Raw genomic sequence first — 48006 nt, 5'->3', positions numbered from 1 at the left:
TTCTTGGGCATTGAGGACGTCATCGCTGGTGATGTTGTCCACCGTAATGGTGGCGCTGGCGCTGGCATCGACGGTGTGTGTCGAAACGGTGTCGGCAGTAAATGGGTTACGGCGTCATCGGAACCAGAAACGGTTGCGGTGAACGTGGTATCCAGTGCCAAATCGCTTCCCGCAACAGGGAGGCTAAAGCCTAGGCGCCAGTGGTGAGGCGATAACGGTGGTGGTGTAAGTGGTGCCGTTGATCACCATGGTGACAGTATCACCGATGGCAGCATCGCCACCAACGGTACCGGTGACGGTGACATCGCCAGCCGCTTCTTGGGCATTGAGGACGTCATCGCTGGTGATGTTGTCCACCGTAATGGTGGCGCTGGCGCTGGCATCGACGGTGTGTGTCGAAACGGTGTCGCAGTAAATGGGTTACCGGCGTCATCGGAACCAGAAACGGTTGCGGTGAACGTGGTATCCAGTGCCAAATCGCTTCCCGCAACAGGAGGCTAAAGCCTAGGCCGCCAGTGGTGAGGGCGATAACGGTGGTGGTGTAAGTGGTGCCGTTGATCACCATGGTGACAGTATCACCGATGGCAGCATCGCCACCAACGGTACCGGTGACGGTGACATCGCCAGCCGCTTCTTGGGCATTGAGGACGTCATCGCTGGTGATGTTGTCCACCGTAATGGTGGCGCTGGCGCTGCCATCGACGGTGTGTGTCGAAACGGTGTCGGCAGTAAATGGGTTACCGGCGTCATCGGAACCAGAAACGGTTGCGGTGAACGTGGTATCCAGTGCCAAATCGCTTCCCGCAACAGGGAGGCTAAAGCCTAGGCCGCCAGTGGTGAGGGCGATAACGGTGGTGGTGTAAGTGGTGCCGTTGATCACCATGGTGACAGTATCACCGATGGCAGCATCGCCACCAACGGTACCGGTGACGGTGACATCGCCAGCCGCTTCTTGGGCATTGAGGACGTCATCGCTGGTGATGTTGTCCACCGTAATGGTGGCGCTGGCGCTGCCATCGACGGTGTGTGTCGAAACGGTGTCGGCAGTAAATGGGTTACCGGCGTCATCGGAACCAGAAACGGTTGCGGTGAACGTGGTATCCAGTGCCAAATCGCTTCCCGCAACAGGGAGGCTAAAGCCTAGGCCGCCAGTGGTGAGGGCGATAACGGTGGTGGTGTAAGTGGTGCCGTTGATCACCATGGTGACAGTATCACCGATGGCAGCATCGCCACCAACGGTACCGGTGACGGTGACATCGCCAGCCGCTTCTTGGGCATTGAGGACGTCATCGCTGGTGATGTTGTCCACCGTAATGGTGGCGCTGGCGCTGCCATCGACGGTGTGTGTCGAAACGGTGTCGGCAGTAAATGGGTTACCGGCGTCATCGGAACCAGAACGGTTGCGGTGAACGTGGTATCCAGTGCCAAATCGCTTCCGCAACAGGGAGGCTAAAGCCTAGGCCGCCAGTGGTGAGGGCGATAACGGTGGTGGTGTAAGTGGTGCCGTTGATCACATGGTGACAGTATCACCGATGGCAGCATCGCCACCAACGGTACCGGTGACGGTGACATCGCCAGCCGCTTCTTGGGCATTGAGACGTCATCGCTGGTGATGTTGTCCACCGTAATGCTGGCGCTGGCGCTGCATCGACGGTGTGTGTCGAAACGGTGTCGGCAGTAAATGGGTTACCGGCGTCATCGGAACCAGAAACGGTTGCGGTGAACGTGGTATCCAGTGCCAAATCGCTTCCCGCAACAGGGAGGCTAAAGCCTAGGCCGCCAGTGGTGAGGGCGATAACGGTGGTGGTGTAAGTGGTGCCGTTGATCACCATGGTGACAGTATCACCGATGGCAGCATCGCCACCAACGGTACCGGTGACGGTGACATCGCCAGCCGCTTCTTGGGCATTGAGGACGTCATCGCTGGTGATGTTGTCCACCGTAATGGTGGCGCTGGCGCTGCCATCGACGGTGTGTGTCGAAACGGTGTCGGCAGTAAATGGGTTACCGGCGTCATCGGAACCAGAAACGGTTGCGGTGAACGTGGTATCCAGTGCCAAATCGCTTCCCGCAACAGGGAGGCTAAAGCCTAGGCCGCCAGTGGTGAGGGCGATAACGGTGGTGGTGTAAGTGGTGCCGTTGATCACCATGGTGACAGTATCACCGATGGCAGCATCGCCACCAACGGTACCGGTGACGGTGACATCGCCAGCGCTTCTTGGGCATTGAGGACGTCATCGCTGGTGATGTTGTCCACCGTAATGGTGGCGCTGCGCTGCCATCGACGGTGTGTGTCGAAACGGTGTCGGCAGTAAATGGGTTACCGGCGTCATCGGAACCAGAAACGGTTACGGTGAACGTGGTATCCAGTGCCAAATCGCTTCCCGCAACAGGGAGGCTAAAGCCTAGGCCGCCAGTGGTGAGGGCGATAACGGTGGTGGTGTAAGTGGTGCCGTTGATCACCATGGTGACAGTATCACCGATGGCAGCATCGCCACCAACGGTACCGGTGACGGTGACATCGCCAGCCGCTTCTTGGGCATTGAGGACGTCATCGCTGGTGATGTTGTCCACCGTAATGGTGGCGCTGGGCGCTGCGGTATCAATCACCACGTCTTGGGTGACTGTTTTGCTGTTGCGGCCAAGTCGGTGACGGTGGCGCTGACAGGGTAAGTGCCGTCAGCCAGCTCGCTGTCAGTTAAGTCGATGCTCCAGTTGCCACTGACATCAATCACTAAGCCGTTGGCGGTGGTGTACACCACGCCATTGATGGTGACGGCCAAGGTGCTGTTGTCGCCTAAATCGACCGTGCCGTTGAACACTAAGGTGTTGTCATTGGTGATGAAGTCGCTGCCGAGGCGCCAGTGTCATCGGTAATGCTGGTGATCGCCACGGTGTTGCCGTCGCCATCTTGGTCAATTTGGGTGTCTACATTGCCATTATCAGTGGCTTTACCTGTATTACCAGCTGGATCTTTCACTGTTGCTACAGCGGTATAATCACCTTCAGCCAGAGGGGTTGTGACGTCTACTGCGTAGGTGCCATCTTCATTAACAGTCGTTGTTAATGTCTGTTCTGCACCTGTGTTATCTGTGACAACAATCGTAATTGCGCTACCTGGCGTTGCATTTGACGAACCAGTAATAGTTGGGGTGGTATCTTGTGTATTATCGGGTGCATCTACAGTAATATTAGGTGCTGTGATATCCACATTACCGTCATCGGTGGCTGTGCCAGTATTACCTGCAGGATCTGTAACTGTCGCTGTTGCTGTAATAGGGCCTTCGGCGAGTGGGCTAATGACATCGACAGAATAGGTACCATCAGGGTTTACTGTGGTGGTGAGAGTCTGCTCTGCACCTGTGCTGTCGGTGACAACAATCGTAATAGTGCTACCTGGCGGTGCATCAGTCGAACCTGTGATCGTTGGTGTAGTATCTTGGGTTTCATCAGGTGCATCAACAGTAATTGTTGGCGCAGTCGTATCGAGTAGTGCTGAATCACTGCCTTCAGGAGATGTGTTACCGGCACTGTCTGTGATCGTCGCTACAACTGTAATCGTTTCGCCTTCACCGGGAGCTAGAAGGTTGAGATTCACAAAGCCATTGTTGATATCTTCCTGAGTCAGTGTGTAGTCAACACCATTAACAGTCAGCGTATCGCCTACATTTGCACCTGTGCCATCTAAGCCAATAGTGACATTGACTTCAGTATTGCCAGCTAGCTCTTCGTTACTGATAAAACCATCATTGTTTGTATCAGTATTGATAGTGACACTAGGTCCCCCATCGGCGACTGGTGTGACATTGATGGTTAATGTTGCTGAAGAGCCAGTATTGGTTGTGTAAGTAATGACTGGTACTTGGCCATTCCAGTTTTCATTTGGCGTGAAAGTATAAGATCCGTCTGTATTAAGAACCAGAATACCGCCTTCGAGCGCGACTTCTGTTCCTGATGCATAGGTGGTACCGCCGACTTCGAAACTCACAACACTTAAGGTTGAGTCTACATCACTGTCATTATCAAGCACGTTGCCTGTTGCTACAGTGTCTTCTGCAACTGTGGTACTGTCATTTGTAATGATGGAAGGATCGTCGACAGGTGTGATATTAATCGTTAACGTCGTACTTGCACCAGTATTAGTGGTGTAGGTAATGACTGGGACTTGGCCATTCCAGTTTTCATTAGGTGTGAAAGTGTACGAGCCATCAGCATTTAATACTAAGGAGCCGCTTTCGAGGGCGACTTCTGTACCAGCCGCGTAGGTTGTTCCATTTATTTCGAAACTAACGACGCTTAAAATTGAATCTACATCACTGTCGTTATCGAGAACGTTGCCAGAAGCAATAGTATCTTCGTCGACAATATTACTGTCATTGTTAAGGATTGAGGGAGAGTCGGTGGCGATTGTTTGTTCTGGTGTATTGATAACTGTCGCTGCGAATGATTGGCCTGACGTTGAGTAGCCTGAGCTTGCTATTATCTCACTACCACCACGGGCTAAAGTGACATAGCCTGAGTTACCGTCACGACCGGGTGTGTTTCCTGCGGCGGTCTCTGGTAGGTTTTTGGTTGGATCTTCGCCTGATGCGATAAGATCTTGTAACGCTTGGATTTCATCAAAAGCAGCGTCATTATTTGCCGTGGGAGCAACCGCAGCTGTTGTATTCGGTTCAACCTCGTTAGATAGCTTAGTGCCATCGTCGAAGGTGATCTCATAGGTTGCGTTTTCGCCTATATTGAGCACAGCACCTTTAGGGAGTTGTTCGCCATCCTTAGCGGGTTGCTTTGAACCATCAACTTCGATATCAATTTGCCCATTTACCAGCTTAAGCAAACCTTTTTTTGATGTAATTACCGATCCCATAGTAAGCTCCCAACAGCCAAGTGTGTTAATCCATAAAGTATTAATCCAACAGATGTGTTGGATCGCGATACAATTGGCGAAATATTAGCTAATGGAACGACGGATGTCAATTTATTGACACAGCTGCGCTGGTTAGTTTTAATGGGCTTGAGCAAGATAAACGTACGATAGTGTCAAAATTTAGATGTGTAACTAGATATAGTGGTTAAATTTGCAGAGTGGGCTGTATTTAGTGTCTTTGGTTTCTATAAAAAAACATATATATAACAAATTAATCTTAAATTAGAGATTAGTAAATTGTAAAAATAGTTTTTTATTAGCAAATAGGTGGGATTTTCAGGGAATATGGCGTTGCTGAGTTGTTAGTCATGATGCCGTGACTCATTATTTAGAAATCACGGCATCGTTTATCGATGGATTGAATAGAGTTATAGATTAGCAGCCTGACGATAACTTTGATTAGCGTTACTTTGCTCGCCTAACTGTTCTTGAATCCTAGCTAAGGCTAACCAAGAGGCTTTAGTCGGTTCTAGTCGACAAACATTTTGCCAGCAGATTTTTGCTTCTTTCATGTCCCTGGTTTGCTGATATAGCTTGGCTAGGCAGGTCTGGTAGTCTGCATTATTCTCATGAGTCACTTCATATTTCAGTAACTCTTTACGGATCTCGGTATCTTGAGCTGTTGTAATTTCGGGGATAGCTTGTAGCAATGTGGGTTCTGGAGAGCTGCGTAACTTTTTCGAGAGCAGTTTCATGGCTTGATCTTTACGATTAAAGCGACACAAACCCATAGCATAAATCGCTAGAAACTGAGACTGATTACGCTCGCTGCGTGGTAACCATTGCCAACATTGTTCTAATGCTTCTTCACCTTTAATGGTTGCCGCTTGCAGTAAAGCACTGTGAGTGGCGATATTTAGTTCATTCAGCTGAGTATCATCAAGGATTTGGCGTTTCTTCAAAATAGGTAACAATAGTTTAAGCGCATCCCAATCTTCTTGTGCTTGATGTAGCTCAAGGGCAAGTTTAAGTACTGGGGCTTTGCTTTTACTTGTAGGAGATAACTTGTCGAGCTCGACGCGGGCTAAGGTTAATTCCCCTTGTTTTAAAAGATACCGAGTGCGTGTGGTTGTAACCGCGTTTGCTGCCAGTGGTTGTGCTGCTGCGCGATTAAGATATTGGTCACGCTCGGCTATTTTTTGTTGATACTGTGCAGCCCGTGCCGCAGCAAGTAAATTCAGTGCAGGTAGCTCACCGTTGTCAGCGCCTTTGATCATCGCTCGCTCTGCTGCTGGCCAATCTTCTTCAGCCAGTGCTAATGCGCCCATTAATGTATGTTTTTTAGCGGAACGTCGGCGCCAGTGGTGCGGGATAAAACGGCTACGTAACATTAGGTTAATGGCAGTAACTACTATCCATTCCAGTATTTGAAATACAGCATAAAATATAATTAAAGCAATGATGCCAAAGACTAAACTGGTTTCAATCTGATAATCACCTGCCGCAATGTATACATACCCAGTATTGCCGACTAACCAAGGGCTGATGCATAAACCAATCAGCACTATGAGTAACAATATTAATATCTTAATCATAGTGGCGCACCCTCTAATGAGGTGAGTTCACCATAACTTGTGAGCTGTAACAGTAAAGGTTTTGCGGCAAAGGATTTTACGGTTATAGGGTCAAGTTCTAAGGTTGCTAATTTATCAATTTCGGCAATGGCTTCGACCGTTTTATGATCTTGTATATCAAAGTTGGTTTGTATCCATTTACGCGCCATCATAAGCGATTGGTGATACGAAGCTCTATCATAGCGATATAGTGCAAGTTGGCATTGCAATAGTTTATGGCGAATATTTTCAACTAAATACCATTGTTGCTCTGGTGCGAGTAAGGCGGGTGCATCAGCAGTTTTATGGCGGATAGTGATAAAGTCTTCAGTTAATGCTTTCCAGGTTTTACCTAAATTGCTTTGCCAATCATTTAAATCGCTGGTAATCACAGTATCTTGCGGCGCATCGGCGTCTACATCAGTGCGATTAAGTGGCAGTTTATCGAGTTGCTCAATTAAGGTATCCAGAGCTAACACACTACCATCAATATCGGTTGGTTTTATGCTGGACGTGGCGGCGATATCTTTTGCCAGTGCTTTACGAATTGGTAATAACGCGGGGTTGTTCATTGCGGCGATGGTTTCATCGGCTGATTTCAATAAATCAGTGGCAGTGCGGGGATCTTTCTCTAGCCATAGTTTGCGACCTGCCATATTTACTAGATATTCGGCTTCTGAGGCCATCCAATGAGTAGGACTGCGCTGGGCGAGTTTATTGATCCTATCCTGCAATTGCTTTTGTTCTTCGGTTAACTTAGATAATTCTTGGTAAGTCTTAGCATCATTTAGCTGTTGCTGCTCAAGCTGACTAATACGTTGATTGGGTTGTAGCAGTGCTTGCTGTAGTTGCTCTTGCAGGGCGAGATTTTTCTGATTCTGCGTTAGTAGTTGTTGTTGCATCTGTTGATACAACATAAAGCCGCCGCCAAGGCAGCATACCGTTAAGCCTAATGCTAATAAAACCCCCAAACGAATTGCCCATGAGCTTCTAGTGGAGACAGTGGTTTTGCGCGCAGTGCTTTGTGGTTTGGCTTTGCTTGTTTGAGTTTCAGCGGAGGATGCTGAAGTCGCGGGCGTGTCATCGGTTATTATCGATGGTGCAATAATAGTAGGAGTAGCCTCTGATTCTGTATTTTTTGCGTCGTGCTTATTGTTATCCATTTAACAGTCCTTGAAAACATGCTACTGCCGAAACTCGAGTAAAACCCGGCTAAATAGCGCTTAGAGTTTAAGGGCGTTTAGCACGGCTTTGTTGTTGGCTGCACTAGCATTGGTAACTTGGGTTATACCAAAAGCGCGAGCTTGAGCTTCTACTCGATGACTTGGGACTATGATATGACATGCGCGCAGCCATGCAAATAACTCTTTTGGCACTAAATTAATCAGATTATCGAGAGTTTCACCGCTGGTGATAACAATAGTGTCTATCCCGCAGTGTTGCCATTGTAAGGCAATGTGTCGTCCATTTAGCGGTGGACAAGCTCGTTGATACACTTCCCAATAGCGAACATTGGCGCCGCGCTCAACTAATTGCTCGGCTAATGTTTCACGGCCGCCAACACCCCGAATAATAATAATTTGTTTATTTTTAATATCTTGTAGCGGCGAGAGTGTGAGTAATCCCTCGGTCTGCTGACAATCATCTGGGGCTTCGAGGGCGACAATATCGAGTTTATCTAATGCTTCCCACGTAGCGTGTCCAACAGCAAAATATTGAGCTTGAGGCCATGTTTGAGTTTGTGGATCTGTAGCGGTTAAAGCGTCGTCAGCAAACGTTACCGCATTGGCGCTGATACAGATAATCATATCGGCGTTGGCCAGTGGATGCGGGATACTTGCTGCGATAGGGGGCCTCGCTTGGACACACAATAGAGGTGTAACCCAGTGGGCAATGCCTCGTTCATTCAAGGCATCAACCATAGACTGATTGCGCCCTTCAGGACGCGTCAGTAAGACTTTCATCGGCTTAAGCTTTAGCGTAAACGGCGTCGAGTATGCTTTTTGCACCTTTGCTTAAGAGTTCTTCAGCAAGAGCAATACCTAATTGCGTTGATTCGGTTTTGGGGCCGGTGATCACGCCTTCGATGATTTCGCTGCCATCAGGGTTCCCAACAAGGCCACGTAACGTCATTTCATCACCCACAATTTCAGCAAATGCGCCAATCGGTACTTGGCAGCCACCTTCTAGGCGAGTGTTCATCGCACGCTCGGCGATAACGCGGTAACGCGTTTCTAAATGTTCTAATGGAGCCAGCAGGGCTTTAACGCGCTCATCATTAGTACGGCATTCAATACCGACTGCACCTTGGCCATTGGCGGGTAATGATTCTTCTGGAGAAATGAAATTTGCAATTCTCGCTGACAATTTGAGGCGAATAAGTCCTGCAGCAGCAAGAATAATAGCATCGTATTCGCCGTTATCTAGCTTGGCTAAGCGCGTACCGACGTTGCCGCGTAAATCTCTAATCACAATATCAGGGCGCGCCGCACGTAATTGGCATTGGCGACGTAAACTTGAAGTACCAACGATTGCGCCTAGTGGTAATTCGCTGATGGATTTATATAAATTTGATACAAAAGCATCGCGTGGATCTTCGCGCTCGCAAATAATCTCAAGCCCTAAGCCTTCAGGAAACTCGACCGGTACATCTTTCATTGAATGCACAGCGATATCAGCTTGGCCTTCTAATATAGCGACTTCGAGTTCTTTAACAAATAAGCCTTTGCCGCCAACTTTAGCTAATGGCGTGTCTAACATGACATCGCCTTTGGTGCTCATGGGCAGTAGTTCAACCACAATACCTGGGTGAATACGCTCTAATTCAGCTTTAACAAATTCAGCTTGCCACATGGCTAGCGGGCTCTTACGAGTAGCAATACGAATGTGATTTTGAGACATGCTTGAGTTTCCATCAAAGATCATAGTTGCGCCAATGCTAACATTGGCACATCGTTTATGTAAGGAAGCTGTGTCGATTCTTTGAAGTCTGCGAGGTTCTGAGTTAAACGTAAATGTGATGCGGATCACGTTTGGTTGCTCGAATTTACAGAAGTGTTAACATGAGCACATTCTTCATATGTGCCGTGTTTTTGAATGGATCAGCAAATACAATTTCCTGATATAGCCGAAAAGCTTAATAAAGTGCGAATAGCGCGTGCCTTAGTATTGCTGCCCCCGCTGCAAAAGCACTTATTTCATCTGATCCCCTTTCTCGTTCACCACAATAGCGTTAAGTATCCCGGTTACAGTGCCTCCAATACTCCCTGTGGCATTAATGAGTATATTGTTGATGAGCGAGAGTCCCAAGCCTGTGACGTATTTTCACTGCCATTTATGACTGAAGAGGCCGATGTGAATGCGTTTGAAGGCGTTTATGCTATGGGGAGCACCGGTAGTTTTGGCCAAAACAATAAGAGTGATGTGGATGTTTGGCTCATACACCGTGCCGATTTGTGTGCTGAAGATTTAGCGTTAATCAGAGTTAAGACCAACAGGTTGACTGCTTGGTTTGCCGAGTATCAGTTTGAGGTTAATTTTTACTTAGTCCATCCGCAGCAGTTTTGTGGCGATCAAGCTATCCATGGCTGTCAATCATCGATGGCCCACGAACACAGTGGTAGTGCTCAACATTGGTTATTACTTGAAGAATTTTATCGTAGCCAAATTCGGCTAGCGGGTAAAACGATTGCATGGTGGCCAGACGCAAAACTCAATCCAGCATTGTTGTCCTTAGGTGACGTACACGAATTGCCCGCGAGTGAGTATTTTGGGGCTTCGTTATGGCAGCTCTATAAAGGTTTGGATAAACCCCATAAAGCCTTGATTAAAGTATTGTTACTTGAAGCTTACGCTAGCGATTACCCACATTCTAGCTTGCTTTGCGATCGCCTGTGGCAGCGATCTTTAGCGGGAGATTTCTCGATATTGAATGATGCTTATTATTCTATTTACGAGATCATTGAAGCCTATTTACTTAAGCAAAATGATACCCGTCGACTTGAGATTGTACGCCGCTGTTTTTATCTGAAATGTGGTGTGTATTTGAGCCGCGTTCAAGAGGGGAAAGATTGGCGCTATGCTCAATTAAAACAGTTAGTACAGGACTGGCAGTGGCCCGATAGCTTAATTGCGACTTTAGACGACTGTGAGCATTGGCACAGTGGTCAACTCAATTGGTTTAACGACCAGCTTAACGAGCTATTATTGGCAAGCTACCAAACCTTACTGCGTTTCGCATCGACGCATGCATTAAATGAAGGTTTGCGGATTGAAGAGCTCGGTATGCTGACTCGAAAATTACATACCTATTTTAGCCAAGATGAAGATCAAATCGCCAAGCTTAATTTGCTGTGGAGCGCTTCGGTCGCTGAGTCTGAAGTTACTATGGTGTCAAGCTCGCGTGTACGTGAGTACTACCTTTATCGACAAGGGCCACAGCCACAAAATCTTTTAGGTGAATCGGCAATATGTAAAGGTAAGGCGCCATCAACCTTGATGATTTGGGCCTGTTTAAACGGAGTTTCTACACCTGAAACCAAATGGCATGAGTTTGGTCAGAGTAAAGCCAAATCGCGGCGTCTTACCGAAGCATCAAAACGGCTGCTTAATTTTATTGGCCACGATTGGCGCGTGTCAAAGTTGGATTTATGTAAGCCTTGGCACTTCCGTAAATTAATTTTTATGCTGAATTTAGACTGCGACCCCACGATTGAATGGCTCGGACAGGAAATGATGGTCGATGTGATGAACGCGAACGTGTTTTCACTCGGACGTAAAAAAGCCAATATGCTCGGTGCATTAGATGCGATTTGTTTAAACAGTTGGGGCGAGTGGCAGTGCCATCGCTTTGAAGGCGATACCGCAGTACTGCAAGCGTTAGCCTTTGTCACGCCTGGATTAAGACGTGCCAATTTGCCTGTGGATATCGATGTGATCAGCTGCTCGCAAAAATTACGGCCGCAACTCAAATTAGCCGTCAAAACTTTACTGAGGCAAACGGTACGTCTGTGCCAACAAGTGCAGCAATCGAGCACCTTAGTGCAGCCACTGCAGATACGTCATACCCGTTATGGGATCTTTTTTAATCCACTCGGTATGGCCTATCAGGACTTGAGTGATGCTAAGTCTTTTTATCAACAGTTATCTCGTAGTCACTTAGTGCAACTGCCGCGCCCTGAGCTGGGCGATGATCCCTTTTCGAGTATGCCTAAAGTGGTGCAAAACTATGCCGCTAAAGGTACTATCCAGTATTTTTTACGCCAGCGAACCGATAACTTGGACGTATTTATTCTCGATGAAGAAAACCAGTTAAGTCATTATGTTCAGGCGGGATCTAACATGGACGAGTTAGTCAATAAAGTGAGTCATCACTATGTGTTTGACGAGCACTATGCTTCACGTGCACAGTTTAATATTCCGCAGTTTTTTCATTTAGTACGAGTCATGGGCGAGTTAACCGTGGCACCTTTCGGTATGGACATTACCGATCAAGATACTGAATTTTAACGTTACTTTTAGATGCGTTGAAAATACAGTCGGTTGAGAATAAGTGATGGGAAATAAACAATGGGAGCCTTAGCTCCCATTTTGTTTTGCGCAATACACAGTTTGAATTAAAAACTGAGTTTAATTCCACCTTGGCGCTGGATAGAGTCTTGTACGAATGGCATAAATTCGTTGCCACTACGCCCGTCAATCCACTTACCCTCTACAAAACCAAAGTGGTACCCACCAAAACGTGTGGCTAACCAAATCTCGTGCAAAGGTTCTTGCTTGTTGATAACAATTTTTGAGCCATCAACAAACTCTAATTGTAATACGTTGCCACTGGCATCGATATCGACATCGGCATCTTGCTCATCAATCGCAGTTTCAATCGCATTTTCTATCGCTTGGAACATGTCATCAGCGAGCTGGTGAAATTCTGTATCTGTCATGGCCATGCATTTCTGTCCTTTGCTTTCGTCAAGATGGATGCGATTATAAGGCTATTAGCCATCAGATGCACAGATGTTGAGAAAAATGAGACTGTTTTTATTGTTATTGCTTGGTAGCCTATTTATTACGGCATGTGGTCAGAAAGGCCCTCTTTATCGCTCACCTGCCACTGAGGTGAGTCAGCCTAAAAGCATCGAGGCGTCTAAAGCGGCGTCTGAAGCAGAAGAAATCAAAACCGAAATTAGATCCATCGAAGTACAAAAAAACCAACAATAACAATTACTATTGCAGCGATAACGCGCAGTAAGGAATCAGACATTGGATCACTTTCTCTACCAAGATAATACCTTGTATGCCGAAGGCTGTCAGGTTACTGAATTAGCTCAAACTTATGGCACGCCACTGTATATCTATTCGCGCGCAACCCTTGAGCGCCATTGGCATGCTTTTAATAATGCAGTGGCAGACCATCCACATCTTATTTGCTATGCAGTTAAAGCTAACGCTAACCTTGCGGTACTGAATGTATTAGCACGTTTAGGCAGTGGTTTTGATATTGTGTCCGGCGGTGAACTCGCTCGCGTCATCGAAGCCGGTGGCGATCCTGCTAAAGTGGTGTTCTCTGGTGTGGGTAAAACCGTTGCTGAAATGGAGCAAGCACTTAATCTGGGCATTTACTGTTTTAACGTTGAATCAAGCGCCGAGCTTGAGCAGTTAAATCAGGTTGCGGACCGTTTGGGTAAAGTTGCCCCTGTATCACTGCGGATAAATCCAGATGTCGACGCTGGAACTCATCCTTATATTTCGACTGGTCTTAAAGAAAACAAATTCGGTATTGCTATGGACGAGGCGGAAATCGTTTTCGCCCGTGCCCGTGTTTTACCTCATCTACATATTAAAGGTGTAGATTGCCATATCGGCTCGCAATTGACTGAAATCCAACCATTCCTTGATGCGATGGATCGTATGCTGGCATTAATCGATCGCTTGGCAGAGCAAGGTATTGTTATTGAGCATTTCGATGTCGGTGGCGGTTTAGGGGTGACTTATGATGATGAAACCCCGCCGCACCCTGATGTGTATGCCGCGGCTCTACTTAAGCGTTTAGGCAGCCGTCAACTTAAACTGATTTTTGAACCGGGGCGCGCAATTGCCGCTAACGCGGGGATTTTTGTCACTCAAGTGCTTTACCTTAAAGAAAACAGTGATAAGCGTTTTGCGATTGTCGATGGCGCGATGAATGACTTAATCCGTCCAGCGCTTTACAGTGCATGGCAAAAAATTATTCCCGTAGCGCCAAGAAGCTCACAAGCCTATGATTTTGATATCGTTGGCCCAGTGTGCGAAACCGGTGACTTTTTAGGTAAAGATCGCCAACTTGCGTTAGCGGCCGGTGATTTGCTTGCTGTACGCTCCAGTGGTGCCTATGGTTTTGCAATGGCATCTAACTACAATACGCGCCCTCGTGCGGCCGAGATTATGGTCGATGGTGAGCAGGCTTACCTTGTGCGTGAGCGAGAAAAGTTATCGCAACTGTGGCAAGGTGAGCAGCTCCTGCCGTAAACTAGAAAAATATATTGATTCAGGCGCTTGGATTCATCATTTATGAGCCGCGCCTTGGCTTAAAGGATAAGTATCTTGATCCAATTCACTAAGATGCACGGTCTTGGCAATGATTTTATGGTGGTCGATGGGATCACACAAAACGTGTTTTTTTCGCCAGAGCAAATCCGCCGTCTAGCCGATCGTAACTTTGGCATCGGTTTTGACCAACTTCTTTTAGTTGAGCCGCCCTATGATCCTGATTTAGATTTTCATTATCGTATTTTTAATGCTGACGGCAGTGAAGTTGAGCAATGTGGCAATGGTGCGCGTTGTTTTGCGCGTTTTGTACGTAATAAGGGGCTGACAAATAAGAATAAAATTCGTGTTAGCACCTCATCTGGCAAAATGACATTGCGTTTGGAGCGTGATGGAACGGTTACCGTAAATATGGGTGTGCCAATTCTCGAGCCGAGTCAAATTCCTTTTAAAGCCAAGAAACCCGAAAAAACCTACCTACTGCAAACACCGCTACAAACCTTTTTATGTGGTGTAGTGTCGATGGGTAATCCACATTGTGTGCTCGATGTTGAAGATGTGACCAGCGCTCCTGTCGCTGAAATTGGCGCTATGTTGACCAAACATGAACGCTTTCCGCGCGGGGTTAATGTAGGCTTTATGCAAGTGGTAAACTCAGGTCATATTAAACTGCGGGTGTATGAACGCGGTGCGGCTGAAACCTTAGCTTGTGGTACAGGTGCGTGCGCTGCTGTGGTTGTCGGCCAAATACAAGGCAAGTTAGGGAAACAAGTACAGGTAGATTTACCCGGCGGCACGTTAAGTATTAACTGGGAAGGTGAAGGTAAGCCGCTGTGGATGACGGGTCCTGCACAGCACGTTTACGATGGACAAATTCAGTTATGACCGAGCCTTTGATGCCGCAGACTAATGTGCCCTTCGATGAGTTGATAATTCGTGAGTATCTACTCGATAATACTAGCTTTTTTAATCGTTACCCTGAACTGCTACTAGCAATGCGTTTACCTCATATGGAGCGTGGCGCGATATCCTTAGTAGAACGTCGCCAAGAAATGCTGCGCCAGCGGGTGAGCCAATTAGAAGAAGAGATCACTAGCCTATTAACGATGGCGACGCGTAACGAAAAAATTTATCAATTCAATACCGAGTTATCATTTAAGTTACTGAACTGTGCTGATTTAATCTCACTCAAGGAAGTCTTAGCCGATAGTTTGAAAATGCAGTTTAACTTTAGTCATGTGCGTTTAGTCAGCGTTCTTGATGCTGATATGAAGGCAATATGGGATCAAAGGCTGCATAAAGGTCACTATTTTGGTCGCTTAACACAGCAAGAAGCTAAACGTTTATTTGGTAGTGAAGTGGGCTCGGTTGCACTGACTAAATTGTCCGAAGATACCCCCGTCATTTTTGCGATTGCCAGCCAAGATGCAACCCATTTTCATCCAGATATGGATAACATGCTACTGGAACAATTGCAGCGTTTACTGGCGCATATGCTTGCTAAGCTGTAAAGGCAATGGGGTGGCATTTACTCCCTTAGTTTTTATAGTAAACCGATGAGGAAACCGAGATGAGTACGCAAACAGGTGATGTGTTGGCGCTCAATACTCAATGGTTACAAACCTTTGAACGCTATTTGAGTACTGAGAAGCAGCTGTCTACTCATACAGTGCGTAATTACCTTTACGAGCTCAACCGTGGCAGTGCACTTTTACCTGAAAGTGTGCATCTACTTAATGTGAGCCGTGAGCACTGGCAGCAGGTATTAGCCAAATTACACCGTAAAGGTTTAAGCCCACGATCCCTTTCTTTGTGTTTATCTGCGGTAAAACAATGGGGTGAGTTTCTACTGCGCGAAGGCGTCATTGAACTTAATCCCGCTAAGGGTCTAAGCGCACCGAAACAAGCCAAACCTTTACCGAAAAATATTGATATCGATGCTATTACCCATTTATTGGACATTGAAGGCACAGATCCTCTAAGTCTGCGGGATAAAGCCATGATGGAGTTGTTTTATTCCAGTGGCCTGCGTTTGGCAGAGCTTGCGGCGCTTAATATATCCAGCGTGCAATACGACGTGAAAGAAGTGCGAGTTTTAGGTAAAGGTAATAAAGAGCGTATCGTCCCCGTCGGGCGCTTGGCGATTGATGCTCTACAGGCTTGGCTTAATTGTCGAAAGCAAATCCCCTGCGAAGATAACGCCTTATTTGTGACTGAAAAAGGTAAGCGTTTATCCCATCGCAGTATTCAGGCACGAATGGCAAAATGGGGACAAGAACAGGCATTATCGGTACGAGTTCATCCACATAAACTGCGTCATTCCTTTGCCACTCACATGTTAGAAGCGAGCGCCGATCTGCGGGCGGTGCAAGAATTATTGGGCCATGCTAACCTAGCGACCACACAAATCTATACCAGTTTGGATTTCCAACACTTAGCTAAGGTGTATGATAACGCCCATCCTCGAGCGAAAAAACCACAGGATAAATAATGCGTTGCTATCTTAGACCCCAACATATTCAAGCGATCAGTTTCGATCTCGATGACACCTTATACGACAATCTACCGCATATTCTAAATGCTGAAGCTGAGCTGGCGATATTTTTACAGCAGGCGTTTCCTTTATCGCAGGCATGGCAACCCCATGATTGGCGCAGTCTAAAACAACAACTCCTGCAGCAACATCGCGAACTTGCCCACGACACTAGCGCAGCCCGTTTGGCTACGCTGCGCTGCGGCCTCATTCAATTAGGTTATTCGGCTATGGAGGCTGAGCGCGGCGCTGAGCAAGGATTAGCGTGTTTTTATTTTCATCGCAGTAATTTTCGAATATCTGATGAAGTGCTGTTATTACTCAAACACTTGTCAGGGCATTTTAGATTAGTCGGCATCACTAATGGTAATGTGGATGCCGAGCGGATTGGTTTAGGCGATGCTTTTGAATTTGTGCTTCACCCTGGTAGTGGCGTGCAAATGAAACCCGCTAAAGACATGTTCGAGTTAGCTTGTTTGCGGTTAAATATTGCGCCGCAGCATTTACTCCATGTAGGCGATAACATGAATGCCGATGTTCGTGGTGCGCGGCTTGCTGGGTGTCAATCTGTATGGTTGAACCCCAGTTTTGGCCGAAACGATTCGTTACCTATCGCAACTCTATTACCACATTTAGAAATTACCTCCCTTGATGCTTTGGCAAAAGTGCTAGCAATTGATGCAAAATAGTTCAGTGTGACAATAGTTCAGTGTGACAATAGTTCAGTGTACATTTTCAACCTGCATCTTTCCTGATCTAAGGGTGATTGAGATCAAGGTTTTACCACCATATTTACACTAAAGTTAAGCTTTAATTGAAGCCCATAAGCTATCTGACACTATATTTTCAGGTAGTGTGGTATCAATCACTAAAGTCACTGACTAAGGCTATTTTATGGCGCGTATCGGTTTGTTATTACTGCTCAGCTTATGTGGGATTGCGCCGGTGTCGGCCCATGAAATTCATTCAGGCGGCGGCTTCATGTCAGGGTTTAATCATCCTGTTTTGGGGTTTGATCATCTGTTAGCGATGTTGAGTGTGGGTATGTTGAGTACCCAGCTTGGTGGTCGCGCTATTTGGACTGTACCACTCGCCTTTGTCGTTTTTATGTTGTTTGGTGGAATATTAGGTTTATACGGCATTGCTGTTCCTTTCGTTGAAATAGGTATCGCTTTATCAGTGCTGCTGCTTGGGCTTGCTATCGCTTTTGACCGTCAAATCCCGTTGTTATTTGCTATGACTTTTGTAGGGGTATTTGCGATTTTTCACGGCCATGCCCACGGCGCAGAAATACCGGAATTGGCAAGTCCAGTCCTGTACGCCTTAGGTTTTTTATTTGGTACAGCGGTCATCCATTTAGGTGGCGTAATGATAGGTCTTGGGATGCAAAAGATGACAGGGCAACGCAACTTAATGCGTGTCACGGGCGCAGCGATTGCCGCCATGGGGGGCTATTTATTAGCAGGATTGTGAGGCTGATTATAAGGCTATCGCAGGCTTATACTTATAATAGGATTAGTCAGGTTGTAGAGCGGTAAGTTAACGCGCCTTGAGTTGTTTCATGCAAAGATGGGCGCGGCGTTGCATTAGATTGACCTGCCGACGACTTGCATGCATGTCGGCATCTCCTACCCTAAAATAGCTTCCCGTATAGGGATCCCCGCCCACATAAATTGGTTTTAGCTGTTCTGGCGCCAGTGGTATACGGATACGAATAAGCTTTTTATTCATAATTTCAATAATCTGTACATCCGAAATAGCCAAGATATTGTGACTGGTGCGGCTAGGGTTATCGAGTATTTCCCAAAACTCCTGCAAAACGGGCAGGGGATTCGGTATACCTTCAATACTGAAATGGCCATGTTCTTCACGTACACCTAAGATAATCTCGCCACCTAACGTGTTGGCAAAGGAACTATAGGTGGCCCAAATATCTTCGGGCAATTGACCTTGTCCGTCACGGCCACCGGCGAGCTTAAATTCTACTTGGGCCGATTCATGTAAATCGTCGATATCATCGAGTGCAAATGATTGAAATGTCATGGCAGCTTATCCGTCAGCGACACATAACTTGTTGTAGCACGTCGATAATTGAAAGGCCAGACTTAGGGATCAACAGGTCTGGCAAAAGCTGGTTATTGAAATACAGTCATGGGCAACAGTAAATCGATGTTAAGCATGACATAACACAATTCATGCATTGTCTTCAGGTTTATTATGGTCACTGCCAAATAATTCGAGGCGCCTAGCGCCTCGAATTATTAATTAGATGCTGATAATAAAGCGGTGGACTAGCCGAGTTGTCCTGCAATCATCAGTTCTTTTGTTTCAGGGACTTCATTATAGGATAGAACATGGAGTCCCCGAGCGAAGGCGAGTGCATAACGTGCTAGGAAAGGTCTGAGCTGCGGCGACACGAGCAGGATTGGGTTATAGCCCTTCTCTTTGGTTTCGGCTAGTAACTGAGGCATTTTTTGTTGCAGTTGTGCTAGTAAATTCGGCTCGATGGGGAAGCTATCCAGTGCGACTTTGCCTTGCTGTTGTGATTGATTCAGTGCAATCATTAAAGTCTGCTCTAACTCTGGAGTCAGGGTGAGTACGTTTAACTGCGAACTGCTACCGGCAATTTGATGCAATATGGTGTTGCGTAAAGCACAGCGGACATCAGCAGCGAGTAAGACGGGATCTTTTGTTTGTTCACTGCATTCCAATAGCGTGGTAGCTATAGTGCGTATATCTTTGAGCGGTACTTGTTCTTTAAGTAACAGACGGAAAACTTTAAGTAACTGTATTGTTGTTAAACTTGTACTGAGTGATTCTGCAAGCTTTGGCGCCTGCTTACTTAACCTGTCAGTGAGTTGCATAATATCATCATGTTGCAATAATTCTGGCAATGATTCTCGTAGCAGTTTACTGACATGAGTAGCAATAATCGTGGCATTATCGACGACGGAATAACCTAAGTTGAGTGCCTTTGCTTTTAAATCTGGTGCTATCCAAATGGCATCCATTTGATAAGCGGGTTCTTTAGTTAAAATACCATCAATTTTGCCATATACAGGGCCACTTTTTATCGCTAATAAAAGGTCAGGCTCGAGCTCGGCAATTGCGACTTGAGTTCCCATAAAATTTATTTGGTATGCATGTGGTGCTAACGCTAAGTTATCGCGTACTCTGACTTCTGATAATAAAAAACCGACTTGCTCTGAGAGTGTGCGCCTGATCCCTGTCAGGCGTTTTTGTAATTCTGCTCCTTTAGTTTTTTCAACTAAGTGCACCAATCTATAGCCTAATCTGACTTCGATAATGTCGGTAAACGGCAACGACTCCCAGCTTGGAGCTGAAGGCTCTGTGAGGCTATTTTCGATCAGTTCTTCTGCTTTTTCCTCTGGAAGAGATATTTTATTTTGATTTTGTTTCCATGCGGCAAAACCCAGTAATATTGCAAAAGATAAGAAGACTAAAGCGGGCATGCCAGGGGTAATACCCAAAATCGCCATTACGATGGAGGCAGTCGCTAACGTTCTAGGATTGGCGAGTAATTGGCGGCTCAACTGAGTCGGCATTTCTTCTGCGTCAGAGACTCGAGTTACGATAATTGCCGCAGCGGTGGCCAGTAGTAATGAGGGGATTTGTGCGACTAGACCATCACCAATGGTTAATAATGCATAGGTTTTAAAGGCTTCTGCAGCACTGAGATCATGCATAAAGATACCGATGCTGACCCCACCAATAATGTTGATGGCTAAAATTAATAGTCCAGCAATGGCATCGCCTCTCACAAACTTTGACGCACCGTCCATAGAACCATAGAAATCGGCTTCTCTAGCCACATCTTGTCGACGCTGGCTAGCTTGTTCGTGTGTCAGTGTTCCCGCATTAAGATCTGCATCGATTGCCATTTGTTTGCCGGGTAGGGCATCTAATGTAAAGCGTGCTGATACTTCGGAGATGCGCTCACCACCTTTGGTAATTACCACAAAGTTGATAATCATCAAAATTAAGAAGATAACAGCACCAACGACATAGTTTCCGCCAATAACGACTTCACCAAATGCTTGAATAACTTTACCTGCGGCGTCGCCGCCTTCATGCCCTTCGATAAGCACCACGCGTGTCGATGCCACGTTCAAGGTGAGGCGCATTAATGTGGCGAGTAGCAATAAGGTCGGGAATACAGAGAACTCTAATGGTCGCCTGATGGACACACTCACCAACAGGACCATGACAGCCAGAACGATGTTAAAGGTAAACAAAATATCCAGTAGCCATGCAGGCAGTGGCAAAATCACCATTGCAAGAATAGCGAGCAGCATCACTGGAATACCAATATAGCTGTAGTTACCTGAAAAGGTGCGTGAAAGCCAATTCATAGATTAAACGATCCTTTAATCGTGACGTAAATTAGGTGGAATAAAAAAATGGGGTAAAGGTGCCGGTTTTTGTTGTAAACCTTTACGGGCCGCTTTGATCTGCATGACATAACTCAGTACATGTGCGATAGCGATAAAAAGTGCGCTGGGTATTTGCTGATCAACCTGAGTTGAATGATAAATTGCTCGAGTCAGCGGCGGAATGTCAATAATTTCAATATTATGTTTCTTTGCCAATTCACGCATATACAACGCCAGCTCTTCGGTACCTTTGGTTAGCACATACGGTGCATCGGCTAAATCTGGGTTGTATTTCAAAGCCACTGCATAATGAGTGGGATTAACCAAGAGAACATCGGCTTTTGGTATGGTGATAGCAGCACGAGATTGGGCCATTCGTTGCTGTAACTGACGAATTTTGGCTTTAATCTCGGGCTTACCTTCTTGTTGGGTGTGCTCATCTTTGACTTCTTGACGAGACATACGTAATTCTTTGTTGTGGTTCCAGTACTGATACGGTACGTCAATAAATGCGATAACCAGCAGCCCTGTGCCAAGGTAAAGCATGCCTTGCGAGAGTAAATCAATACCATCACGAACGGCTTCATCGATTGGTCGTTGGCTGTAACTGAGTAAACCCTGTAAATGACCTTGCAAGAAAACCAACATAATTCCGATAAGCAGCACGATTTTCAAGGTAGATTTGAATAGCTCCACCAGTGATTTAGTGGAAAATATTCTTCCGATGCCTGAAATAGGATCAATGCGACTGTACTTAAAATTGGCATTGCCAAAATTAAATATTGGGCCACCCGGCAGCGCACCTGCGATCGCGGCTAATAGCGCCACCATAATAAATAATGGAGTTAACATGCTGAGCATTTCAACTAGGCTAGCGCCAAGATGGCGCACCATCATATCCGGCTGATCTAACTCTGCACGGGTCAGCAACATATTGTATTTTGCTAAGCCGCTGGCTTTAGTGGCAAACCAATCTGCATTACTCGTCAGCATGATTGAACAGCCCATAATCAGCGCGGCTGAGGCGAGATCCTTAGAGCGTGGTACTTGGCCTTCTTTCCTCGCTTTACGCTGTTTTTGAGGGGTCGCTTTTTCTGTTTTATCTTGCTTAGGCGTACTCATGTAATCCCACCGATAAACTGGTACATAGCCGTTAAGGCATCTAAACAAAGATCACTATAGCGACTGGGTATGCCGCTGAGTGATAGCAATACACAAATTAGGCCCATTAACAGTGTCATTGGAAAACCCAGCGAAAAAATGTTTAACGAGGGCGCCGCACGGCTTAATACGCCAAAAGTAATATTGACCATTAACATGGCAAGTACTGCTGGAATGGCGAGCATGAAAGATGCGGTAAAAAGCCAACCCATTCGGCTAATTAACCCCATTATGGGCAGGTCAAGAATGCCATTGCCAATTGGCCATAAGCGGAAACTATCGACAATAATATTCAGTGCGACTAAGTGACCATCCAGAGCAAGGAAAATCAAGGTGCCAAAGATTTGTAACCACTCACTTAAAATTGGGTTGGTTTCGCCATTGGCTGGGTCATTCATTACTGCCATGGCTAAACCCATCTGCATGGACATGATATTGCCAAGCATTGTCATCACATGGATTAAAAGCGTTAAAAATAACGCGAGCATAAATCCGATCAGTAACTGTTCAACGGCTAAAAAGAAAGAACCTAAAGACACAGCATCTATCGAAGGAACAGGCGGCAGCATAGGTGCCATTAGCGCTGCAATACTCAAAGCCAAGAAGATTCGTACCATGACGGGAACATAGGAGTTTCCTAGCAATGGCATAACCATAAAAGCGCCCATGATACGGCAAAAAGGCCACCATAGGCTGCCAATAAACATGCTGATTTCTGTTGAGGTTAGTGACAGCATATCAACCGATAATATGAGGAATGTTCATAAATAATCGGTCAAACAAATCACTTAGCTGTTGGATAATCCAGGTGCCTGAAAAAAGCACCATGAGTAAGGTAATGATCAGTCTGGGCAAAAAGCTTAATGTTTGTTCGTTAACTTGTGTGGCGGCCTGAAATACCGCAACGATAAGCCCGACAATGAGCCCCGGAGCTACAAGGGTTGAGACCATCATGATCACCAGAAACATGGAGTCGGCAAAAAGCGAAGTCAGTTCATTGACGTCCATGGCTGTTACCCGAAGCTGGCGGTTAAAGTGCTAACAGTCATAGCCCAACCATCCACGAGGACAAAAATCATTAACTTAAATGGCAGTGAAATAATTAATGGCGATAGCATCATCATCCCCATTGACATTAAAACACTCGCGACTACGAGATCGATCACTAGGAAAGGTAAGAAAAGTAAAAATCCAATTTGGAAAGCCGTTTTGAGCTCACTCAAAACAAATGCAGGCATAAGCACAAAAAAAGGCACTTCAGCAGCCTTTAGGGTGGTCGGTTCATTGGCAATTTTTAGCATTTGCTCAAGATCGGTTTCTCTGGTTTGGGCAAGCATAAATTGAGTTAACGGAACTTTGCCAATGCTCACAGCTTCCATTAATTCAATTTTCCCTTGGTCGTAGGGTAAATAAGCTTCTTTATAAATCTTATCTCCTACTGGGCGCATAATGAAAATTGTTAGCACTAATGCAATGCCGACAAGTACCCGATTAGGCGGGCTTTGCTGTAATCCCAGCGCTTGCCTGAGAATAGCAAGTACGATGATAATTCTCGTAAAACTGGTGACCATCATCAACATCACAGGTAGAAAACCTATGGCGGTCATGAGGGCTAAAATTTCGAGCTTAATGTTAACTGCTTGACTATCTTGAGCACCATCGAGCGTAAATAGGGTTAGCCCTTCTGATGCGAGTGCCTGAGGAGTCATTAATAATAGCGACAGTAACAATAGCCGAAAGATCATTCGTGGCTTGCCCCACCTAAGTTGACGTTTTCTATTTCTAATAAACGCACGCCATATCGCCCAGCCACTTCAACAACTTCACCTCGGCCCAATAATGCGCCATTGACTCTGATATCAAGCGGTTCACCGACCATACGATCTAATGCGATAACATCGCCCTCGCCCATGCGATTCAACTCGCCTAAAGACATTTCTGCGCTGGCAAGTTCTAAGGTGACTTGGACAGGGAGTTGCTGAAAAAAGTTATTATTTTTCAGTTTATGATTATGGGTATCGGGTTTTGAAAAATTCTCTTCAGAGAAAATATCGTCGTCTAATAAAAAATCGTTATCCGATAAAATAGGTTGCTCAGCCAATGTTCTAGTCCTCGAGTTGATATATATCTTGAGTTAATTTTGCGACCATCTGCCCCTCATGAGTATGCACAGATGCATGAAACAGAGGTGTGTTGCCTATGGAGAGTTGTGTTTTGGGGTATAAGTTAATCGGTAAAATATCTCCCACTTTCAATTGGCTTAAACACTGCACCGGAATGCTATGTTGGCCTAACGTCAGTTGAATTTTAACGGGAAGATTTTTGAGCCAGATAGCTAATTTAGCGGGTAAATCAGCACTGACTTCGGATGCTTTAGGTTGTTCAGCCAAATACCCTAGTAATTGTTCTGTCAAACAAAACTGCATAGGAGGCGTTTGTGGCTCATTGGTAAAATTAAACGACCACACAGCAGATGCATTGAGCTCTATCTGACTTTTTACTAGCTCTACTTCAAGGTTGCTGCTATCGATGGCGCTGCTAGGAAGCTCATTGACGACAGAAAGTAATAGTTTTTTAGCAAGCCTAAATTCAGACTGACTTGGGCCTCTTAAAGGTGAGCTTAATGGGGTTGATTGACTGCCATAGTAGTAACTGGCCAATTGATCGAGCGTACAACGGTCAATGCGCCAATACCCTAATATCGTTTGCTGATGCTTTAAAATGAACCATGAATAATGATGTTCAGGGGTAATAGGTTGTCTAGCTTCAGCTAAGCTCGAGGTATAAATAGCAGGATGCCCTTGTCTTAAAAGCGGCGCCAGAATGTGATTAATTGCATCAATTAATGGACGATGTAATAAAGCAAGTTGCTGTAATAACCGTGTTCTTGCTAGTTTTTCTTGTACCAGCATTATAGGCCTAATTTGTTCATTAGAACTGGATTTTATAAGCCTAGCTTTAGCGGTTATTTTCATTTGATTTTCCTATTAAGGCATTTGTCTTATCATCGTAAGTTGCAAGTAATGTATTGTGAGGTGAAACAATACATATGTATGCCAACGTCGCAGATTAAGTACGCGTTGTTATACCGGCATTTTACTTATTCAGAAGTATTATTAGGTCAAGTTAAGGCTGTGAATACTTTATCTGTAATGACTAATAGAAATTACCTAGTTTAAAACGGTGGGAATGATAAGGTAATAAGTATCAAATGTTCAATAATAATTATCATAAATGCGCGGATACCGACTAATTAAATTGTAAATAGATTTTGTTGTATGGGAAATGTTGCTTTATTTTGAATAATTATAATTAAAAATATAATTTTTCACAAAGAAAGGCGTCAATAAATAGTTGTTTTGATATTATTTTGACGGGTGATTTATTTTTGACAAACTGGAATTCAGCAAAATAAACCTAAAGTTACATTTACTTTGCTAACTGTAATGTATTGATTTTATTGCGGTTAGTCTTTGGTTGTTTAGCCGTTGCTAAACAAAGCCTTTTTAAAACAATACGTTATATGAATTTGGTGATTTTTTATTTTTATCATTGGTATATATTATTGTGTAATTATATTTGGTATAAGTCTGCATTAAATCATCAATGTTTTTAATTAGCGGTTGGCACCGTTTTTAATTAGCGGTTGGCACCTGTTTTTTGAAGTGCTACTTTTTCCGCTTTACGCTATTTTGATATTGTAACTTTATTTTTATTTAAAATTAGCGCTAGATCACATTTGAGCGTCTATTATTTTAATGGGTCGCTTATATATGGTTAAAATAGCTGCTCTCAGTTTATTGTAATAATTAAACGCCTGTTTAAATTAAGATGGAACTCCATTCTAGCTTGAATGTTGTCGCGGAAGCATTACTTCCTGCGGCCGTTTCCGCGTTTGTTGTTTTCACAATGGCCTCTATTTATTTAGTGGTAGTAAATGGGGTTCATTGATTTAAATGAATATTGATATTTATTCGAATCAATAAATCAATTAATTAAATAAAGGCGTGATGTTATGCGTGGGCAACGAAAGGAAATAGGTGCGTGAGTGGTTTAAGTATTCGGATTGAAGGGTTAAACATATCTGCTGAGCTTGGATGTATCATTACACGTGACGATTTTTGTCTGTGGAACGATACGATGGGATCTCCTTGGCTCACGATTGTTAACTTATCCAATTGTAATCCTAGCGATGTAAAATCTTATCTTGCTCGTTTTTCTTGTCGCAATATCCTCGCATTATTAGCGCCGGAACAGGGCGAGTTGGCTGCTGCAGCAATGCGCGCCGGTGTGCAGGATTATTTACTCATTCCGGTTGAAACCGAGCAGTTACTGGCCTCTATTCAACGATTGCATCGGTTAGAGTTACCCGATTCCAGTTTGATCGTATCAGCATCGGTTAGTCGGCAATTATTAATGCTGGCTCATCGCGCGGCAACAACTGAAGCCAGCGTTCTGCTGCTTGGTGAAAGTGGAACAGGTAAAGAGCCATTAGCTCGCTATATTCATCGCCATTCTTCACGAGCGCATAAGCCGTTTATTGCTATCAACTGTGCCGCTATTCCTGAAAGTATTCTTGAATCTGTCTTATTTGGTCATGTAAAAGGTGCCTTTACGGGGGCTACTTGTGATAAAGCTGGGAAGTTTGAACAAGCTAATGGTGGCACTCTATTGTTGGATGAAATAGGTGAGATGCCGCTGCCGTTACAGGCTAAATTACTGCGTGTTTTACAAGAGCGCGAGGTTGAACGGTTGGGCGGTAATAATATGATCTGTTTAGATATAAGGATTATAGCATCGACTAATCGCGATTTAAGACAGGCTGTTGAACTTGGGCATTTTCGAGAGGATTTATTTTATCGCTTAGATGTTCTACCGTTAAAAATTTCACCTTTAAGAGACCGTAAAGCGGATATTTTACCGCTAGCTGAACATTTCTTAAATGTATACCGTCAGTCCGATAGCCAGAGTGAATGCTATTTTAGTGATCATGCAGAGCAAGCACTTGTTTCCCATGATTGGCCTGGCAATGTGCGAGAACTGGAGAATTGTATTCAGCGTGCTTTAGTGATGCGTCGGGGGCTGGCTATTCAAGCGGTTGAGCTTGGGTTGACCCCCCGAGAAGAAATCCTTGAGATAGAGAGTGTGAGCGCAACTGAAGGGCTAAAGGCTTCGAAACAACATGCTGAATTCCAATATATCATTGATGTTCTTAAGCGTTTTAATGGCCAGCGAACGTTGAGCGCTGAAGCGTTAGGCATGACAACTAGAGCTTTAAGATATCGATTGGTGCAAATGCGGGATGCGGGTATCGATATTGAAATGTTATTACAACAAGCGGGTCGTGCTGCTTAGAAAATACTGCAAGTAACAGGAATTTTATATGTCTAATGGAGCGATTGTTAGCTCAAATATGTTAATGGAAACCTTAAGTCTTCATCGAGAAGTGGCTAAAGGAGCAATTAACATTACGCCAAACCCTACTGATAACGGTATGGCTTATGGGTCATTTACTGCCCTGATTAAAAGTAAAGTATCGGCAGTTAACCAAGATCAAAATCAATCTTCTATGTTGATGGCTGCTGTCGATAGTGGCAAGAGTGATGATCTTGTGGGTGCTATGGTGGCTTCGCAAAAGGCCAGTTTGTCATTCGCAACTATGCTTCAAATCCGTAATCGTCTTGTGCAAGCATTTGACGATGTAATAAAGATGCCTGTGTAAGGAATAGTGTGAATGTCTACCACTTTTGTTCAATCTGGTCAGGGTATTAGGACCGAGTCTTCGTCAGGGTTTATGGCGGGTATGACTCAAAAATGGCATCAGTTTACCCGTGGAGATCGCCAAGTCATTGCGTTAGCACTGCTGGCAGTGATAGTTGCGAGTGTCATTGTATTGATGTTGTGGACCTCAACAGCTGGTTATCGTCCTTTGTATGGTAACCAAGAGAATGTTGATACTTCTCAGGTGCTTGCAGTGTTAGACGCTGAAGGGATTAATTATCGTCTTGATGCCAATAGTGGTGCGGTATTAGTTGCCGAAGAGCAAGTGGGCAACGCCCGCATGCTGTTAGCAGCAAAGGGAGTTAAAGCGAAAGTGCCTTCTGGCATGGAGGATCTAGAGAATACCGCCCTTGGTACTAGCCAATTTATGGAACAAGCTAAGTATCGCCATAGTTTAGAGGGTGAACTTGCTAGAACCATTATGTCATTAAAGTCGGTTCGTGCCGCGAGAGTTCATTTAGCGATACCGAAAAAAAGTTTATTTATTCGTCAGGAACCTGAGTTACCAACCGCTTCGGTGATGCTGCAGTTAGATCCCAATACGAGCCTTACAGAATCCCAGGTAGAAGCGATTGTTAATTTGGTGGCTGGTAGTGTAACGGGACTCTCGGTCGGTAATATTAAAGTCGTCGACCAAGATGGTCATTATTTAAGTGAGAACATCTCTGGCAATCAAGATCTGAGCCAGTCCAGAAATAAGCAATTACAATACACTCGGGAACTTGAGCATAATTTAGTGACCAATGCGTCCTCTATGCTTGAGCCTGTTCTGGGGCAAGAAAACTTTCAAGTCCGAGTCACTGCCAAAGTGAATTTTAATCAGGTTGAAGAAACCAAGGAATCACTCGATCCGCAAAGTGTTGTGACTCAAGAGCGTACAAGTGTCGATGACTCAAGTAATAGCATTGCCGCGGGCATCCCAGGTGCGTTAAGCAATAAGCCTCCTCAAGCTGGTCCTGCAGCAGCTGATGATAAAACACGTAATCTGAAGCAAGAAGAGAGTCGTCAATATGACGTCGGTCGCTCTGTTCGTCACGTACGCTACCAACAAATGCAGCTCGAAAACCTGTCGGTGTCGGTACTGATTAACAGTGCTGCTGGTCAAGGTGGTTTTAATGATGAAGCTCAACTGGTTAAGTTTGGCAATATGGTGAAAGATGCCATTGGTTTCTCGGCAGCAAGAGGAGACTCTTTCACCATTAATGCGTTTGAATTTACACCTACCGTCATCCCCGAAATCACACCGTCTCCTTGGTGGCAAGCAGAGCACTATCAATCCTATTTACGCTATCTCATCGGTGGCATTTTAGGCATAGGTCTGATCCTCTTTGTATTGCGTCCGCTGGTTAAACACTTGACCCGTACTGCTCAGGTCATGGCGCCGCGGATTGAACCTGTCGCGTTAAGTCCAAATGCTATTGGCGCTGTCGAAGGGCCTGTCCATGCGGCAACTGAGACACAACAACTGCCAAATGCTGATTGGTTAGGTAGCCAAGGCTTACCTGAACCTGGATCACCATTGACGGTGAAAATGGAGCATTTGGCTATGTTGGCAAATAAAGAACCCGCGCGCGTTGCAGAAGTAATAGCACATTGGATAGGCGATAAAGACGGTGAATAATTCAATCGAAATTAAAATGGACAATTATGCCCAAGCGGCCATGTTGTTGTTGAGTATGGGCGAGGAAGGTGCTGCTATGGTTATGGCGCATCTGGATCGTAACGATGTGCAGCACTTAAGTCATAAAATGGCTCGCTTATCGAGTATTACCCAGCAAGAAGCAGAAGCGGTATTGAGTCGATTTTTTCAGCGTTATAAAGAACAGTCTGGTATTGCTAGAGCCTCGAGATCTTACTTACAAAAGACGCTTGATATTGCATTGGGAGATCGCGTTTCTAAAAGCCTTATCGACAGCATTTATGGTGATGAGATAATTGTGCTGGTTAAGCGCCTCGAGTGGGTTGACCCCCAATTACTCGCCCGCGAAATAACTCACGAACATTGTCAGTTACAAGCGGTCTTGTTGGGATTATTACCTCCAGAAAGTGCGGCAAAAATACTGAAAATGCTACCACTTGAAAGCCAAGACGATGTACTGGTACGTATTGCTCAACTTGGCGAATTAGATCGTCATGTCGTTGAAGAATTAAGGCAGTTGGTTGAACGCTGCATGCTGATGGCCATGGAAAAAAGCCACACCCAAGTCGCTGGTATAAAGCAGGTTGCAGATATTCTTAACCGTTTTGAGGGTGATCGTGAGCAGCTGATGGAAATGATCAAGCTGCATGACAAGCAAATGGCTATTGATGTGACTGACAATATGTTCGATTTCATTATTCTTGGACGTCAAAAGCAAGAGACCTTGCAAACGCTGTTAGGACAAGTGCCGCCAGAAACCTTATCGCTTGCATTAAAAGGCATTGATCTTGAGCTCAAAGATTCACTGTTAAAAGCACTGCCTAAGCGGATGTCATCAGCCATTGAAACCCAAATTGATGCACTAGGCGGGGTTCCAGTGAGCCGCGCAAGTGGCGCGCGTAAAGAAATCATGGAACTGGCTAAGCAATTAATGCAAGAAGGCGAAATTGAATTGCAGTTATTTGAAGAGCAGGTTGTTGTCTAATGGAAAACAAATATTCTCGTTGGCGCCTAAATCCGCATCTTGCTCGTCGCTATCGTTTTCCGACTTTACATGAGGCGGTTGACTCAAGCATCAATGCTGGCAGTGATTTTCAAAGTTATCAGCAAGCATTTGATGAAGGCTACGACGAAGGTGTGCTTCAAGGTAAAAGTGCGGGTTATCAAGCGGGTATCGAGGAAGGGCGTATAGCGGGACATGCTGCCGGTTTTCATCAAGGTAAGCTCGATGGACAATCAGCGGGTAAAACCTCTATTGATGAACAACTTAATAGCTTGATTGTGCCGCTCGGTGCATTAAGAGAGCTATTAGAAGAAGGGCATACGAAGCAGGTTCGTGAGCAGCAAAGCTTGATCCTAGATTTAGTGCGCCGCGTCTCACAGCAAGTGATCCGTTGTGAGTTAACACTCCAACCGCAACAAATTTTAAAATTAGTCGAAGAAACACTCAGTGCGCTACCCGATGACCAAAAGGATGTAAAAATCCATTTAGAACCGAGCGCCGTGGTTAAATTGAAAGAGCTTTCTGAGGACAAAATTCGAGGTTGGAACCTTATTGCAGACAGTAGTATCTCAGCGGGTAGTTGCCGCATTGTGAGCGACAAGTCTGATGCTGATGCTTCAATTGAGACTCGGCTCGACGCTTGTATGACGATGGTGGAAACAAAATTGAATGAGGCTGATATTGGAGCCTGATTTATTTCAAGACGATTGGCCGCAAGTTCCGGTAGCTCGGGTATACGGACGACTTATCAGGGTTAATGGCCTCTTACTTGAAGCCGTCGGATGCCAACTTGGTATGGGCGACCGTTGCCAAATTGAAGGGCGGAATGGTCGTTTAATTGAAGCGGAAGTCGTTGGTTTTTATAAAGACGTACTGTGCTTAATGCCGATTGAGCCGACTCAAGGCTTAATGCCTGGAGCAAGGGTACTGCCCATCACGGCAGAACAGACTATTGCTATTGGTAATGGTTTGCTTGGTCGTGTGCTTGATGGGCTTGGGCAGCCATTGGATTCATTAGGCGAGTTAACCGATGTCTCATTGGTTCAGCAATCCCACACCAGTTATAACCCTTTGTTACGACAACCTATTCGTCAACCACTGGATGTGGGGATTCGTGCCATTAATAGCTTACTGCCGATAGGCAGAGGACAACGACTCGGATTATTTGCCGGTTCTGGAGTGGGTAAAAGCGTATTGCTCGGCATGATGACTCGCTTTACTGAGGCGGATGTGGTCGTCGTTGGTTTAATTGGCGAGCGTGGCCGTGAAGTTCGTGAATTTATTGAAGAAACTCTCGGTGAAGAAGGGCGTAAGCGTGCGGTGATTATTGCTGCTCCAGCAGATACCACACCGTTAATGCGATTACGTGCAATGCGACTTTCACACGCAATTGCGTGCGCGTTTAGAGACCAAGGTAAACAAGTGTTGTTATTGGTTGATTCATTGACTCGTTATGCTCAGGCACAGCGTGAGATAGCGCTGAGTTTAGGCGAACCACCCGCGACCAAAGGGTATCCACCTTCGGCATTTGCACAACTGCCTAGACTCGTCGAGATGGCTGGTAATGGTGAGCATCCCACAGGAACACTCACCGCTTTTTATACCGTACTAGCCGAGGGCGATGATCAACAGGATCCTGTGGCTGATGCCGCCAGAGCAATTTTAGACGGACACATTGTTCTCAGCCGTAAATTAGCTGAGCAAGGACATTTCCCGGCTATTGATATTAATGCCTCCGTGAGTCGTTTAGCTATGCAGGTCGCAAGTTCTAGCAGCATTGAACAAAGCCAGATTTTTAGACATATTTTAAGCCGTTATAATGAAGTCAGGGATTTATTGCCTCTGGGAGGCTATCAAGCGGGTCAAGATCCAGAAATGGATCTTGCGGTGCGGGTATATCCTGAAATGGCTAAGTTTTTACGCCAAACGACCCAAAGCAAAATTAATCTTGCCGAGAGCCTAACTCAATTAGAGCAATTGATGGGAGTGATGGGATATGAGTCAGCATCTGTCTAAATTATGCATTCAAGCCGAAAAAAAATTAGCGCAACTAGGGCAAAAGCGACAAGACTCCCACCTAAGTGTGCAGCTCAATCAGCAGCAGCATCAAGCATTATCACAGATGATTTCCGCTTATCGTGGCACTAAAGAAGGCACAAATGTTTTACTCTGGAAAAATGCTTGCGGAATGGTGCAGGTGCTAGAGCCTATGCAGGTGAAGTTAGCTCAAAAAAGTGAGTTTCTTCAGCAAGAACAACTGCGTATTGATAGGTTGTGGCAAAAACAATTGGGGCGCCAGCAAGGTTTAAGATGGTTTGAAAAACAAACTCATCTGCAGAATGAAGCACGAGTAGCACGGCGCGAGCAGTCTGTTCTTGATGATATGGCCGGTTTTTATTACAAAAAGAAAAATGTATAACGACTGGGCGCCCGCTTTGACTGTGCCCACACTGATGACGTGATTCTATAAGACGACATCATGCGAGCGAATTACCGACCAGCACCATAATCAATTTCAGTATGCTGCACATCGTTATTCAGGATGCGGTTAATGGTTTCTTGCTGTAATACCAACAGTTTACCATTGGTTTCATTAGCCGCTTGGCTATCTTTAACTAATAGCTGCAAATTATCCCATGAGATTTTTATTTGCGGCCTTAAGTGATCTGGCAGCGCGGTAATTAAACGTTTCATGCCACTATTGTCATTATTGAAACCCAGAGTAGCAAGATTTTCGCTGCGCTGTTTAGCTCTTAAAGATAATTTGTCGCACAGTGCAGTTTGACGTTCATTATGGACAATAAGTGCATCATTATCACGACGTTGCATGAGTTCGCGTTGGTATTTGAGCATTGTTTTTAGCTGGCTGTAACCATCCAGATCTTGACGAATATCACGAATCAAACTTTGAACCAGTTCGCGTTTATTAATTTGATTATTTTCCATGCTGCGCCAGTATTTTATCCGCTATTTTATCTAACATGATTTCAAAACTGCCATTGCTTAGCGCATTGCGAATATTGGCTACTTTGTCCATATCAACGTCAGAAACACTCTGTAATGTTTGTTGAGCTTGCGCTAACAGTTTCCAATCATTACTTATATCTTGCTGTTTTGCTAAGGATTGCGTTTCCACTTCACTATTTTTTTTGTGCGTAGTCACACCTTTGTTGGTATTGAACTCAGTGTTCACAGCACTACTAATTTTATTGATTTCCATAGATGTTCACCGCCATAAGCCATAAATGGTTTGATACTAGATAAAAGCGACTCAAATGAGATGTTTCTGAAATAAATTTTTCATTTATTTCAGAAACATCTGTTTTCATTTAAAAACGCGTTTCAACTCGACCTTTAGCAATAGGATAAGCCGTAATAATTTTGCCTGAACTGCTATTTTTTACCCTTATTGCCTCGCCTTTTTTACCCGCATCCATCGCAATACCGATCATATTGGCATAAAAAGTATTGCTTACCGCCTCAATAATCACCTGATCTCCTATGTTAACTAACAAAGGAATGCTTAAGTTTTGTGTTCTTATTGGTTTGTTTTTTCTGATTTTTCGAGCAACAGCCTGCCCTAAAATATGCTTATCATCGGTAATGATATCTTGGTCGGAAGCGGTCAATGGTAGCATTTTCCACTGCAGATTTTCTGCTGTAACAATGTCATCTCGATCGAGCGTTTTATTGGCTACTGGTATATAGGCACTCAAGGCAACTTTTGCGCGGACATAGAGCGACCAACCTTCTGACGTGCAACTAACCTTACGTTGAACTCTGCCAAAGGGGAGTCCTTTCGCCGAATCAATGGCTAGTTTTGTACTGCAGGCCTTGAATTTACCAGCATTTGAAGGGACTTGTAATGAGATTTTTTTACTGATTTTTTTAATTTGTTGCGACTGTTGCCACTGACTGATTTCAGCGGTAAGCGCGCTGGTCATTTGTTGAGATATTTGATCGGTGGCCGCGATCTGCCCTTTTGCCTGCACATTGAGCGGAAGTAACCCTATGCTCAAAAAGAGGGTGAGGGAAAATGCCTTTCCGTTCATAAATAGCGTTTTCATTTAACCAACTGTTTTATATTGATAAATATATTGGCATGCTAATTGTAAGCGTGTAAGCCATCGATTTTATTGGATATACATTACTAGGAGTTGAGATGGCTATCAACCTTGATAAAGCATTAGGAATACATCCTCAAGCGCTCGATTTTAGAGTGGAGAGAAGCAAGGTATTAGCGAGCAATCTAGTTAACGCTGAAACTCCTGGATATAAAGCCAGAGACCTAGATTTTAAAGCTGCGATGCAGCACGTCGAAGCTGGCATGCCGATGGATCAACAGTACAACCTTGCCTATCGTATGCCTTATCAAAATTCTGCGGATGATAATACCGTAGAGCTTGGTAAAGAGCAGGCGAGATATTCACAAAATGCGATGGATTATCAAACGAGTTTGACATTTTTAAATATGAAAATAGCAGGTTTAAAGTCTGCTATTGAAGGACGTTAGGAGCTTATATGTCATTTGGTGATATCTATCAAATCGCGGGCGCAGGTATGAACGCCCAAACCATTCGTTTGAATACTGTTGCCAGTAATCTCGCAAACGCAGGCACAGCCGCAGCCACTCCAGAAGATGCATACCGAGCACTAAAGCCTGTATTTGCAACGATTTATGATTCAACACAAGAAGGCGCGATTGGCGCTTCTGTTGAAGTGAGCGACATAGTGCAGGCCGATGCCCCATTAGATATGCGTTATGAGCCGAATCATCCCTTCGCTAATGAGCAAGGTTATGTTGCTTATTCTAACGTCAATACGATTGAAGAAATGGCTGACATGATGGCCGCCAGTCGTTCATTTGACACCAGTGTAGAAATTATGAATCGTGCGCGTTCTATGCAGCAAGGTTTATTGCAACTAGGAAATAAATAGCATGGAATTGCCTCGCACTGGTACTAATACCGTTCAAAATCCAGCGGGTGCATTAAATGCCCCAGCGAATGATGCCGCATCATTAAAGAACGAATTTATGACGTTAATGATTGCGCAAATTAAGAATCAAGATCCTACTAAACCGCTTAATAGTGCCGAGTATATTTCACAGTTAGCGCAATTCTCACAGGTCGAAAGCTTAGAAGGGATGCGTAAAAACCAATCGAACCAAATGATCATGATGGAGAATTTGGGGATCGTGCAATCGGCATCGTTAATCGGTAAGAACGCTATGGTGCCCGTGTCTGAACTTCAGCTCGATAATGAAGCCGTCGACGGAAAGATTTATCTAGAAAACGCCGTAGAAGCATTAGATTTGGACATTGTGGATGCACAAGGTCAAGTGGTTCACACAATACAACTGGGCACTCAAGGTGTGGGCGATATTCGCTTTACCGTTGACCCGCAAGCATTTGGCTTAACGGCTGGGAAATATGAGCTAAAAGCCAAAGCAACAGTGGGTGAGAATACACTCGTTGCGCCTACATATATCAAGGCCCCCATAGAGAAAATCCACTTTTCGAGCGCATCAGGCATGATGATGGCCGAAATGGGTCATGGCGTTGGCGTTATCTCGGTACTGAATATTTCTGAAGTTTCGTAACTTATTTTATAGGATATTAACATGTCATTTAACATAGCTTTAAGTGGATTGCAGGCGACAACCCAAGACCTCAATACCATTAGTAACAACATTGCCAACGCATCAACCAATGGTTTTCGTGGTGGCCGCAGTGAGTTCGCTTCTATCTACAACGGTGGTCAGGCCGGTGGTGTTGGCGTGATGTCAACAACACAGAACTTCTCGCAAGGTGGCAGCTTAACTTATACCGGCCGTCAGCTGGATATGGGTATTCAAGGCGAAGGCTTTTTTGTGCTAAAAGGATCGGATGGCGGTGCTATGTACGCCAGAGCAGGGATGTTCCACAAAGACAGCGAAGGCTTTATTACTGATCCAGTCGGTAGTCGTCTACAGGGTTATTCTGTTAATGCAACGGGACAATTACAAGCAGGTAATGTGGGTGATTTACAGGTGCAGACGGGTTCATTACCTGCTAAATCAACCACTAAAGTCGGCTTGGTTTCAAACTTAGATGCGAGAGTTGAACCTATCGCCGTCGCTTTTGATCCTAAAGATATTAATACTTACCATTCTATTGGAACCAGTAGCGTGTATGACTCATTGGGTGCAGAACACGTTGTGACTCAATATTATGTCAAAACAGCGGCTAATGAATGGACGGTAAATTACACCCTTGATGGTGCTGTCCTGCCAGATACCACTCAACTGACATTCGATACCAATGGTGTGTTAAATCCAGCTACCACTAAGCAATCACTCGACCTCACGTTGTCAAATGGTGCCACCAATCTGAAATTTGATATCGATTTTGATAAAAGCACCCAGTATGCGGCTAAATATAACAACTCTAGTTTATCTCAAGATGGTTACACCTCTGGTGAGTTAAAAGGTGTGCGTTTAGATGATAACGGCATGCTTTATGGCACATATACTAACGGCCAAGACCAATTACAAGGTCAGGTAGTACTTGCAAACTTCAGTAATCCAAACGGTTTATCAGCGGTGAGTAATAATGCGTGGGTTGCCACTAATACCGCTGGTCAAGCAATTACGGGCGCACCAGCAACCGGCACTATGGGCACAGTTACGGGCGGATATTTAGAAGGCTCGAACGTGGATACAACGGCCGAAATGGTTAACCTCATGACAGCACAGCGTAATTATCAATCTAACGCCAAAGTGCTTGATGTTAACTCTACCATGCAGCAAGCACTACTGAATGCGATTTAAGCAGGGGCATTAATATGGATAAGATGCTTTATACCGCCGCTAGCGGAGCTGTTCGTATTCTTGAAGCGCAAAGTATTCGTGCTAACAACTTAGCCAATGCTGATACAGCCGGCTTTAAAGCCGATCTTGAGCGCGTGAATGCGGTGCCTTTAGCCGCTCAGGGTAATAGCTTGAATACACGGATCATGGCGCAGACAGAAAACAGTGGCTTCAGTCATCAAAGTGGGGTGCTTAACCCTACTGGCCGCACCTTAGATTTAGCGATTCGAGATCGGGGGTTATTTAGCGTCACAGTCGATGGCGGTGAGGCGTATACCCGTTCAGGTGCTATGGTCGCCAATGCCGAAGGGATGTTAACGGTTGATGGTCGGCAGGTATTAGGTATCGATGGACCTATGCAGTTACCTGAGCATAAAGATCTCTTTATTGGTGAGGACGGTACCGTCAGTATTTTACCTTCAGAAGGTGGAATTATTGAGGAAGTGGGTCGATTAAAACTGGTCAATCCAGATTTAGCATTAATGCAAAAAGGCCCCGACGGCTTGCTCTATAGCCGTGATGGTCAAGTCATGGCGCAGAATGAAGATGTTTTAGTTGATAGTGGTTTCCTTGAGTCGAGTAACGTGCAAGCGGTATCTGAGCTTATTGCATCTATGGATTTAAGTCGTCAATTTGAAATTCAAGTTAAATTAATGAAAAGTGCAGAAAAATTAGCTGAGTCTGGTAATCGTCTGCTGAGTAACGTTTAAGGATTATTGGTATGCAATCAGCTTTATGGGTGAGTAAAACAGGTCTCACAGCACAAGATACGAAAATGACGACCATTGCCAACAACTTGGCAAACGTTAATACCACTGGTTTTAAGCGTGACCGCGTTGCGTTTAACGATCTGTTTTATCAGGTCCAACGCCAGCCAGGTGGTCAGGTTGACGCCTTAAATAATCTGCCATCTGGATTACAGCTAGGTGCCGGTACTCGTGTTGTTGGCACGCAGAAAATATTCACCACTGGCGATATGCAAAATACCAGTCAGCAATTGGATTTAGCGATTGAAGGACAGGGTTTCTTTCAAGTAGAAGAGCCAAATGGCGATCTAGCTTATACCCGTGATGGCCAGTTCTATCGCAGCAGTGAAGGTATGATGGTGACGTCTCAGGGCCTGCCTTTAGTACCTAATATTGTCATCCCTGAAGATGCATTAACCGTGACGATTGCGAATGACGGTGTGGTAACTGCACAAATGGCAGGTGAGGCAGAACCTCAAGATCTAGGTCAAATTACACTGATTAACTTTACCAACCCAGCCGGATTGGAAGCGCGCGGTGATAACCTTTATCGTGAAACAGCAGCTTCAGGCGTGGCGGTTGAAGGTGTGGCAGGCGATCAAGCCTTAGGCGCTTTACGCCAAGGCGCGCTTGAAGGCGCAAACGTGAACGTGGTTGAAGAAATGGTTGAAATGATTTCTACGCAAAGAGCGTACGAGATGAATGCAAAAGTCGTTTCAGCCTCCGATGACATGCTCAAATTCCTTAATCAATCGTTATAGAGAGGCAATGATGCGTTGGTTATGGCTTTTATGTTTTGCATTTTTATCCGGTTGTATGTCTCATATTCCACCTGCAGAGACTAGGCCTGGAACTAAAGAATGGGCACCACCTGAGATTGACTACAGTTTGCCAGATGCGAAAGACGGCAGCGTGTATCGTCCGGGTTTTATGCTGACGTTATTTAAGGATAAACGTGCTTACCGTGAAGGCGATATTTTAACTGTCGCATTAGATGAAAAAACCTACTCGAGCAAAAAAGCTGACACCAAAACCAATAAAGAGAGTGATATGGGTTTGGGTCTTGCGGGCAACTTTGGTGACAATAGTACTAAAGCTGATGGTAAAACCTCTTTTTCACGTGGGTTTAACGGTGCTGGCTCAAGTACTCAGCAAAACCAGTTATCAGGCTCAATTACGGTCACGGTTTCTAAGGTACTACCTAATGGTACGGTTTTGATCCGTGGTGAAAAGTGGTTGCGCTTAAATCAAGGTGATGAGTATTTACGTCTGCTTGGGATAATACGTACCGATGATATTGGTAACGACAACACTATCTCATCACAACGTATTGCCGATGCTAGAATTATTTATGGTGGTCAAGGCGCTATTGCCGACAGTAACGCTATGGGGTGGGCTTCTCGTTATTTTAACAGCCCATGGTTCCCGCTTTAGCCAAGGATTTTTTGATGCTACGTTGTTTATTATTGTTACTTTTGGCTAGCGGTTCCCTACAAGCCCAAGAGCAAAATCAAAGCCGTTATTTAATGGATATTGTTGATGTGCAAGGTCTACGAGATAACCAGCTCGTGGGTTATGGCTTAGTTGTGGGCTTAAATGGTACAGGGGATCGCTCTCAAGTTAAATTTACCAGCCAGTCAGTGGTTAACATGCTTAAGCAATTTGGCGTGCAAATTGATGATAAAACCGACCCTAAGCTAAAGAACGTTGCAGCCGTTGCTGTGCATGCCACTATTACCTCACTGGCAAGTCCTGGGCAGTCTTTAGATGTGACAGTGTCGTCACTGGGTGATGCTAAAAGCTTGCAGGGCGGTACTTTATTGATGACCCCTTTACGTGCAGTTGATGGTGAAGTTTACGCCGTTGCACAGGGAAACCTAGTTGTGGGCGGTATTTCAGCGGCGGGGCGTAATGGCTCGTCAGTCACAGTCAATGTCCCCACGGTAGGCACTATTCCTAATGGAGCTCTACTCGAAGCCCACATCAAAAGTAACTTTAGTGACAACGAAGACATTATTTTAAACCTCAAAGATCCTAACTTTAAAACCGCCCGCAACATAGAACGAGCCGTAAATGAGTTATTTGGGCCAGATATTGCCCGTGCGCAAGACCATGCCAAGGTATTGGTCCATGCACCAAAATCAAATCGTGAACGTGTGACGTTTATGTCGATGCTTGAAGAGCTTAAAATCGATCAAGGCCGCCGCTCACCTCGGATTGTGTTTAATAGCCGTACTGGAACCGTTGTACTGGGTGGCGATGTGGTTGTACGTAAAGCTGCTGTGAGCCACGGCAATTTGACGGTCACAATCGTAGAACAGCAAAATGTAAGCCAACCAAATGGGGCTTATTTAGGCAATGCCGCAGGTCAAACCGTAGTGACAAATGACAGTCAAGTCATGGTTGAACAAGGTAATAAACGTATGTTTGTTTGGCCTGAAGGGACCTCAATAGAAGCCATTGTGAGGGCGGTAAATAGTTTAGGCGCAACCCCAATGGATTTGATGGCGATTCTAGAAGCGTTAGCAGAAGCGGGTTCCTTAGAAGCTGACTTGGTGGTGATCTAATGAAAGTTGAAAATACTGGCGGCTATTTAAATAAACTTAACGCCGAAGATCTGATTAAAGCCAACGGCGAGCAGGGCGCACTTAAATTAGTGAGCCAACAGTTTGAGGCACAATTCCTACAGACGGTACTGAAACAAATGCGCTCGGCCACCGACGCTATGTCCGATGAAGATAGCCCTTTAACCTCTAAAAGTAATGACGGCATATACCAAGACCTTCACGATGCAGAGCTCGCGAGTCGATTGAGTAAAGTTAACGGCATGGGTTTAGCTGAGGTAATGACTAAGCAATTATCACGCTCATTTCAGTCAGCTAAAGATCCGGTCGCCTTTGATCCTCAACAGATGACAACTACAGCGATGCAGCCAGCACTTATTTTGCGGCCCATCGGCAAGGATTTTAAATGAGCATGTTGAACATTGGTAAGTCTGGCCTGCTGGCAAGTATGGCCGCATTGAATGCGACTTCAAATAATGTTGCTAATGCTATGGTTGATGGCTATTCACGCCAACAAGTGATGTTAAGTTCGGTCGGTGGCGGGGCTTACGGTGGTGGCGCAGGCGTTTTTGTTGATGGCGTACGCCGAATTTCTGATCAGTATGAAGTCGCTCAATTATGGCAAACCACGAGTGCGGTTGGTTTTTCTAAAGTGCAGAGCAGTTATTTACGTCAAGCTGAGCAGGTATTTGGCGCCGAAGGTAATAATGTCTCACAAGGGTTAGATCAATTATTTGCGGCATTAAACTCCTCCATGGAGCAACCAAACCTTATTGCCTATCGACAAGGTGTGCTTAATGAGGCTAAAGCGCTCACGCAAAGAGTGAATGCCATTAACGACAACATCGACTCACAACGTAGCCAAATTAATGGCCAATTAGGCGCGTCTGCAAAAGAAGTGACCTCGCAGCTGGCGATTATCGCCAACTTTAACCGCGATATTCAAGCGGCAAGTGTCACAGGGACTATCCCGCCAGCGCTACAAGATGGCCGAGATGCGGCGATTGATGCCTTAGCTGCCATTGTCGATATTCGCGTGGTTGAAGATAGTCAGGGTATGGTGAATATCTCCTTGGCTAGGGGCGAACCATTATTAACCGGCAATACAGCGGCTAAGCTTACCAGCGCTCCCGATCCTACCAATCCTAAAAATAATCTGGTATCGATTACCTTTGGTCAGAGTCAATTTAATGTTGATATGGCAGCGGGTGGAAGTTTGGGTGCACTGCTTAACTATCGTGATACTCAACTGGAAGGCTCTCAAGCCTATATTGATGAGCTAGCCGTTATGCTTGCGACTGAGTTTAATACTATTCTGGCTGCCGGTACGGATTTAAATGGGGCTGCACCTACGCAAGATTTATTTACTTTTGATGCAAATAATCCTGGCGGAAGTTTATCTATAACGGCTGGGTTTACGCCTGACAAATTGGCCTTTGGTAAAGATGGTAGCCAAGGGGATAACACGAATCTTAAAGATTTAGTCCAACTGGCGAGTAAAGAACTTAATTTTACCAGCTTAGGTAGCAACACTAGCTTTTCTGAATCGTTTTCGAGCAAGGTAGGTCAATTAGGTTCAGCATCACGCCAAGCTATTTCTTTTGCTAAAACCAGTATTGATTTACAAAATGATGCGCAATCCCAATGGGCCAGTACCAGTGGCGTTAGCCCCGATGAAGAGGGGATTAACCTGATTATTTATCAGCAGTCATATATGGCAAATGCCAAAGTGATTTCTACTGCGGATCAGCTGTTTCAAGTTATGCTAAGTAGCTTTTAAGGATTTTATTTATGCGCGTTACCATGCAAAATTTATATACCAATAATTTAAACAGCTTACAAAATACTACCTATGATGTGGCACGTTTGAATCAAATGATGTCAAAAGGAGTATCAATCCTAGCCCCATCAGATGACCCTATTGGTGTGGTTAGGGTGATGGATAATCAGCGAGATCTGGCGCTAGTTAATCAATATGTTAAAAATATTGATGCGTTGAGCACCAGCATGGGGCGCTCTGAAACTTATTTATCTAGCATGGTTGAGACTCAGCACCGGATGCGAGAAATCAGTATTGCAACCAATAGCTCAAATCTTTCTGCCGAGGATAGAAAAGCCTATGCCTCTGAAATGGAAGAGCTATTAAAGGGGCTGGTCGATAATATTAATGCCCAAGATGAATCGGGTAATTATCTATTTTCAGGAAATGCCGTTGATAAAGCACCGGTAGTTAAAGATGCTAGTGGCAAATATATTTACCAAGGTGACGCCAGTCAACGCAGTGTACAAACCTCTAGTTCTTCGTGGACGACGGCTAATGTGACTGCTGAAGCTGTGCTATTTTCCAATGCGAGCCAAGATATTTTAAATCAAGCGATGGATTATATTGCCGTATTAAAAGATCCTAGTTTATCACCTACTGACGACGCTTTTAGTACTGCGGCTATGGCAATACAAGCGACTTTGAACGAGACCTTAGACAGTATCGGTGCAGCTATCACGGATTTTGGTGGTAAACAAAATAACCTGTCATTAGTAAAAAGCTCCCATGAAGAAATGATACTTTTTAGTAAGCAAGTGATTGGTGAAACGCAGGAGTTGGATTATGCCGCGGCGACTGCTGAGTTTAATGTCAAGTTAACCGCCTTAAAGATCACCCAGCAAACATTTGTACAGATTAGCCAGCTGTCCCTTTTTAATCATATGTAAGTCATCTAGGTAGCAGTAAAATGATTAAAGGGATTGGAGAGTCACTCACTCAATTACGTCAAAGCCAAACCGTCACATCACATTATGTGGCGCCACTTGCTGCTTCACCCCGTGGCGACGCAAAAGCGCGGCCCATCCCAAAACATAGATTAGAAACCTATGGGCGCTGGGCTAAAGTGACGCAAGAACAGCACAATATCAGTGCCTCACAAGTCGTATTAAAGAGTTTACTCAGCGCGAAAGAGTTGCTGAGTTTGTTGCATCGACAGCTGCAAAGCTGCCTGTTTAATAAAACGGCTACGCCAACAGAAGCGATTGAACAGGCGGAGCAATATCGACAACAGCTACTGCAAATTCAACCGACTTACCAAGGTAAACTATTATTAGACCATCATTTTAACTTGGTTTCAGTGTCGCAACCAGCTACCACGCATCAGTTCAGATTTAGGCGGGTTGATTTAACTGCCAGTAAAAACCGCGATGAACATATCACCCTCTATGGAGCTAGAAAAACACTGCATTTATACTTACCTGCTAATCATGACCGCTTAGCCCTACAGCAGATTATTGAGCCAGTTTTAGCGCAGTTAGAGATAAGTATTGATCACTCCATTAGCCAAGAAACGGTATTCAGTGTGACAGCAGAGCGCTGGTTAGCACTTAATAAAGGCATATTAATGGTGGGTGAAGGGCAACGCTTGCCCGCAGGTGAGCCGCGAAATATTCATCTAGAAGAAATCTTTAGCTGGCAAGATCCGCGCGAGTGGCGCTTTACTGATATTGATATGTTAAAAGTGACGCTGGCTAAAATAGCCAAAGTGGCTAAAAAAATTGCACTGCAAATCGAAGCTATTCAAGCCTCGCATCGATTGTTGCTCGCAAAGGCTAAGCAATTAAATACAGTCAGTCTGCCAAAAGAAGATTTGCAGTATTTGCATAAATTTATGCAACCCACGCCTTTTGCTTACCAAATGATTTCGCTACTAGCACAAAGCAATGCAAACCGTGAACAGGTAAGCGCCCTGTTGGTGTAACCCATAATATATTCCAAAAACTAACAACTAGGATTTCAGTAATTGATGATTCTTGTCGCCTTAAGTAATTATTCCTGAACTCAGGTTTAATAAACTAAGTCATTATTTTGGAGAACGTTATATGTTAGGTGTTCACACGAATTACGCGTCAATCGTTGCACAAGGTGCCGTTAACAAGAGTAACAACCTACTGACTAACGCTATGGAGCGTTTATCTACTGGTCTACGTATTAACAGTGCATCTGATGATGCTGCAGGCTTGCAAATTGCGAACCGCATGAATGCAAACGTTAAAGGCATGGAAACTGCCTCACGCAATATTTCTGATGCGACTTCTATGTTACAAACGGCAGATGGCGCATTAGAAGAGTTAACTACTATTGCAAATCGTCAAAAAGAATTGGCTACGCAAGCATCAAACGGTGTTAACTCAGCTGATGATTTAAAAGCACTGAATGATGAGTTTGTTCAACTGAACGCAGAAATTACCCGTATCGTCGACAATACAACTTATGCGGGTAATAACTTATTTACTAAGCTAGAGGCTGGTGTTACTTTCCAAATAGGTGCTGGTTCTGGTGAGAAATTACTCGTTACAACAAATGCTATCGATGATGCTGCGCTGGCTGCTGGTGATTTAACTACTGGCGCGAATGCTGCTATTGCACTTGTTGATACATTCTTGGCTGCAGTAGGTACTGAACGTTCAACTCTAGGTGCAAATATTAACCGTCTAGGTCATACCGCATCTAACCTTGCTAGTGTGACTGAAAATACTAAAGCTGCTGCTGGTCGTATTATGGATGCTGACTTTGCCGTTGAGTCTGCCAATATGACACGTAACCAATTATTAGTTCAAGCGGGGACTACAGTGCTGTCTTCTGCTAACCAAAATACTGGCTTAGTAATGGGTCTGCTGCGTTAATTAAACTTAATATTACTGTTTAGTTTATGCCGTTTATTCAATAAAAAACGAGTATTTGATGAATGCCAGTGGACTTAGTTTACTGGCATTTTTTTATGTTTTTTAATCTTGTGTTTATGCTGTTGACTATGATTACCGGTTTTGATCAAATTAAAGTATATATTTTTTAAATATCGTTTCAGTTATTGATATCCACCGTCGCTTTAATTAATTATCCCTGTAGTCAGGCATTATCAATCTTACCCTTATTTTTTGGAGAACGTTATATGTTAGGTGTTCACACAAACTACGCGTCAATCGTTGCACAAGGTGCCGTTAACAAAAGCAATAACCTACTGACTAACGCTATGGAGCGCTTGTCTACTGGTCTGCGCATTAACAGTGCATCTGATGATGCGGCTGGCTTGCAAATTGCTAACCGCATGAATGCAAACGTTAAAGGCATGGAAACGGCATCACGCAATATTTCTGATGCGACTTCTATGTTACAAACGGCAGATGGCGCATTAGAAGAGTTAACTACTATTGCAAATCGTCAAAAAGAATTGGCTACGCAAGCATCAAACGGTGTTAACTCATCAGCTGATTTGAAAGCGCTTAATGATGAGTTTACTCAGTTGAACGCAGAGATTACTCGTATCGTAGAAAATACAACTTATGCGGGTAATAAACTTTTTGACACAGGCGTACTAACTACTGGTACTGGTGTTAAATTCCAAATTGGCGCGGGAACAACAGAAACAATGGATGTTAAATTGGGCGCCATTGCTAAAACTGTTGCTGGAACTTTAACTGGTGGTACAGCTAATGCTGCCATTGCACTAGTAGATACTTTCCTAGCTGCTGTGGGTACTGAACGTTCAACTCTGGGTGCTAACATTAACCGTCTTGGCCATACTGCATCTAACCTTGCTAGCGTGACCGAAAACACTAAAGCCGCAGCTGGCCGTATTATGGATGCTGATTTTGCTGTTGAGTCTGCCAACATGACACGTAACCAATTACTGGTTCAAGCGGGTACGACAGTACTGTCTTCTGCTAACCAAAATACTGGTTTAGTCATGGGTCTGTTACGTTAATTAAAGCTCATGTTAGCAGTGGCCTTCACTAAGCTGATACCGCTTTATTAATGCCGCTCATTAAGCTAGCCAATATGAGTGTGAATGCCAGTGAGCTAAGCTGACTGGCATTTTTATTACATCGCTTTAAAAACACTTAAGCTCAGCAGCTCTACGTTGTGATTTAGCATTTCACAGTGGAAGGCAGGTTTCCGTTTAACAGCTTTCTACGGAAGCACATTGCTCACGCTAACCATGCCGCAGATTAAATGTTGTTTAAAAACAAGCAACTAATTTTGGCATGTGTTTTGCTTTTCAATTTATTGGAGGTAGTTATGATTTCAGGTATGAGTGCGGCACAATTTGCTCAGCAATTGGTTGGCGCAGACCGTGCGGGTAAAGATACGCTTTATAAAGGCAAACTAACGACCAGCAAAGCACAGCTAGATGCCTATACGTTGCTTGAAACCACCATGAAAAAGATGGCCACTAAGCTCAGTGAAATGGGCGGCGATGCGGCAAAAGGTAAAATGGCGACTGTGTCGGGTGATAATGCCACTGCCACAGTGAAATCTGATGCACCTAAAGGTAACTACGATTTAAGTGTGCAGAAATTGGCACAAGCGCATCAGCTGACTAAAACCTACGCCACTGAAAACGAAATGCTACCTGCAACTGGCGTCATTAGTATTCAAGTGGGCAGTGACCCAGCAAAGCATTTGGAAATTGATTTAGCAACGATTAATGGTGGCGCGGCTATTTCAGTGTCGCAGCTACGCGATGTTATCAATAAGCAAGCGGGTGATACTGGCGTACAAGCGTCATTGGTGCGCACCGGTAATCAAATCGAATTTATGCTGTCGTCAAAGGAATCTGGCGTAGCGAATAAGCTGCAAGTGCAGTTTGATGGTGCCGATTGGGGCATGACAGAACGCCGCGCTGCGCAAGATGCAGAGTTAACGTTAAACGGTATTAGTATTACCAGCAGTAGCAACTACCTAGAAAACGTAGTTGATGGCGTGAGTCTTGAATTAGTCAAAGTACATGCAGCTGGCGAAAGCAGTATGATTAAAGTGACTGAAGATTTTGAAGCCAATAAGAAAGCGGTTAAAGATTTTGTTGATTCTTTTAACTCTTTAATGACACAAATCAATCAATTGACTCGCTCTGTAGGCGTGAGCACCTCCGGCAGTGACACCGCGGATAAAGATAAAGACGATAAAACACCTGCAGTCAGTCAAGCGCAGATTGGTGTGTTGAAAGGTGATACCTCGATTCGTTTATTACAGACTAAGTTGCGTGATTCAGTATTTGCCAGTGCACCAAACGGCATGCGTTTATCTGATATTGGTATTGAGATGGGCCGTGATGGCAAGCTTAAAATTGACGATGCGAAACTGACTGATAGTTTTAAAGCGGATCCCGAAAAAGTACAAGCTATGTTTACCGGTAAGGATAGTTATATCAGTAACATAGAAAAAACTTTAAAACCGTTTACACAGTTCAATGGCTATATTGATACCAAACAAGAAACCATAAACAAACAGATTAAAAGTGTGAATGACAGTATGGACCGTCACAATTATCAAATGACTCAGCGATATCAGA

At 44.7% G+C, this 48006-nt stretch carries 49 protein-coding genes and 1 pseudogene (1 of these 50 cut by a window edge); 30 read left to right on the top strand and 20 right to left on the bottom strand.

Annotation, left to right across the window (positions count from 1 at the left end; translation table 11 throughout):
- Positions 1–183: 183 nt before the first annotated feature.
- The 8 genes and pseudogenes from C9I43_RS14635 to hemC form a co-directional block, all read right to left on the bottom strand.
- A complete protein-coding gene (locus C9I43_RS14635) occupies positions 184–357 on the bottom strand; it encodes an Ig-like domain-containing protein (RefSeq protein WP_258191980.1) in 174 nt (57 codons plus the stop codon).
- Entirely contained in the window at positions 335–1441 is a 1107-nt protein-coding gene (locus C9I43_RS14630) for an Ig-like domain-containing protein (RefSeq protein WP_181317899.1), read from the bottom strand. The genes C9I43_RS14635 and C9I43_RS14630 overlap by 23 nt, the downstream gene beginning before the upstream one ends.
- A gap of 85 nt (positions 1442–1526) precedes the next feature.
- Entirely contained in the window at positions 1527–2150 is a 624-nt protein-coding gene (locus tag C9I43_RS19105; protein WP_107883973.1) for an Ig-like domain-containing protein, read from the bottom strand.
- A gap of 403 nt (positions 2151–2553) precedes the next feature.
- Positions 2554–4867: pseudogene (locus tag C9I43_RS19090) on the bottom strand (retention module-containing protein); the annotation flags it as partial.
- Positions 4868–5295: 428 nt separating this feature from the next.
- Complete coding sequence (locus C9I43_RS14615) at positions 5296–6462, bottom strand: heme biosynthesis HemY N-terminal domain-containing protein (RefSeq protein ID WP_107883971.1); 1167 nt, start codon at positions 6460–6462, stop codon at positions 5296–5298.
- Positions 6459–7643 (bottom strand): uroporphyrinogen-III C-methyltransferase, encoded by a 1185-nt coding sequence (locus tag C9I43_RS14610; RefSeq protein WP_107883969.1) that lies wholly within the window; start codon positions 7641–7643, stop codon positions 6459–6461. Before C9I43_RS14610 ends, C9I43_RS14615 begins: the two co-directional genes overlap by 4 nt.
- A gap of 60 nt (positions 7644–7703) precedes the next feature.
- Entirely contained in the window at positions 7704–8444 is a 741-nt protein-coding gene (locus C9I43_RS14605) for a uroporphyrinogen-III synthase (protein WP_107883967.1), read from the bottom strand.
- A gap of 4 nt (positions 8445–8448) precedes the next feature.
- Positions 8449–9381, bottom strand: coding sequence for a hydroxymethylbilane synthase (gene hemC / locus C9I43_RS14600; RefSeq protein WP_076499039.1), 933 nt, complete (start codon positions 9379–9381; stop codon positions 8449–8451).
- Positions 9382–9576: 195 nt separating this feature from the next.
- Here hemC and C9I43_RS14595 point away from each other — a divergent pair, with 195 nt between their 5' ends.
- Complete coding sequence (locus C9I43_RS14595; protein ID WP_107883965.1) at positions 9577–11988, top strand: class I adenylate cyclase; 2412 nt, start codon at positions 9577–9579, stop codon at positions 11986–11988.
- Between the two features lie 107 nt (positions 11989–12095).
- On the opposite strand, the gene cyaY is transcribed toward C9I43_RS14595, so the two are convergent.
- A complete protein-coding gene (gene cyaY, locus C9I43_RS14590; RefSeq protein WP_076499034.1) occupies positions 12096–12425 on the bottom strand; it encodes an iron donor protein CyaY in 330 nt (109 codons plus the stop codon).
- A gap of 79 nt (positions 12426–12504) precedes the next feature.
- Here cyaY and lptM point away from each other — a divergent pair, with 79 nt between their 5' ends.
- The 7 genes from lptM to C9I43_RS14555 all read left to right on the top strand — a co-directional run bounded on the left by lptM (position 12505) and on the right by C9I43_RS14555 (position 18007).
- On the top strand, positions 12505–12696 hold the full coding sequence (gene lptM, locus C9I43_RS14585; RefSeq protein ID WP_258191976.1) for an LPS translocon maturation chaperone LptM: 192 nt from the start codon (positions 12505–12507) through the stop codon (positions 12694–12696).
- A gap of 42 nt (positions 12697–12738) precedes the next feature.
- Positions 12739–13983 (top strand): diaminopimelate decarboxylase, encoded by a 1245-nt coding sequence (gene lysA, locus C9I43_RS14580; protein ID WP_107883961.1) that lies wholly within the window; start codon positions 12739–12741, stop codon positions 13981–13983.
- 75 nt (positions 13984–14058) lie between these two features.
- Positions 14059–14886 (top strand): diaminopimelate epimerase, encoded by an 828-nt coding sequence (gene dapF, locus C9I43_RS14575; RefSeq protein ID WP_107883959.1) that lies wholly within the window; start codon positions 14059–14061, stop codon positions 14884–14886.
- The gene (locus C9I43_RS14570; protein WP_107883957.1) at positions 14883–15512 is read left to right on the top strand and encodes a DUF484 family protein; all 630 of its coding nucleotides are present in this window, start codon (positions 14883–14885) and stop codon (positions 15510–15512) included. Before dapF ends, C9I43_RS14570 begins: the two co-directional genes overlap by 4 nt.
- 59 nt (positions 15513–15571) lie before the next feature.
- Positions 15572–16492 (top strand): tyrosine recombinase XerC, encoded by a 921-nt coding sequence (gene xerC / locus C9I43_RS14565; protein WP_107883955.1) that lies wholly within the window; start codon positions 15572–15574, stop codon positions 16490–16492.
- Complete coding sequence (locus tag C9I43_RS14560; protein WP_107883953.1) at positions 16492–17223, top strand: HAD-IA family hydrolase; 732 nt, start codon at positions 16492–16494, stop codon at positions 17221–17223. The genes xerC and C9I43_RS14560 overlap by 1 nt, the downstream gene beginning before the upstream one ends.
- 205 nt (positions 17224–17428) lie before the next feature.
- Entirely contained in the window at positions 17429–18007 is a 579-nt protein-coding gene (locus tag C9I43_RS14555) for a HupE/UreJ family protein (RefSeq protein WP_107883952.1), read from the top strand.
- Between the two features lie 66 nt (positions 18008–18073).
- On the opposite strand, the gene C9I43_RS14550 is transcribed toward C9I43_RS14555, so the two are convergent.
- The 8 genes from C9I43_RS14550 to C9I43_RS14515 form a co-directional block, all read right to left on the bottom strand.
- A complete protein-coding gene (locus C9I43_RS14550; RefSeq protein WP_107883950.1) occupies positions 18074–18577 on the bottom strand; it encodes an AlbA family DNA-binding domain-containing protein in 504 nt (167 codons plus the stop codon).
- A 248-nt stretch (positions 18578–18825) separates the two neighbouring features.
- Entirely contained in the window at positions 18826–20907 is a 2082-nt protein-coding gene (flhA, locus tag C9I43_RS14545) for a flagellar biosynthesis protein FlhA (RefSeq protein WP_076499008.1), read from the bottom strand.
- 15 nt (positions 20908–20922) lie between these two features.
- Positions 20923–22050 (bottom strand): flagellar biosynthesis protein FlhB, encoded by a 1128-nt coding sequence (gene flhB / locus C9I43_RS14540; protein WP_076499006.1) that lies wholly within the window; start codon positions 22048–22050, stop codon positions 20923–20925.
- Positions 22047–22826: a flagellar biosynthetic protein FliR gene (fliR, locus tag C9I43_RS14535; protein ID WP_107883948.1), complete on the bottom strand. Its 780-nt coding sequence runs from the start codon at positions 22824–22826 to the stop codon at positions 22047–22049. The genes flhB and fliR overlap by 4 nt, the downstream gene beginning before the upstream one ends.
- Before the next feature lies 1 nt (position 22827).
- Positions 22828–23097, bottom strand: a complete 270-nt coding sequence (gene fliQ, locus C9I43_RS14530; protein WP_076499001.1) for a flagellar biosynthesis protein FliQ — start codon at positions 23095–23097, stop codon at positions 22828–22830.
- 5 nt (positions 23098–23102) lie between these two features.
- Complete coding sequence (gene fliP / locus C9I43_RS14525; RefSeq protein WP_076498998.1) at positions 23103–23834, bottom strand: flagellar type III secretion system pore protein FliP; 732 nt, start codon at positions 23832–23834, stop codon at positions 23103–23105.
- Positions 23831–24190, bottom strand: a complete 360-nt coding sequence (gene fliN / locus C9I43_RS14520) for a flagellar motor switch protein FliN (RefSeq protein WP_076498996.1) — start codon at positions 24188–24190, stop codon at positions 23831–23833. The genes fliP and fliN overlap by 4 nt, the downstream gene beginning before the upstream one ends.
- A gap of 4 nt (positions 24191–24194) precedes the next feature.
- Positions 24195–25064: a FliM/FliN family flagellar motor switch protein gene (locus tag C9I43_RS14515; RefSeq protein WP_107883946.1), complete on the bottom strand. Its 870-nt coding sequence runs from the start codon at positions 25062–25064 to the stop codon at positions 24195–24197.
- 1069 nt (positions 25065–26133) lie between these two features.
- Here C9I43_RS14515 and C9I43_RS14510 point away from each other — a divergent pair.
- Genes C9I43_RS14510 through C9I43_RS14480 form a run of 7 tightly spaced genes read left to right on the top strand, consistent with a single transcriptional unit; the run spans position 26134 to position 32931 of the window.
- Positions 26134–27444, top strand: a complete 1311-nt coding sequence (locus C9I43_RS14510; RefSeq protein ID WP_076498992.1) for a sigma-54 dependent transcriptional regulator — start codon at positions 26134–26136, stop codon at positions 27442–27444.
- Between the two features lie 28 nt (positions 27445–27472).
- Positions 27473–27811 carry a flagellar hook-basal body complex protein FliE gene (gene fliE, locus C9I43_RS14505; protein ID WP_076498989.1) on the top strand — a complete coding sequence of 113 codons (339 nt, stop codon included), beginning with the start codon at positions 27473–27475 and terminating at the stop codon, positions 27809–27811.
- Positions 27812–27823: 12 nt separating this feature from the next.
- The gene (gene fliF, locus C9I43_RS14500) at positions 27824–29491 is read left to right on the top strand and encodes a flagellar basal-body MS-ring/collar protein FliF (protein ID WP_107883944.1); all 1668 of its coding nucleotides are present in this window, start codon (positions 27824–27826) and stop codon (positions 29489–29491) included.
- A 16-nt stretch (positions 29492–29507) separates the two neighbouring features.
- Positions 29508–30494, top strand: coding sequence for a flagellar motor switch protein FliG (locus tag C9I43_RS14495; protein ID WP_244153238.1), 987 nt, complete (start codon positions 29508–29510; stop codon positions 30492–30494).
- Positions 30494–31204 (top strand): flagellar assembly protein FliH, encoded by a 711-nt coding sequence (fliH, locus tag C9I43_RS14490; protein WP_076498981.1) that lies wholly within the window; start codon positions 30494–30496, stop codon positions 31202–31204. The genes C9I43_RS14495 and fliH overlap by 1 nt, the downstream gene beginning before the upstream one ends.
- Positions 31182–32528, top strand: coding sequence for a FliI/YscN family ATPase (locus C9I43_RS14485; RefSeq protein WP_076498978.1), 1347 nt, complete (start codon positions 31182–31184; stop codon positions 32526–32528). Before fliH ends, C9I43_RS14485 begins: the two co-directional genes overlap by 23 nt.
- Positions 32509–32931 (top strand): hypothetical protein, encoded by a 423-nt coding sequence (locus tag C9I43_RS14480; protein WP_107883942.1) that lies wholly within the window; start codon positions 32509–32511, stop codon positions 32929–32931. The genes C9I43_RS14485 and C9I43_RS14480 overlap by 20 nt, the downstream gene beginning before the upstream one ends.
- Positions 32932–33002: 71 nt before the next feature.
- Here C9I43_RS14480 and C9I43_RS14475 read toward each other — a convergent pair whose 3' ends face one another.
- The 3 genes from C9I43_RS14475 to flgA form a co-directional block, all read right to left on the bottom strand.
- Positions 33003–33458 (bottom strand): flagellar protein FlgN, encoded by a 456-nt coding sequence (locus tag C9I43_RS14475; RefSeq protein ID WP_076498974.1) that lies wholly within the window; start codon positions 33456–33458, stop codon positions 33003–33005.
- Positions 33448–33732: a flagellar biosynthesis anti-sigma factor FlgM gene (gene flgM / locus C9I43_RS14470; protein ID WP_107883940.1), complete on the bottom strand. Its 285-nt coding sequence runs from the start codon at positions 33730–33732 to the stop codon at positions 33448–33450. The genes C9I43_RS14475 and flgM overlap by 11 nt, the downstream gene beginning before the upstream one ends.
- Positions 33733–33841: 109 nt before the next feature.
- Positions 33842–34579: a flagellar basal body P-ring formation chaperone FlgA gene (gene flgA, locus C9I43_RS14465; protein WP_076498968.1), complete on the bottom strand. Its 738-nt coding sequence runs from the start codon at positions 34577–34579 to the stop codon at positions 33842–33844.
- Positions 34580–34674: 95 nt separating this feature from the next.
- On the opposite strand from flgA, the gene flgB reads away from it, so the two are divergent.
- The 15 genes from flgB to fliD all read left to right on the top strand — a co-directional run.
- On the top strand, positions 34675–35025 hold the full coding sequence (flgB, locus tag C9I43_RS14460) for a flagellar basal body rod protein FlgB (RefSeq protein WP_076498965.1): 351 nt from the start codon (positions 34675–34677) through the stop codon (positions 35023–35025).
- 8 nt (positions 35026–35033) lie between these two features.
- The gene (gene flgC / locus C9I43_RS14455) at positions 35034–35450 is read left to right on the top strand and encodes a flagellar basal body rod protein FlgC (RefSeq protein ID WP_076498962.1); all 417 of its coding nucleotides are present in this window, start codon (positions 35034–35036) and stop codon (positions 35448–35450) included.
- A 1-nt stretch (position 35451) separates the two neighbouring features.
- Positions 35452–36114, top strand: coding sequence for a flagellar hook assembly protein FlgD (locus C9I43_RS14450; RefSeq protein ID WP_107883938.1), 663 nt, complete (start codon positions 35452–35454; stop codon positions 36112–36114).
- A gap of 21 nt (positions 36115–36135) precedes the next feature.
- Positions 36136–37323 (top strand): flagellar hook protein FlgE, encoded by a 1188-nt coding sequence (gene flgE, locus C9I43_RS14445; RefSeq protein ID WP_076498956.1) that lies wholly within the window; start codon positions 36136–36138, stop codon positions 37321–37323.
- Positions 37324–37337: 14 nt separating this feature from the next.
- On the top strand, positions 37338–38072 hold the full coding sequence (locus tag C9I43_RS14440) for a flagellar basal body rod protein FlgF (protein ID WP_107883936.1): 735 nt from the start codon (positions 37338–37340) through the stop codon (positions 38070–38072).
- 11 nt (positions 38073–38083) lie between these two features.
- Complete coding sequence (flgG, locus tag C9I43_RS14435; RefSeq protein WP_076498951.1) at positions 38084–38869, top strand: flagellar basal-body rod protein FlgG; 786 nt, start codon at positions 38084–38086, stop codon at positions 38867–38869.
- 10 nt (positions 38870–38879) lie between these two features.
- Positions 38880–39542 carry a flagellar basal body L-ring protein FlgH gene (gene flgH / locus C9I43_RS14430; protein WP_107884192.1) on the top strand — a complete coding sequence of 221 codons (663 nt, stop codon included), beginning with the start codon at positions 38880–38882 and terminating at the stop codon, positions 39540–39542.
- Between the two features lie 14 nt (positions 39543–39556).
- On the top strand, positions 39557–40675 hold the full coding sequence (locus C9I43_RS14425) for a flagellar basal body P-ring protein FlgI (RefSeq protein ID WP_107883934.1): 1119 nt from the start codon (positions 39557–39559) through the stop codon (positions 40673–40675).
- Positions 40675–41082, top strand: a complete 408-nt coding sequence (locus C9I43_RS14420; protein WP_076498945.1) for a rod-binding protein — start codon at positions 40675–40677, stop codon at positions 41080–41082. Before C9I43_RS14425 ends, C9I43_RS14420 begins: the two co-directional genes overlap by 1 nt.
- Positions 41079–42452 carry a flagellar hook-associated protein FlgK gene (flgK, locus tag C9I43_RS14415; RefSeq protein WP_076498942.1) on the top strand — a complete coding sequence of 458 codons (1374 nt, stop codon included), beginning with the start codon at positions 41079–41081 and terminating at the stop codon, positions 42450–42452. Before C9I43_RS14420 ends, flgK begins: the two co-directional genes overlap by 4 nt.
- Before the next feature lie 11 nt (positions 42453–42463).
- Positions 42464–43381 carry a flagellar hook-associated protein FlgL gene (flgL, locus tag C9I43_RS14410; protein WP_107883932.1) on the top strand — a complete coding sequence of 306 codons (918 nt, stop codon included), beginning with the start codon at positions 42464–42466 and terminating at the stop codon, positions 43379–43381.
- 20 nt (positions 43382–43401) lie between these two features.
- Entirely contained in the window at positions 43402–44415 is a 1014-nt protein-coding gene (locus C9I43_RS14405) for a hypothetical protein (protein ID WP_107883930.1), read from the top strand.
- Between the two features lie 121 nt (positions 44416–44536).
- Positions 44537–45340, top strand: a complete 804-nt coding sequence (locus tag C9I43_RS14400) for a flagellin N-terminal helical domain-containing protein (protein WP_107883928.1) — start codon at positions 44537–44539, stop codon at positions 45338–45340.
- Positions 45341–45606: 266 nt separating this feature from the next.
- On the top strand, positions 45607–46419 hold the full coding sequence (locus C9I43_RS14395; RefSeq protein ID WP_107883926.1) for a flagellin N-terminal helical domain-containing protein: 813 nt from the start codon (positions 45607–45609) through the stop codon (positions 46417–46419).
- A 314-nt stretch (positions 46420–46733) separates the two neighbouring features.
- Positions 46734–48006, top strand: partial view of a flagellar filament capping protein FliD gene (gene fliD / locus C9I43_RS14390; protein WP_107883924.1) — the 5' portion only. Its footprint extends 74 nt past the window's final position; the window shows 1273 of its 1347 coding nt (coding positions 1–1273); its start codon is at positions 46734–46736; its stop codon lies beyond the right edge, outside the window.

Source organism: Shewanella morhuae (assembly GCF_003028295.1).
In the GTDB taxonomy this organism is placed as follows: domain Bacteria; phylum Pseudomonadota; class Gammaproteobacteria; order Enterobacterales; family Shewanellaceae; genus Shewanella; species Shewanella morhuae.
Note: the sequence above shows the minus strand (reverse complement) of the source record. Positions and strands in the feature narration are given on the sequence as shown.

What these genes read in the sequence shown, in the direction of transcription:
- flgM (WP_107883940.1), bottom strand. Translation starts at nt 33,732, where the DNA reads ATGGAAATCAATAAAATTAGTAGTGCTGTGAACACTGAGTTCAATACC.
- C9I43_RS14595 (WP_107883965.1), top strand. Translation starts at nt 9,577, where the DNA reads ATGGATCAGCAAATACAATTTCCTGATATAGCCGAAAAGCTTAATAAA.
- C9I43_RS14405 (WP_107883930.1), top strand. Translation starts at nt 43,402, where the DNA reads ATGATTAAAGGGATTGGAGAGTCACTCACTCAATTACGTCAAAGCCAA.
- C9I43_RS14480 (WP_107883942.1), top strand. Translation starts at nt 32,509, where the DNA reads ATGAGTCAGCATCTGTCTAAATTATGCATTCAAGCCGAAAAAAAATTA.
- C9I43_RS14400 (WP_107883928.1), top strand. Translation starts at nt 44,537, where the DNA reads ATGTTAGGTGTTCACACGAATTACGCGTCAATCGTTGCACAAGGTGCC.
- flgH (WP_107884192.1), top strand. Translation starts at nt 38,880, where the DNA reads ATGCGTTGGTTATGGCTTTTATGTTTTGCATTTTTATCCGGTTGTATG.
- C9I43_RS14425 (WP_107883934.1), top strand. Translation starts at nt 39,557, where the DNA reads ATGCTACGTTGTTTATTATTGTTACTTTTGGCTAGCGGTTCCCTACAA.
- C9I43_RS14555 (WP_107883952.1), top strand. Translation starts at nt 17,429, where the DNA reads ATGGCGCGTATCGGTTTGTTATTACTGCTCAGCTTATGTGGGATTGCG.
- fliE (WP_076498989.1), top strand. Translation starts at nt 27,473, where the DNA reads ATGTCTAATGGAGCGATTGTTAGCTCAAATATGTTAATGGAAACCTTA.
- C9I43_RS14610 (WP_107883969.1), bottom strand. Translation starts at nt 7,643, where the DNA reads ATGGATAACAATAAGCACGACGCAAAAAATACAGAATCAGAGGCTACT.
- C9I43_RS14440 (WP_107883936.1), top strand. Translation starts at nt 37,338, where the DNA reads ATGGATAAGATGCTTTATACCGCCGCTAGCGGAGCTGTTCGTATTCTT.
- fliF (WP_107883944.1), top strand. Translation starts at nt 27,824, where the DNA reads ATGTCTACCACTTTTGTTCAATCTGGTCAGGGTATTAGGACCGAGTCT.
- flgL (WP_107883932.1), top strand. Translation starts at nt 42,464, where the DNA reads ATGCGCGTTACCATGCAAAATTTATATACCAATAATTTAAACAGCTTA.
- C9I43_RS14420 (WP_076498945.1), top strand. Translation starts at nt 40,675, where the DNA reads ATGAAAGTTGAAAATACTGGCGGCTATTTAAATAAACTTAACGCCGAA.
- lptM (WP_258191976.1), top strand. Translation starts at nt 12,505, where the DNA reads ATGAGACTGTTTTTATTGTTATTGCTTGGTAGCCTATTTATTACGGCA.
- fliQ (WP_076499001.1), bottom strand. Translation starts at nt 23,097, where the DNA reads ATGGACGTCAATGAACTGACTTCGCTTTTTGCCGACTCCATGTTTCTG.
- flgG (WP_076498951.1), top strand. Translation starts at nt 38,084, where the DNA reads ATGCAATCAGCTTTATGGGTGAGTAAAACAGGTCTCACAGCACAAGAT.
- flgB (WP_076498965.1), top strand. Translation starts at nt 34,675, where the DNA reads ATGGCTATCAACCTTGATAAAGCATTAGGAATACATCCTCAAGCGCTC.
- flgC (WP_076498962.1), top strand. Translation starts at nt 35,034, where the DNA reads ATGTCATTTGGTGATATCTATCAAATCGCGGGCGCAGGTATGAACGCC.
- hemC (WP_076499039.1), bottom strand. Translation starts at nt 9,381, where the DNA reads ATGTCTCAAAATCACATTCGTATTGCTACTCGTAAGAGCCCGCTAGCC.
- C9I43_RS14570 (WP_107883957.1), top strand. Translation starts at nt 14,883, where the DNA reads ATGACCGAGCCTTTGATGCCGCAGACTAATGTGCCCTTCGATGAGTTG.
- C9I43_RS14395 (WP_107883926.1), top strand. Translation starts at nt 45,607, where the DNA reads ATGTTAGGTGTTCACACAAACTACGCGTCAATCGTTGCACAAGGTGCC.
- flgE (WP_076498956.1), top strand. Translation starts at nt 36,136, where the DNA reads ATGTCATTTAACATAGCTTTAAGTGGATTGCAGGCGACAACCCAAGAC.
- fliP (WP_076498998.1), bottom strand. Translation starts at nt 23,834, where the DNA reads ATGATCTTTCGGCTATTGTTACTGTCGCTATTATTAATGACTCCTCAG.
- cyaY (WP_076499034.1), bottom strand. Translation starts at nt 12,425, where the DNA reads ATGGCCATGACAGATACAGAATTTCACCAGCTCGCTGATGACATGTTC.
- flgA (WP_076498968.1), bottom strand. Translation starts at nt 34,579, where the DNA reads ATGAAAACGCTATTTATGAACGGAAAGGCATTTTCCCTCACCCTCTTT.
- xerC (WP_107883955.1), top strand. Translation starts at nt 15,572, where the DNA reads ATGAGTACGCAAACAGGTGATGTGTTGGCGCTCAATACTCAATGGTTA.
- flgK (WP_076498942.1), top strand. Translation starts at nt 41,079, where the DNA reads ATGAGCATGTTGAACATTGGTAAGTCTGGCCTGCTGGCAAGTATGGCC.
- fliH (WP_076498981.1), top strand. Translation starts at nt 30,494, where the DNA reads ATGGAAAACAAATATTCTCGTTGGCGCCTAAATCCGCATCTTGCTCGT.
- flhB (WP_076499006.1), bottom strand. Translation starts at nt 22,050, where the DNA reads ATGAGTACGCCTAAGCAAGATAAAACAGAAAAAGCGACCCCTCAAAAA.
- C9I43_RS14550 (WP_107883950.1), bottom strand. Translation starts at nt 18,577, where the DNA reads ATGACATTTCAATCATTTGCACTCGATGATATCGACGATTTACATGAA.
- C9I43_RS14450 (WP_107883938.1), top strand. Translation starts at nt 35,452, where the DNA reads ATGGAATTGCCTCGCACTGGTACTAATACCGTTCAAAATCCAGCGGGT.
- flhA (WP_076499008.1), bottom strand. Translation starts at nt 20,907, where the DNA reads ATGAATTGGCTTTCACGCACCTTTTCAGGTAACTACAGCTATATTGGT.
- C9I43_RS14560 (WP_107883953.1), top strand. Translation starts at nt 16,492, where the DNA reads ATGCGTTGCTATCTTAGACCCCAACATATTCAAGCGATCAGTTTCGAT.
- fliR (WP_107883948.1), bottom strand. Translation starts at nt 22,826, where the DNA reads ATGCTGTCACTAACCTCAACAGAAATCAGCATGTTTATTGGCAGCCTA.
- C9I43_RS14485 (WP_076498978.1), top strand. Translation starts at nt 31,182, where the DNA reads ATGAGGCTGATATTGGAGCCTGATTTATTTCAAGACGATTGGCCGCAA.
- C9I43_RS19105 (WP_107883973.1), bottom strand. Translation starts at nt 2,150, where the DNA reads ATGGTGATCAACGGCACCACTTACACCACCACCGTTATCGCCCTCACC.
- C9I43_RS14515 (WP_107883946.1), bottom strand. Translation starts at nt 25,064, where the DNA reads ATGAAAATAACCGCTAAAGCTAGGCTTATAAAATCCAGTTCTAATGAA.
- C9I43_RS14495 (WP_244153238.1), top strand. Translation starts at nt 29,508, where the DNA reads ATGGACAATTATGCCCAAGCGGCCATGTTGTTGTTGAGTATGGGCGAG.
- C9I43_RS14605 (WP_107883967.1), bottom strand. Translation starts at nt 8,444, where the DNA reads ATGAAAGTCTTACTGACGCGTCCTGAAGGGCGCAATCAGTCTATGGTT.
- C9I43_RS14615 (WP_107883971.1), bottom strand. Translation starts at nt 6,462, where the DNA reads ATGATTAAGATATTAATATTGTTACTCATAGTGCTGATTGGTTTATGC.
- C9I43_RS14475 (WP_076498974.1), bottom strand. Translation starts at nt 33,458, where the DNA reads ATGGAAAATAATCAAATTAATAAACGCGAACTGGTTCAAAGTTTGATT.